The 57,671-nt window shown below is 61.4% G+C and carries 50 protein-coding genes, 1 tRNA gene and 1 pseudogene (1 of these 52 running past the window's edge); 12 read left to right on the forward strand and 40 right to left on the reverse strand.

Annotated features, from left to right (window positions below; all coding sequences use genetic code 11):
* The 5 genes from B0G73_RS35485 to B0G73_RS35505 form a co-directional block, all read right to left on the reverse strand.
* Positions 1–174: FAD-dependent oxidoreductase (locus B0G73_RS35485; protein ID WP_146144270.1), on the reverse strand; the 174-nt coding region annotated here is incomplete at its 3' end.
* A 79-nt stretch (positions 175–253) separates the two neighbouring features.
* A complete protein-coding gene (locus tag B0G73_RS35490) occupies positions 254–2,044 on the reverse strand; it encodes an acyl-CoA dehydrogenase (protein ID WP_106285729.1) in 1,791 nt (596 codons plus the stop codon).
* 394 nt (positions 2,045–2,438) lie between these two features.
* Positions 2,439–3,509 (reverse strand): AraC family transcriptional regulator, encoded by a 1,071-nt coding sequence (locus B0G73_RS35495; RefSeq protein ID WP_258194122.1) that lies wholly within the window; start codon positions 3,507–3,509, stop codon positions 2,439–2,441.
* Positions 3,510–3,766: 257 nt separating this feature from the next.
* Positions 3,767–4,366 carry a lytic transglycosylase domain-containing protein gene (locus B0G73_RS35500; protein ID WP_106285730.1) on the reverse strand — a complete coding sequence of 200 codons (600 nt, stop codon included), beginning with the start codon at positions 4,364–4,366 and terminating at the stop codon, positions 3,767–3,769.
* A 192-nt stretch (positions 4,367–4,558) separates the two neighbouring features.
* On the reverse strand, positions 4,559–4,750 hold the full coding sequence (locus B0G73_RS35505) for a hypothetical protein (RefSeq protein ID WP_106285731.1): 192 nt from the start codon (positions 4,748–4,750) through the stop codon (positions 4,559–4,561).
* Between the two features lie 632 nt (positions 4,751–5,382).
* On the opposite strand from B0G73_RS35505, the gene B0G73_RS35515 reads away from it, so the two are divergent.
* The gene (locus B0G73_RS35515; RefSeq protein WP_106285792.1) at positions 5,383–6,813 is read left to right on the forward strand and encodes a TetR/AcrR family transcriptional regulator; all 1,431 of its coding nucleotides are present in this window, start codon (positions 5,383–5,385) and stop codon (positions 6,811–6,813) included.
* Positions 6,814–7,043: 230 nt separating this feature from the next.
* Here the strand turns inward: B0G73_RS35515 and pntB are convergent, their stop codons facing one another.
* The 14 genes from pntB to B0G73_RS35585 form a co-directional block, all read right to left on the reverse strand.
* Positions 7,044–8,459 carry a Re/Si-specific NAD(P)(+) transhydrogenase subunit beta gene (gene pntB, locus B0G73_RS35520; protein ID WP_106285732.1) on the reverse strand — a complete coding sequence of 472 codons (1,416 nt, stop codon included), beginning with the start codon at positions 8,457–8,459 and terminating at the stop codon, positions 7,044–7,046.
* Positions 8,460–8,472: 13 nt separating this feature from the next.
* Positions 8,473–10,080, reverse strand: coding sequence for a Re/Si-specific NAD(P)(+) transhydrogenase subunit alpha (locus B0G73_RS35525; RefSeq protein ID WP_106285733.1), 1,608 nt, complete (start codon positions 10,078–10,080; stop codon positions 8,473–8,475).
* A gap of 89 nt (positions 10,081–10,169) precedes the next feature.
* Entirely contained in the window at positions 10,170–10,466 is a 297-nt protein-coding gene (locus tag B0G73_RS35530; RefSeq protein ID WP_106285734.1) for an EthD family reductase, read from the reverse strand.
* A 182-nt stretch (positions 10,467–10,648) separates the two neighbouring features.
* On the reverse strand, positions 10,649–11,326 hold the full coding sequence (locus B0G73_RS35535; RefSeq protein ID WP_106285735.1) for a hypothetical protein: 678 nt from the start codon (positions 11,324–11,326) through the stop codon (positions 10,649–10,651).
* A gap of 33 nt (positions 11,327–11,359) precedes the next feature.
* The gene (locus B0G73_RS35540; protein WP_106285736.1) at positions 11,360–12,016 is read right to left on the reverse strand and encodes a c-type cytochrome; all 657 of its coding nucleotides are present in this window, start codon (positions 12,014–12,016) and stop codon (positions 11,360–11,362) included.
* A gap of 10 nt (positions 12,017–12,026) precedes the next feature.
* Positions 12,027–13,511 (reverse strand): FAD-dependent oxidoreductase, encoded by a 1,485-nt coding sequence (locus B0G73_RS35545; protein ID WP_106285737.1) that lies wholly within the window; start codon positions 13,509–13,511, stop codon positions 12,027–12,029.
* 63 nt (positions 13,512–13,574) lie between these two features.
* Positions 13,575–14,507, reverse strand: coding sequence for an electron transfer flavoprotein subunit alpha/FixB family protein (locus B0G73_RS35550; protein WP_106285738.1), 933 nt, complete (start codon positions 14,505–14,507; stop codon positions 13,575–13,577).
* A 16-nt stretch (positions 14,508–14,523) separates the two neighbouring features.
* Positions 14,524–15,273 carry an electron transfer flavoprotein subunit beta/FixA family protein gene (locus B0G73_RS35555; RefSeq protein ID WP_106285739.1) on the reverse strand — a complete coding sequence of 250 codons (750 nt, stop codon included), beginning with the start codon at positions 15,271–15,273 and terminating at the stop codon, positions 14,524–14,526.
* 30 nt (positions 15,274–15,303) lie between these two features.
* Positions 15,304–15,735 carry a DUF4148 domain-containing protein gene (locus B0G73_RS35560; RefSeq protein WP_146144269.1) on the reverse strand — a complete coding sequence of 144 codons (432 nt, stop codon included), beginning with the start codon at positions 15,733–15,735 and terminating at the stop codon, positions 15,304–15,306.
* 164 nt (positions 15,736–15,899) lie between these two features.
* Complete coding sequence (locus B0G73_RS35565) at positions 15,900–17,189, reverse strand: acyl-CoA dehydrogenase family protein (RefSeq protein WP_106285740.1); 1,290 nt, start codon at positions 17,187–17,189, stop codon at positions 15,900–15,902.
* 43 nt (positions 17,190–17,232) lie between these two features.
* The gene (locus tag B0G73_RS35570) at positions 17,233–18,723 is read right to left on the reverse strand and encodes an FAD-binding oxidoreductase (RefSeq protein ID WP_106285741.1); all 1,491 of its coding nucleotides are present in this window, start codon (positions 18,721–18,723) and stop codon (positions 17,233–17,235) included.
* 11 nt (positions 18,724–18,734) lie between these two features.
* On the reverse strand, positions 18,735–19,976 hold the full coding sequence (locus B0G73_RS35575) for a thiolase family protein (RefSeq protein ID WP_106285742.1): 1,242 nt from the start codon (positions 19,974–19,976) through the stop codon (positions 18,735–18,737).
* A 16-nt stretch (positions 19,977–19,992) separates the two neighbouring features.
* Positions 19,993–21,546, reverse strand: a complete 1,554-nt coding sequence (locus B0G73_RS35580) for a class I adenylate-forming enzyme family protein (protein ID WP_106285743.1) — start codon at positions 21,544–21,546, stop codon at positions 19,993–19,995.
* Between the two features lie 165 nt (positions 21,547–21,711).
* Positions 21,712–22,845, reverse strand: coding sequence for a trans-acting enoyl reductase family protein (locus B0G73_RS35585; RefSeq protein WP_106285744.1), 1,134 nt, complete (start codon positions 22,843–22,845; stop codon positions 21,712–21,714).
* Positions 22,846–23,346: 501 nt separating this feature from the next.
* On the opposite strand from B0G73_RS35585, the gene B0G73_RS35590 reads away from it, so the two are divergent.
* Positions 23,347–24,768 carry a TetR/AcrR family transcriptional regulator gene (locus B0G73_RS35590; RefSeq protein WP_106285745.1) on the forward strand — a complete coding sequence of 474 codons (1,422 nt, stop codon included), beginning with the start codon at positions 23,347–23,349 and terminating at the stop codon, positions 24,766–24,768.
* Between the two features lie 84 nt (positions 24,769–24,852).
* On the opposite strand, the gene B0G73_RS35595 is transcribed toward B0G73_RS35590, so the two are convergent.
* The 7 genes from B0G73_RS35595 to B0G73_RS35625 form a co-directional block, all read right to left on the reverse strand.
* Complete coding sequence (locus tag B0G73_RS35595; protein WP_374957048.1) at positions 24,853–25,515, reverse strand: c-type cytochrome; 663 nt, start codon at positions 25,513–25,515, stop codon at positions 24,853–24,855.
* An 18-nt stretch (positions 25,516–25,533) separates the two neighbouring features.
* Positions 25,534–27,036, reverse strand: coding sequence for an FAD-dependent oxidoreductase (locus B0G73_RS35600; protein WP_258194120.1), 1,503 nt, complete (start codon positions 27,034–27,036; stop codon positions 25,534–25,536).
* Positions 27,037–27,102: 66 nt separating this feature from the next.
* Positions 27,103–28,083, reverse strand: coding sequence for a YCF48-related protein (locus B0G73_RS35605; protein ID WP_106285748.1), 981 nt, complete (start codon positions 28,081–28,083; stop codon positions 27,103–27,105).
* A gap of 30 nt (positions 28,084–28,113) precedes the next feature.
* Positions 28,114–30,471 carry an RND family transporter gene (locus tag B0G73_RS35610; protein WP_106285749.1) on the reverse strand — a complete coding sequence of 786 codons (2,358 nt, stop codon included), beginning with the start codon at positions 30,469–30,471 and terminating at the stop codon, positions 28,114–28,116.
* Positions 30,472–30,533: 62 nt separating this feature from the next.
* Positions 30,534–32,363, reverse strand: coding sequence for a DUF1302 domain-containing protein (locus B0G73_RS35615; protein ID WP_106285750.1), 1,830 nt, complete (start codon positions 32,361–32,363; stop codon positions 30,534–30,536).
* Between the two features lie 75 nt (positions 32,364–32,438).
* Positions 32,439–33,803 (reverse strand): DUF1329 domain-containing protein, encoded by a 1,365-nt coding sequence (locus B0G73_RS35620; RefSeq protein ID WP_106285751.1) that lies wholly within the window; start codon positions 33,801–33,803, stop codon positions 32,439–32,441.
* 76 nt (positions 33,804–33,879) lie between these two features.
* Positions 33,880–34,293: a RidA family protein gene (locus B0G73_RS35625; protein ID WP_106285752.1), complete on the reverse strand. Its 414-nt coding sequence runs from the start codon at positions 34,291–34,293 to the stop codon at positions 33,880–33,882.
* Positions 34,294–34,679: 386 nt separating this feature from the next.
* Here B0G73_RS35625 and B0G73_RS35630 point away from each other — a divergent pair, with 386 nt between their 5' ends.
* On the forward strand, positions 34,680–34,907 hold the full coding sequence (locus B0G73_RS35630; protein WP_106285753.1) for a hypothetical protein: 228 nt from the start codon (positions 34,680–34,682) through the stop codon (positions 34,905–34,907).
* Between the two features lie 258 nt (positions 34,908–35,165).
* Here B0G73_RS35630 and B0G73_RS35635 read toward each other — a convergent pair whose 3' ends face one another.
* Positions 35,166–35,996: a phytanoyl-CoA dioxygenase family protein gene (locus B0G73_RS35635; RefSeq protein WP_106285754.1), complete on the reverse strand. Its 831-nt coding sequence runs from the start codon at positions 35,994–35,996 to the stop codon at positions 35,166–35,168.
* A gap of 590 nt (positions 35,997–36,586) precedes the next feature.
* On the opposite strand from B0G73_RS35635, the gene B0G73_RS35640 reads away from it, so the two are divergent.
* The 5 genes from B0G73_RS35640 (at position 36,587) to B0G73_RS35660 (ending at position 41,368) form a co-directional block, all read left to right on the forward strand.
* Positions 36,587–37,261, forward strand: a complete 675-nt coding sequence (locus B0G73_RS35640) for a histidine phosphatase family protein (RefSeq protein WP_106285755.1) — start codon at positions 36,587–36,589, stop codon at positions 37,259–37,261.
* A gap of 24 nt (positions 37,262–37,285) precedes the next feature.
* Positions 37,286–38,314: a phosphotransferase gene (locus B0G73_RS35645; RefSeq protein WP_106285756.1), complete on the forward strand. Its 1,029-nt coding sequence runs from the start codon at positions 37,286–37,288 to the stop codon at positions 38,312–38,314.
* 36 nt (positions 38,315–38,350) lie between these two features.
* A complete protein-coding gene (locus B0G73_RS35650) occupies positions 38,351–39,115 on the forward strand; it encodes an SDR family oxidoreductase (protein ID WP_106285757.1) in 765 nt (254 codons plus the stop codon).
* Between the two features lie 24 nt (positions 39,116–39,139).
* Positions 39,140–40,396, forward strand: a complete 1,257-nt coding sequence (locus B0G73_RS35655; protein WP_106285758.1) for an acyl-CoA dehydrogenase family protein — start codon at positions 39,140–39,142, stop codon at positions 40,394–40,396.
* Positions 40,397–40,468: 72 nt separating this feature from the next.
* Positions 40,469–41,368, forward strand: a complete 900-nt coding sequence (locus tag B0G73_RS35660) for a LysR family transcriptional regulator (RefSeq protein ID WP_106285759.1) — start codon at positions 40,469–40,471, stop codon at positions 41,366–41,368.
* A gap of 313 nt (positions 41,369–41,681) precedes the next feature.
* Here the strand turns inward: B0G73_RS35660 and B0G73_RS35665 are convergent, their stop codons facing one another.
* Positions 41,682–42,416 carry a Sua5/YciO/YrdC/YwlC family protein gene (locus B0G73_RS35665; protein ID WP_106285760.1) on the reverse strand — a complete coding sequence of 245 codons (735 nt, stop codon included), beginning with the start codon at positions 42,414–42,416 and terminating at the stop codon, positions 41,682–41,684.
* A gap of 11 nt (positions 42,417–42,427) precedes the next feature.
* Here B0G73_RS35665 and B0G73_RS35670 point away from each other — a divergent pair, with 11 nt between their 5' ends.
* Positions 42,428–43,174, forward strand: a complete 747-nt coding sequence (locus tag B0G73_RS35670; protein WP_106285761.1) for a Sua5/YciO/YrdC/YwlC family protein — start codon at positions 42,428–42,430, stop codon at positions 43,172–43,174.
* Between the two features lie 552 nt (positions 43,175–43,726).
* Here the strand turns inward: B0G73_RS35670 and B0G73_RS35675 are convergent.
* Positions 43,727–44,404, reverse strand: a complete 678-nt coding sequence (locus B0G73_RS35675) for a TetR/AcrR family transcriptional regulator (protein WP_181196722.1) — start codon at positions 44,402–44,404, stop codon at positions 43,727–43,729.
* A gap of 80 nt (positions 44,405–44,484) precedes the next feature.
* Here B0G73_RS35675 and B0G73_RS35680 point away from each other — a divergent pair, with 80 nt between their 5' ends.
* Complete coding sequence (locus B0G73_RS35680; RefSeq protein ID WP_106285763.1) at positions 44,485–45,228, forward strand: SDR family NAD(P)-dependent oxidoreductase; 744 nt, start codon at positions 44,485–44,487, stop codon at positions 45,226–45,228.
* A 661-nt stretch (positions 45,229–45,889) separates the two neighbouring features.
* Here B0G73_RS35680 and B0G73_RS35690 read toward each other — a convergent pair.
* From B0G73_RS35690 to B0G73_RS35710, 5 genes and pseudogenes are all read right to left on the reverse strand, one after another.
* Positions 45,890–46,918, reverse strand: a complete 1,029-nt coding sequence (locus B0G73_RS35690; protein WP_106285765.1) for an alpha/beta hydrolase — start codon at positions 46,916–46,918, stop codon at positions 45,890–45,892.
* A 34-nt stretch (positions 46,919–46,952) separates the two neighbouring features.
* On the reverse strand, positions 46,953–47,378 hold the full coding sequence (locus tag B0G73_RS35695) for an organic hydroperoxide resistance protein (protein ID WP_106285766.1): 426 nt from the start codon (positions 47,376–47,378) through the stop codon (positions 46,953–46,955).
* Between the two features lie 172 nt (positions 47,379–47,550).
* Entirely contained in the window at positions 47,551–48,117 is a 567-nt protein-coding gene (locus B0G73_RS35700; RefSeq protein WP_106285767.1) for a TetR/AcrR family transcriptional regulator, read from the reverse strand.
* Positions 48,118–48,325: 208 nt separating this feature from the next.
* A pseudogene (locus B0G73_RS35705) lies at positions 48,326–48,490 on the reverse strand (integrase); the annotation flags it as partial.
* A gap of 269 nt (positions 48,491–48,759) precedes the next feature.
* Positions 48,760–49,374, reverse strand: a complete 615-nt coding sequence (locus B0G73_RS35710; protein WP_106285768.1) for a TetR/AcrR family transcriptional regulator — start codon at positions 49,372–49,374, stop codon at positions 48,760–48,762.
* Positions 49,375–49,497: 123 nt separating this feature from the next.
* Between B0G73_RS35710 and B0G73_RS35715 the strand changes: the two genes are divergently transcribed.
* Positions 49,498–50,472: an SDR family NAD(P)-dependent oxidoreductase gene (locus B0G73_RS35715; protein WP_106285769.1), complete on the forward strand. Its 975-nt coding sequence runs from the start codon at positions 49,498–49,500 to the stop codon at positions 50,470–50,472.
* 160 nt (positions 50,473–50,632) lie between these two features.
* Positions 50,633–51,379, forward strand: coding sequence for an SDR family oxidoreductase (locus tag B0G73_RS35720; RefSeq protein WP_106285770.1), 747 nt, complete (start codon positions 50,633–50,635; stop codon positions 51,377–51,379).
* 269 nt (positions 51,380–51,648) lie between these two features.
* Here the strand turns inward: B0G73_RS35720 and B0G73_RS40805 are convergent.
* The 6 genes from B0G73_RS40805 to fdxH all read right to left on the reverse strand — a co-directional run.
* Positions 51,649–51,741, reverse strand: a tRNA-Sec gene (locus B0G73_RS40805).
* Between the two features lie 30 nt (positions 51,742–51,771).
* A complete protein-coding gene (gene selB, locus B0G73_RS35725) occupies positions 51,772–53,685 on the reverse strand; it encodes a selenocysteine-specific translation elongation factor (RefSeq protein WP_106285771.1) in 1,914 nt (637 codons plus the stop codon).
* The gene (selA, locus tag B0G73_RS35730) at positions 53,682–55,112 is read right to left on the reverse strand and encodes an L-seryl-tRNA(Sec) selenium transferase (protein ID WP_106285772.1); all 1,431 of its coding nucleotides are present in this window, start codon (positions 55,110–55,112) and stop codon (positions 53,682–53,684) included. Before selA ends, selB begins: the two co-directional genes overlap by 4 nt.
* A 35-nt stretch (positions 55,113–55,147) precedes the next feature.
* Positions 55,148–56,143, reverse strand: coding sequence for a formate dehydrogenase accessory protein FdhE (gene fdhE / locus B0G73_RS35735; protein WP_106285773.1), 996 nt, complete (start codon positions 56,141–56,143; stop codon positions 55,148–55,150).
* A 110-nt stretch (positions 56,144–56,253) separates the two neighbouring features.
* Positions 56,254–56,910: a formate dehydrogenase subunit gamma gene (locus B0G73_RS35740; protein WP_106285774.1), complete on the reverse strand. Its 657-nt coding sequence runs from the start codon at positions 56,908–56,910 to the stop codon at positions 56,254–56,256.
* A protein-coding gene (gene fdxH, locus B0G73_RS35745; RefSeq protein ID WP_106285775.1) for a formate dehydrogenase subunit beta crosses the window boundary here: on the reverse strand, positions 56,897–57,671 show its 3' portion. The gene runs 158 nt beyond the window's last position; 775 of the gene's 933 nt are visible here — the last part of the coding sequence; its start codon lies beyond the right edge, outside the window — the gene reads right to left on this strand; it ends in the stop codon at positions 56,897–56,899. The genes B0G73_RS35740 and fdxH overlap by 14 nt, the downstream gene beginning before the upstream one ends.

Consider the following 57,671-nt stretch of genomic DNA (forward strand, 5'->3'; position numbering starts at 1 on the left):
GATCGCGCGCGGATCCATCACCGCGCCCGACAGGATATGCGCCCCGATCTCCGAGCCTTTTTCCAGTACGCACACGCCAAGCTCGACGCCTTTTTGCGCTGCCAGCTGCTTGAGCCGGATCGCCGCCGACAGGCCGGCCGGGCCGCCGCCGACGATCACGACGTCGTATTCCATCGATTCGCGCGGGCCGTATTGCGCGGCCAAGTCCTGTGTGGTCAAAATCCTGTCTCCTCCTGCGCCTCGACCGTGACGGTTAGAACTGGTCTTCCGACAACGCGAGCACGCTGTTGTTACCCTTCGCGCTGACGATCGACGCTTCGAGCCCGCCTGCCTGCACGAGGACGTGTTCCGCATAGCATTGTGCGATCGCGATCTTCGCATCGAAGAATGCCGTGTCGCTCGCGCGGTTCGCGTGCGCTGCCAGCAGTGCGCGCCCCATCTGCCATCCGCACAGCACGATCCCCGCCAGCTTCAGGTACGGCACGCTGCCCGCGAACACCGCGTTCGGGTCCTGCTTCGCGTTCGCGAGCACGTAGTCGATCACCGTCGACAACGAGTGCGCGCCCTTCTCCAGCTGCGCCTTCATCGACGCGGCCGCCGCGCAGTCGACCTTGCCGAGCGCCGCGACCGTGTCGCCGATCTCGGCGATCAGCGCCTTCGCGACCGTGCCGCCGTCGCGCAGCGTCTTGCGGCCGACCAGATCATTGGCCTGAATCGCCGTCGTGCCTTCGTAGATCGCCAGGATCCGCGCGTCGCGGTAATACTGCGCCGCCCCGGTTTCCTCGATGAAGCCCATCCCGCCGTGCACCTGCACGCCGAGGCTTGCCACGTCGTTCACCATCTCGGTGCTCCAGCCCTTTACGACCGGCACCAGATATTCGTAGATTGCCTGATGACGTGCCCGCGTCGCCTCGTCCGAATGGTGGTGGGCAATGTCGCTGTGCGCGGCCGCGACATACGCGAGCGAGCGAGCGCCTTCGGTTAGCGCGCGCATCGTGCCGAGCATCCGGCGCACGTCCGGGTGATGGATGATGGTGACTGACTGCCTGGCCGCTCCGTCGACCGGACGGCTCTGCACGCGCTCCTTCGCGAAGGCGGCGGCCTTCTGGTATGCACGGTCGGCGACGCCGATCCCCTGCATCCCGACGCCGAAGCGCGCGGCGTTCATCATGATGAACATGTATTCGAGGCCGCGATTCTCTTCGCCGATCAGGTAGCCAATCGCGCCGCCATGGTCGCCGTATTGCAGCACCGCGGTCGGGCTCGCCTTGATCCCGAGCTTGTGCTCGATCGACACGCAGTGCACGTCGTTGCGTGCGCCGAGCGAGCCATCTTCGTTGACCAGAAACTTCGGCACGATGAACAGCGAAATGCCCTTCACGCCATCCGGCGCGTTCGGTGTGCGCGCAAGCACCAGGTGGACGATGTTGTCCGCCATGTCGTGTTCGCCCCACGTGATGAAGATTTTCGTGCCGAACACCTTGTACGTGCCGTCGCCCTGCGGCTCGGCGCGCGTGCGCACCAGCGCGAGATCTGAGCCGGCCTGCGGCTCGGTCAGGTTCATCGTGCCCGTCCATTCGCCCGAGATTAGCTTCGGCACGTAGCGCTGCTTCTGTTCGTCACTGCCGGCCGTCAGCAGCGCCTCGATCGCGCCGTCGGTGAGGAGCGGACACAGCGCGAACGACAGGTTCGATGCGTTCAGCATTTCGATGCACGGCGCCGCGATCAGCTTCGGCAACCCCTGACCGTCGTACTCCGCCGGATGCTGCAACCCCTGCCAGCCGCCCTCCACGAACTTATGGAACGCTTCCTTGAAACCCGGCGTAGCGGTCACGACGCCGTCCTTCCAGCTGCTCGGATTGCGGTCGCCTTCGACGTTCAGCGGCGCCAGCACCTCGCCGCAAAATTTCGCCGACTCATCGAGCACGGCATGCGCGGTGTCGTAACCGGCATCCTCGAAGCCAGGAAGCTGCGCAACGGTGTCGATGCCCGCGAGCTCCCTGAGCACGAACAGCATGTCCTTGATGGGGGCGGTATAGCTCATGGTCGATGTTCCAATCAGGCGGTGAGTGAGGTGCGTCTCAAGGCCCGATACGACAAAACCGGCCAGATCCAGGAGACGTAGTGACGCATCCTACCGCCGCCGTGACGATTTCCCATTGTCATATCCGGCCCTCATGGTGACAAAACCGGCCACGCGATGCACGGGCGATGCTGAAGGCAGCCGGCCGCGTCGGGTTTCCCCGAATCCGGTCCCTGCGAAAAGACATGCGCATCGTCGCGCCGATCGGCGGGGCGGAAGCGGTGGTGAGAATTCGCGGAGGGGCCGGCAACGGGAGCCGGCTGTGGGTCGCATAGGGGAGCCGGCCATTGGAGCGGGCGCAGTGAGTCGGCCAGGTGATTCAGCGTCGGGAAAACGGCTGTGCCCGCTCCGTGCGCTATGCATGCCGCCGGTAAGTCCCCGGCGTACTTCCTGTCCATTGTCGGAACGCGCGATGGAACGCGCTTGGATCGTCAAAGCCAACGTCGGCGCCGATCGCCGCGATCGTGTCGGGCGTGTCGGTGAGCCGCTGGATTGCGATATCTCGCCGCAGTTCATCCTTGAGCACCTGGAACGTCGTGCCTTCGGCGGCCAGGTGGCGGCTCAAGGTGCGTACGGAGCAATGCAGATGCTCGGCCACCAGATCGATCACTGGCAGGTCGGGCAGCGCCGCCGACAGGTATTGCCGCACGCGATGGCACACGAGCTGTTCGCTGAATGATTCAAAGATCCAGTCGCCTGGCGCGCGCGCGAGGAACTTTTGCAGGTTGCGCTTGCTCTGCCGGATTGGCGCCTCAAGGTAGTCCACGCTGAAGCGCAGAAGCGTGCGCTCGCAGTCGAACTTCACGGACCCGGAGAAGAAGTACAGGTGATCGACCGCATGGCGCGGTCGCGGGCACGCAAGCTCGATCTGCAGCAGCGGGATCTTCTGCCCGATCAGCCATGAACACACGCCGTGAACGAGCTTGAGCATCAGCTCCTGGCCGAGCGGGCTGATTGGGCCCACGGCCGCCTCCGGCCGCAGCATTACCTGCACAATGAGACCGTCGTTCCTCGATTCGACGAAGAAGTCATCGAGCAGGATATGGAAGAACTGGCCGAAACGATGGAGCGCCGTTCTAAGGTTACGCGCATCGAGCAGGCTCAGGCACAGGTACTTCAGCGTGCCGCCGCGCAGCGGGCGCGAGAAGATGCCGGGCATCTCGTCGTCGAGGTCAATCGCGAGCGTGCGGTACAGCGTCGAGAATTGCTCTTCCGTCACGCGCGAATGCGGCTCGCCGAGCAACTCGATTGCAATGCCGGCTTCATACAGATAGCCTTCGATCACATCGCGCCCCACGCCCGCGCTCGCCAGGAAACCGTTGACGAGCGAGATCGGCACCGTGGCGCCCGGCGACGGCAGTGCGCGCCCGCGCTGGGCGGAACGGGAATGTAAGCCGGTCATCGCGTGCCCGTAGACTAAACCGATCGGATTGTACTTGAGCGGCCCGGAACGCCCTCGACTTGCAAGCTTCCGGCCCGACCTCCAGAAAGCGTTGGTGCAATAGGAGTGATCAGTGGAGGTCGGACGGGTTGCGCGAACGCACTTCATCTGTCCTTTGACGATCATTTGCATAACTTCGATGCCTCCCGGCAAGATCAGGACGCATCGAATAGACTTGAATCCCAGCATGGCCCGGATGCGCCGCTCGACCGTCCGATGATCCTGCTCGAACGGGACCGCGACTACAAACCGAGTTCCGCTTTCATCATGCTCAAGTGATCGGCTACACGTCGCGCGTAGCCCTTGGCGCCTCCACTGTACCGATATAACGCGTCGTCGAGGTTTCCACCTGACGCTCTTATGTAGTCTTGCAAAATTGCGCACCCGATACGGATGTTTGTGCGCGCGTCTGTCAAATCAGACGTGCGAAGGACACGGTCTGCGTGTTGAGACGGAAGCACCTGCATGAGTCCCATGGCGCCAACCACACTTACCGCGAAACGGTCGAAACTGGATTCGACGGCAATCACTGCAAGCAATAACAGCGGTGAGATTGTGGAACGCTTCGCTGCATTCAGCACCGCGTGACCGATTTGCAACGCATCGTGCAATCCGATGTGAAAGCGGGTACTCACAACAGTTGCGATTTCCTCCGCAGTAGGCATTCCCCCTTGCGGCACGTCGACAGCTTGAGTCGATGTTGGCCAAACTGGAAAATCAGCGCCATAGCACAGTCCCGTTAGCGACCCGAACATCACAACTGCCGCAAAGACATTACCGTGGAGTCGATAAGCAATTGTCCGTGGCTTATCGATACGCTCTTGTTTCGCGTTCGTTACCATGACTAATCTCCTTAAATTCACGTAGTCACGAACGGTTCAGGCGGAGTCTTCCCTGGAACGGTCTGACGAAGTTAGATCACAACGACAAAGGTGAAAAAATAGAGTAGAAACAGGATATTCCGTCCTGACCACTCACTCGAAAAAAAGCAGAGGCGTACTGTCCAGCAACAACAACAGCATTAACACCGTGGATCAAATTAAAGATTCCGGCACCCGATTAATGCGGGCACCGCACGTTTCGCTCGCGACCGACTCGCGGACGCTGTTGGCAAAGCGCTGAAGAGCTTGCAAGGATCCGTACACGCTCTTGTACTCTTCGCGGCCGATCCGCCCATCCAGCACGACCAGCATGCCCGAATCGCTTGCAATCTTTTCGATGTCCATCGCAATTCCCCTTCAATCCCGACGAATACGCCGGCCTTCTTCATTCGGCCTTCAGCCAGGCTCGCATCGCCGGCCGCTCCGAAGAAGGAGGAAATACACACCACGATCCGTCGTCGTGCTGGAAAAAGATGAGCGCCAGGGAGCCTGACGCCAGAAGAGATTCTGCGCGGACACATCGCGTGGGTCTGGGTGCCGCATAACGGAACCGGGTCAAGCGGACCGGCGAGGCCGGTGTCGGGGCCAACCATTTGTCGATCAGACTCCGCAAAGAAACTACATTGCTGCTCATCTCGCACTCCTTCATCCTCAGCCCCGTAACCATCCTCTCATCAAGCCAATCTTTCCATTTGATCGACCTAGATTTATTTTATTCATGACCTAATAATAGCTGTGCACTGGCCTAAAATCAAGCTTGGTAAACGCAGGGGAAACACCGACTGGTGTGAACAATTCTCCAGTTACCTGCTGTTTCCCGGCCTCTTTCAAATCCGCCCCTAATTATTCAGACAGGGCGATTGTCACAAATGCGAGCAGGTGTCCGAAACTTGATTCACCGATATCACATCGACGATGCTTTTACATACCATCGAGCCGACCTATAATCTAAAGTAGTTCTATTGAGGAGAGCCGACGTGCAAGAGAGATCGCCGGAGCGAGGAACCTTGGGGGAAGCAAGGCCCGACGGCGGGCCCGTTGCAGGGCGAAACCGGGAACTGCGCATCACGCAGATCATCGTTGCCGCTCGGCAGACATTTCAGGAAGATGGGTACGCTGGATTCGCGACGCGTCGCGTAGCGCGTCGGGTCGGAATCGCACAAGGAAACCTCCAATACTACTTCCGCACGAAAGATGAATTGCTGCGTACGGCGCTGCGGGCGTATATGCGCCAGACGCTCAACGACTACGCGGAAATCGCAACCCGGCCCGGCGCCAGCGCCGAGCGGCGTTGCTCTGCGCTCGTAGAGCGCATATTTCGCGATATCAACGAAACCGATCTACCGAAGTTCCTGTTTGAAGTTTGGGCTTTCGCTCAGCATGAACCCTATGCTGCGGAACTCGTCGACGATATGTACGCGGAATATCGGGGCATGTTTGTGAAGCTGCTCTCGGAAATCCACCCGGCTTTAACAAACGAAGAGTGCTTCGTGCGTGCATCCGTTCTTATCGCGCAGACCTCCGGAATGATGATTCTCTCCCATCAAAGCGGGGGCTCGGATAAGGACCATACAGAATTTATTCGCGTAACAAAGCGAGCTATAAAATTGATTGTCAGCTTGTCAGGGCAGGTGCTCGAATACGGTGGCCCCCTTCACAGCTCGCGCAAACCCCACGCACAGGGTAGCAGCAAGATTCACGTCGGCGTCTTTGGGTCCGAAGGGCATATCCAGCACGGATTGCTTGAGTTGAGCACGCGCCAAACAGGAAAGGACGTCCTCGACTACCGGCCAACGCTCCAAGGGAAGCGTCGAGAGATAAAGACCAACGAGATAATCTCTTCTGCCGCTAACCTCCTGGCGTCGGAAGGATATGCGAACTTCACACAGGCGCGAGTTGCGAGGGAACTCGGTATCCTGCCGGCCGCGCTCCAGCACTATTTTCCCACGCACGATGACCTGCTTCACTCAACCATTGGCGCACTGCTGAAGGCCTATTTGGATCGATATGTAGAAATGGGTAGGCCAAGCGGCAAACCTGCGCTCGAGCGCCTGCGTGAAATCGTCGAGGACGTTTTCGAGGAAGCCTGCGATCCGAGGGTATGTCGATTCGCGGTCGAAATGTTCGCGCTAGCTCAGCACTCAGATGTCACCCGTGAGCTCGTAAGACGAATCTACGCTGCTTATCGGGCGATTTACGCCGACCTGGTGCGCGAGATAGATTCGTCTGCTACAGCGCGTGAATGCCTCGCTCGCGCGACACTCATCGCGGCACAGATGGAGGGCGTAGCGACCCTGATGTTCGGTCTGCCGAAGCAATGGGGGGACATTGACCGCGTTTTCGACCTGATGATGGCCATGGCGATTCGCATAGCGCACGGAAGAATTGACGCCAAGGATGCAGCGTAGGTCCCGCGCTTGAATTCGTTGATGATCAGCAGACTTGCGGCGCAGACATCGGCCTGGCGCAATCGTCCCGTCAAACCTGCTTTAGACGGTTTCTCGCTCGGTAGAAAGGCGTCGTCAGGAATTGCTCCCTGTGCGCCATCAGGGCGTGCGCGTTCCGAGAAAACGTCACGAATCGTGCCGCAAGTCGGGGCGCAGTTCCGCCCCGATCTCGCGGCAAGTAAAATGGACGATCAGACCGCCAGCGCGCCAAAGATTTCATTGAGCATCGACTTCGCATCCCCGAACAACATGCGGTTGTTGTCCTTGTAGAACAGCGGATTGTCGACGCCCGCATAGCCGGAGGCCATGCTGCGCTTCATCACGATCGACGTCTTCGCCTTCCACACTTCCAGCACCGGCATCCCCGCGATCGGGCTCGTCGGATCGTCCTGCGCGGCCGGGTTCACGATGTCGTTCGCGCCGATCACCATTGACACGTCGGCCTCCGGGAAGTCGCCGTTGATCTCGTCCATTTCCAGCACGATGTCGTACGGTACTCTCGCTTCGGCCAGCAGCACGTTCATGTGGCCCGGCATGCGGCCCGCGACCGGGTGAATGGCGAAACGCACGTCGACACCCTTTTCACGCAGCAGCTTCGTGAGTTCGAATACCGTGTGCTGGGCCTGCGCCACGGCCATCCCGTAGCCCGGCACGATGATCACGCGCTTCGCCTCGCGCAGCAGCTCGGCCGTCTCCGCCGCGCTCACCGCCACCGCTTCGCCGGCCGGCTGTGCCGCGCCGCTGCCGACTGCCGCCGGTGCGCCCGCGCCGCTGCCGAAACCGCCCGCGATCACGCTGATGAAGTTGCGGTTCATCGCGCGGCACATGATGTACGACAGGATCGCGCCGGACGAGCCGACCAGCGCGCCGATCACGATCAGCAGGTCGTTGCCGAGCATGAAGCCGGTCGCCGCCGCCGCCCACCCGGAGTAGCTGTTGAGCATCGACACCACGACCGGCATGTCCGCGCCGCCGATCGCCATCACCATGTGCACGCCGAACAGCAGCGAGATCACCGTCATCACGACGAGCGGCAGCATGCCGTCCTGGATGCTTTCCGCATGCAGGAACGCGCGGCCGTAGTAGATCACGATCAGCAGCGCGGCCAGGTTCATCCAGTGGCGGGCGGGCAGCAGCAGCGGCTTGCCGCCGATCTTACCCGACAGCTTGCCGAACGCGATGATCGAGCCCGCGAAGGTCACGGCACCGATCAGGATACCGACGTAAATCTCGACCTCATGGATCGCCTTCTCGGCGCCGGTGAACTGCACCGACGTGTCGATATAGCTCGCGAAGCCCACCAGGCAGGCCGCGAGACCGACCAGGCTGTGCATCAGCGCGACCAGTTCCGGCATCTGCGTCATCTGCACTTTCTTCGCGGCATATAGGCCGATCGCGCCGCCGACGACGAGCGCGGCGCTCACGTACGGAATGCCCGCGGCCGACACGCGCGGACCGGCGACGGTCGCCAGCACGGCGATCAGCATGCCGATCATGCCGAGCAGGTTGCCGCGGCGCGCGGTCTCGGGATTGGCGAGGCCGCCGAGGCTGAGGATGAACAGGATCGCGGCGCCGATATAGGAGACGGTAGTCAGGTTTGAAGTCATCTTTTTCGTCCCCTTATTTGCGGAACATCGCCAGCATGCGTCGTGTCACCGCGAAGCCGCCGAACATGTTGACGGCCGTGAGCGTGAGTGCGCCCACCGCGAGGCCGAGGATCAGCCCGGACGGACGGACGCCGGCGTTGGCCAACTCGCCCAGCGGCGGCGCGACCTGCACGAGCGCGCCGATCGCGATGATCGACGAGATCGCGTTGGTCACGCTCATCAGCGGCGTGTGCAGCGACGGCGTGACGTTCCAGATCACCATGTAGCCGACGAAGCACGCGAGCACGAACACCGTGAAATGCGACAGGAAGCTGGCCGGTGCGAACTGGCCGACGCACAGGAACGCCAGCGCGCCGATCGCGAATACGATCGCGAGCGACTTGGCCGACATCGGCTCGCCGCTGTGACCGTGGCCTTTCGATTTCGCCGGTGCGGCGGCTGCGGCTGCGGGTGCCGCTGCCGCGGGCTTGGGCGCGACGACCGCCTGCTTGATCGGCGGCGGCGGCCACGTGACGTTGCCTTCCTTGATGACGGTGAGGCCGCGGATCGCATCATCGTCGAAGTCGACGTTGATCGTGCCGTCCTTGCCCTTGCACAGCTCCTCGACCACACGCAGCAGGTTGGTCCCATACAGCGTGGAAGATTGCCGCGACAGGCGCGATGCGAGATCGGTATAGCCGACGATCGTCACGCCGTGGCGCACGACGGCTTCGCCGGGCACCGTGAGTTCGCAGTTGCCGCCCTGTTCGGCGGCCATGTCCACGATCACGCTGCCGGGCTTCATCGACTCCACCATCTCGGCGGTGATGAGCTTCGGCGCCGGCTTGCCGGGGATCAGCGCGGTGGTGATGATGATGTCGGCATCCTTCGCCTGCTGCGCGTACATCGCGCGCTGCGCCTGCTGGAAGCCTTCGCTCATCACCTTCGCGTAACCGCCGCCGCCCGAGCCTTCTTCTTCGTAGTCGACCTTGACGAACTCGCCGCCGAGCGACCTGACCTGGTCGGCCACTTCCGCCCGCGTGTCGTTCGCGCGCACGATCGCGCCGAGGCTGGCCGCCGTACCGATCGCGGCCAGACCGGCCACACCGGCGCCGGCGATGAACACCTTGGCCGGCGGGACCTTGCCGGCCGCGGTAACCTGCCCGTTCAGGAAGCGGCCGAACGCATGCGCGGCCTCGATCACTGCACGGTAGCCGCTGATGCCGGCCATTGACGTGAGCGCGTCCATCTTCTGTGCGCGCGACAGCGTGCGCGGCAGCGAATCGATCGCGAGCACGGTGGCACGCTTCGCGGCCAGCTGCTGCATCAGTTCGGGATTCTGCGCGGGCCACACGAAGCCGATCAGCGTGCCGCCTTCGCGCATCAGCGCGACTTCTTCCGTGCTCGGCGGGCGGACCTTGAAAACGATATCGCTGCCCGACCACAGCTCGGCCGCCGTAGCGGCGATGCTCGCACCGGCCGCACGATACGCGTCGTCGTCAAAATTCGCGCCGGCACCGGCGCCGCTTTGGACGGCGACCGAAAAGCCCAGCTTGATCAGCTTCTCGACCACTTCGGGCACGGTCGCAACGCGCCGTTCGCCGGCGGCAGCTTCTAGAGGAATTCCAATCAATAGTGTCATCGGACAATTCTATTTTTCACATGGCGTCGTTCATCGCAGGGATTGCAGGCCCGACAGTAGTGACGAAGTCGGGCCAGCCGAGCGATCTGTCAATCGTCCGCGCAGAAAATCGTCGGAGTGATAGTGGTGAAGTTTTTCACGTCACCCATTACCTCGGCGGTTTTGGCGGAAGAAAGGACCCTATTGATCGCGGCCTGATCGTTGAAACGCAGTATCGCAACGCATGCGAAGGGTTGTGCTTTCGTTGATGGAAACAGGACTTCGGCCGATTGCAGACCGAACTCGCTCCACGCCGAGCCGACAAGGGGAGCATGCTTCGAAAGGTAATACTCACGGTCAAAGGTCGCACCTTCCGTGCTTGGGTAGTTCACGATCAGGGTAGTCATATTCAATCCTGTGTTGAGATACGTTTGAGAGTTGCCTTAGGTGGTCGCTCTAACACCTTGCAAGCGTGCCGGCTGCTTTCGTGCGCGGCCCAGCAACTGCCCACCGAACAACAACATCCACAGAGGCAGAACCAGCACGATGACCACCTCGCTGGCGTTCGAGAGCGCGTTGAGAAGACAAGTCAGCTGCGGTACGGTGTGGGCGATTTCAGCACGGCCCCGCCGCTTTTCGTTCCCTCGATAGCACAATAGCCGTGATAGATCGCCGCCATGAGGTAGGCCCACGAGCACAAAGCAAGGGTGTAGAAATTGAAAAACACGTTCGTTTCGTCGCCCGGGATCTTGTAAAAATCATAAATGACCGCAATGCCGAGTGAAGTCACCAGGCCTAACGCCAAGGCCAGCGCACGGAGCGTCTCACCTATTTCCAGGAGCCTTTTAATGAAGTACGCGAGATAGATCGACAGCAGGATCCACATCGTCAGATAGAAGTAGGGCAAAACCGGAGCGATGAAGTCCGATCCCACGAGGACGAATGTGAGTGCAGCCGGGACGACAAATGCCGCGACGTCCTGGCGAACTGTCGGCTTGTACCCGTGCGTAATCGCCATCAGACCCGCAACGGCGATGATAGGCATGCCGAATCCACGGGAGAACGCGTCAAAGAAATGCGCTACCTCATAGGAAACGGCGTTCCCGGTGGCAAAGTATCCGATAGCGTTCGTCGCGGAGATACCCACAATCCACATCTCCAGCCCGAGAAGAAAGTTGCGTCTTTTGACGAACTTCCAGCCGTGGAAAAATGAACTCCACGCCAGCAACGCACTAGAGAGAACGAGAACGACAGATCTGAGGTCCATGACTAACTCCAAACTCCGGTTGTATCTGACAGGTTAATTTTTCTTCGGGTCAAGGCTTGCCAGATAGATGGCAATGGCCTTGCGGTCTTCTGGCGAAAAACCAGTCGCTAGATTTTTCATGACGCCTGTGGGTTCACTGCGGATGCCGGAAGCGAACTCGTCGAACTGCGCAAGCAGATAGTCGTATCCCTGACCGGCCAACCGCGGAAACTGGTCGTGGCCCATCAGTTGGGCACCATGACATGCGACACAGTTGCCCGCGGCCACCAGGCGCTGTCCCTTCTCGCGCAGCCGTGCATCCGGTTGGAAGTAGTGATTCGCGACCGGAGTCACACTTGCGAAATACGCAGCCAGCGATTTGATCTGCGGATCGCTCATCGTCTTAGCGAGAGGTCCCATGTTCGGATTGCGCCGCGCCTCACTCGCGAAATTGTGGAGCTGTGTTTCCAGGTAAGGCGCGGGCTGCCCCGCCAGGCTCGGATATCCCTGATGGAGCGAGTTTCCTTTGACTCCGTGGCAGACGGTGCAGGTGTCCACCACGTGCGGCCACGGCCCGCCATCGGCAACGTAAGCGGCCGCCGACGTCGTGACATAGCTCTGAAGTCGATAAAGGCCCAGCAGATCGGAACCAAAAATGGCGAGCAGCAGGACGGCAACCAGAGGAATGCCAACTAATAGAATTTTTTTCATTGATACCGTCCTACGCTCGACGCAGGGAATTCAGCGCCTGAAGTGCGTCATGATGGCCGGAACGCACTGCGCCATCCATGTAACCGGCCCAGATATCTGCCGTCTCCGTTCCCGACCAGATCAGCTTGCCGCACGACGGGCGCAGCGCCTCGCCGTGCGCGCTCCAGAAGCCCGGCGGAATTGCGGAAACGCAGGTAATCGTCCAGGGATCGGCCTTGCTCCAGTCCTGATCGTGATAGGCGATGGGAGAAAGCGCTTCGTCGCCCCATGCCTGCGAGTAGAACTGCTTATGCATGGCCATTGCAGCGTCCCGCTCGGACGGGACCATCGCATTCCCGACGAACGCGTTGATGACCCCGATCTCCCCACCGGGCGGGGAGTTGTCGAAGGCCCAAAGAATGGGGCCATTGACCTGGAAGATGCTGCCGTTCATGCCCTTGTCGCGCCAGAACGGGCGGCGGTAAACCATGGCCGTCTTCCGCGCGGGGGAATGCGCGGGCCAGGCGCCCTGCAGGGCCGCACGCTTTTCGGGCAAGGGCGGATCGAACTGCATCTGATGACACAAGGCCGGATGGATGGCCATGATGACGGTACGCGCCCGTACTTCTCCATGGTCCGTATGCAGGGTGACGACGTCGCTGTCCCATCCGGAAATCTGGCGAACCGGTGAAGACAAGCGGACCTTGTCGCCGAGTTGCTGGGCCATCTTGATACTGAGGATTTGCGAGCCGCCGACGAAGCGGGTTTCCTGGGCGCTGTGCTTGATGGCGTCGAGTTGAGAATAATCGCAATCCGCCGAATTGATCATCGAAAGGAAATGCAGCAACCCCATCTTTGCCGGCGCCGCGCCACCCGAGAGAATGATGCTGGCATTCCAGCTCACCTGGTCTTCCGGCTTGATATCCTGCTTCGCCAGCCAATCCCCGACCGAAAGCCTGTCCAGTTCGCCGACCTTCGAAGACTTCCACGGCGCGCCACCGGGGACGTCGCGCGAGAGCTTGCTGAGCTTGGCCGCGACCGCCTCGTCGGTACCGAAGGTGCCCTTCAGATCGACTGTCACGCGCCCTTCACCGCCCAGAACGACTGTCTTCCCGTCGTAATAGGTTGGAAAAGTTCCGACGCCCAGTTCGCGCGCGAGATCGGCGACGGCAGTCTGGCCCGGACCGATCCATTGTCCGCCGACTTCCGAAACGTACCCACCGGGAATGTTGTAGTTGAGCGTTCGCCCTCCCACGCGGTCCCGGGCTTCGAGCACCAGAAAGGACTCGCAGCCCGCCTTACGCAGGTCTCGCGCGGCAGTCAGGCCGGCCAGTCCAGCACCGATAATGGCGACATCGAGAATGCCGTCAGTGCTTCGCGCGCCCGTAGTGACGGCGGCATACGACTGTTGGGCGCTCACGGCGAGCGTGCCCGCGGCAGCCGAGGCCCCGGCATATTTGAGCCATTGCCTGCGCTGCAGGTTTGCCGTACTGGTTGGAAAAGATTTTTTTGCCATACAGCCTCTATCTACATGATGACGGTGCCCGCCCTGTGCGGGTCACCGCTTCGGCTTGCCCGCTCAAATTGACGACGTCAGCTCCGGCACGAGCGTGAACAGATCGCCGACGAGGCCATAGTCGGCCACGCTGAAGATCGGCGCTTCGGGATCCTTGTTGATCGCGACGATCACCTTCGAATCCTTCATGCCGGCCAGATGCTGGATCGCACCCGAGATGCCGACCGCGATGTACAGCTGCGGTGCGACGATCTTGCCGGTCTGGCCGACCTGGTAGTCGTTCGGCACGTAGCCGGCGTCGACTGCCGCGCGCGACGCGCCGAGTGCGGCCGACAGCTTGTCCGCCAGCGGCTCCAGCACCTTCGTGTAGTTCTCGCCGCTGCCCAGACCGCGGCCGCCCGACACGATGATGTTGGCCGACGTCAATTCCGGACGGTCCAGCTTCGTCACTTCACGGCCCACGAACTGCGACTTGCCTACATCTGCCGCAGCTTCGATCTTGTCGACCGACGCGCTGCCGCCTTCCGCTGCAACCGGATCGAAACTCGTTGCACGCACCGTGATGACCTTGATCGGATCACTCGACTGCACCGTCGCGATCGCGTTGCCGGCGTAGATCGGGCGCTCGAACGTGTCGGCCGAATCGACCGCCGTGATGTCCGAGACCTGCGCGACGTCCAGCTTCGCGGCGATACGCGGCGCGATGTTCTTGCCATACGCGGTGGCCGGCGCGAGGATGTGCGAATAATCCTTCGCGATGTTCAGCGCGGTCACCTCGACGTTTTCCGCCAGGCCCGCGGCCAGTTGCGGCGCATCGGCCAGCAGCACCTTCGACACGCCTGCGATCTTCGCTGCCGCGTCGGCCGCCGCTTGCGCGTTGTGGCCCGCGACCAGCACGTGGATGTCACCGCCAATCTTCGCTGCCGCCGCCACCGTGTTCAGCGTCGCGGCCTTGATCGACGCGTTGTCGTGTTCTGCAATCACCAGAATCGTCATTTCTTTCCGCTCCCTCTTACAGCACCTTGGCTTCGGTCTTCAGCTTCTCGACCAGCGTCTTCACGTCCGGCACCTTCACGCCGGCAGCGCGCTTCGGCGGCTCGACCACCTTCAGCGTCTTCAGACGTGGCGCGACATCGACGCTGAGGTCTTCCGGCTTCACCGTTTCCAGCGGCTTCTTCTTCGCCTTCATGATGTTCGGTAGCGTCACGTAGCGCGGCTCGTTCAGGCGCAGGTCGGTCGTGACCACGGCCGGCAGCGTCAGGGACAGCGTTTCCGCGCCGCCGTCCACTTCACGCGCAACCGTGGCCTTGCCATCGGCGATCGTCACCTTCGATGCGAACGTCGCTTGCGGGAGACCCGCCAGCGCGGCCAGCATCTGGCCCGTCTGGTTCGAATCATCGTCGATCGCCTGCTTGCCGAGGATCACCAGCTGCGGCTGTTCCTTGTCGACCAGCGCTTTCAGAATTTTCGCGACGGCCAGCGGCTCGACGCTGTCGTTCGACTCGACGAGGATCGCGCGATCCGCGCCGATCGCCAGCGCCCCCCGCAATGTCTCTTGGCATATGCTCGCGCCACACGATACGACAATCACCTCAGTCGCAACGCCGGACTCCCTCAGCCGCACCGCCTCCTCGACCGCGATTTCGTCGAATGGATTGATGCTCATCTTCACGTTCGCCAAATCGACTCCCGATCCGTCAGCCTTGACGCGAACTTTCACATTCGCATCAACGACACGCTTCACCGCTACCAGCACTTTCATTTCGTCTCCTGATTCAATCCTCGATGTCGCCTACTGGCTCGCGCCAGGAAGCACTCCATCGTCTTTCCAAGCTTGCTCGAGCCGCAGATACCGCGCGCGATTCCGTGAAATCGTGTCCGCGTTCGGCGGGTAGTCGAAGCCGCGCGATGGAAGCATCCCCGCCTCTCCTGCCTGCAGGATTTCCGCCTGCACTTGGGCCCGGGTTTTTCCCGAAACCGGACTGGCGCTTGCCGCCTGAGCCATGTTCACGTTTGCTTTCGCCGTCGCAGCGTCCGATTCGGCCGGATTCTCACTCGACAAAGCCAGCGAATGCGGAATCGATCGGTCAGGACGAGATACTCCGCCTCCACGGGCGTGGGCAACAACAGCCACGGAAATCAACAGGACCGCCATCGAACTTTGCTTCGACATACTAATCATATTCACCATGACCTCCTTAATGGAAACGTCACGTTGTGCCATGCTCCATAACCGGGCTCGCCGGGCAAGGCGCTCCACGATTCAAATACAGCGTCGTATTGCACCGGCCTCTCAAACAAATGCGGTCCGAAACGCTCGGCCGCTGCCCGTCGCGGAATCTGGAGATGCGCCGCCCGCTCCAACCCGGGAGCGACGGCGCGTCCCGCTTATTCCTTCGTCCAGCCGTTCTGATAGAGCCGGCTTGCGAGCACGCCAAGGCGCATTGTGAGGTGGTAGTTTTCGCCGTCTTCGATCAACGCGGACCGGACGTCGCGGAAGAGCTTCTCGATCGGATACTCGCGCGTGGTCCCGTTGCCGCCGAAGAGCTGGAATGCCTCGTGCGTGATCTTCATGGCTTCCTCTGTCACGCTGACCTTGGCCTGCGCAGTCGCGTAGGGATGGGTTTGCGGCGACATCCGCGCGAACGCGAGACTGCGACGGGCAATGGCACGTGCCATCTCCAGCCGGCGCAGCATGTCGCCCAGGCGCAGTTGCGTCATTTGGTGCTCGATGAGGAAGCCGCCGCCCTGCTTGCGTTCGTGGCAATAGGCCAGCGCCATTTCAAACGCGGCGCGAGCCACGCCGGTAAAGACCTGGCACATATGCGTTCCACCGAATGACCACGTCGAGGTCAGATTGCCGAGGTATTCCTCCTTCATCGCAATGGCGAAACGCTTCGGAACCCTGACGTTGTCGAAGAATATCTCGCCCTGCGGCAGCGCGCGCTGGCCGATCTTGTCCAGCGGCTTGCCTCGCGAGATGCCTGGCAGATCGAGCGGAATGATCATGCCAATACCGTTCGTCTGGGCAGCGTTCTCACCGGTGCCGTAGAAACCATCCCCATAGTCCGCTGCCATGTAGGCGAGCGCGACCTGTGCCACCGATCCGTTCGACACCCACGACGAGTACTGCCCGTTGATGATGATCTCGTCTGCACCGACCTTGGCGTAGACGTTCCCGACCGGCTGCTTGCCATGCGCGCTGATCTCTTCGCGGTAGAGAATCGCCCCGTCAGAACCGCGATCGGGCTGCGTATTCGCCCAGCAGCCGATCTTGCCGGTACACATGTCGATCAGTTCCTGATTGCCGACCGATTGAGCCATCATCAACGGCATGCCCGCAACACCGAGCGAAACCGCCAGACCGGAATCGCCCCAGCCGAGCTCTTCGCCGATAATCGACTCGATCCGAACACCCATCTCTGGCGGGAATTGCGCAATCAATTGCGGGTCGAGCCCGAGCTTTGCGCTCTCGATCATGGCCGTCCAGTATGGCGACCCGGGGGCAATCACATCTTCCGGCTTCATGCGGTCGAGCTCCCGGCCAATCGGACGAAGCACGTCGCGCGCAAAGCGGTGGACGCTGCTCTGGATCGCACTTTCCTCTTCACTCAGCGGCGTCTCGAAACCGGTCAGCCCGGCCGCTGGCAACTCCACGTTTTTCTTCAGGCGAATCATGTTGCGCTCCTCCTTTCCTTTTGCAGTTAAAAAGCGCTTGCCTTTATGCCTTGGCGCCTCTCACCTTACTGTTTACCCAGTCGTCCATAATCGCCGCGCCAGCCAGCGCCCCTTTCATGGCACACCATCGAAATGGTTCGGGAAGCGTCGAGGGCGACTCGTGGCGCACCGCCGCGAGCAGCGGCGGCTCGGTACCGAGAATCCGTTGGGCAATCATGTGGCCGACCATGGATTGGGCCGCCACGCCATGCCCCGAACACCCGGCGGAGTAGTAAATGTTCTGGTTCGCTCCGGTCGTGCCAACCACCGGAAGCGCATCGTTGGCGAAGCTGATATAGCCGCTCCAACACGCCCGCATCGCAACGTCTTTCAAGGTCGGGAAACGGTCGCGCATGGCGATCCTCAGCTCACGGTACTGATCGTAGTCAGGTACATTCGGCGTCTTCGATCCGTACGGATAGTTGAGTCGCTTGGTGGTCACCAGCAGCGTGTTTTGCGCTGTCACCCGATGGCTTTCCATGACCCAATGTGCAGTCATGATGCCTTCGCGTCGCGCCCAGCCCAACGATTTCAGTTGTGCCGCGGAAAGCGGTTCGGTCTCCATGGCTGATACCCGCAAGGGCACCACTTTGTCCGCAAGCAGGCCGAGCTGCGGGGTATAAGCGTTCGTGGCGAGCATCAGCACTGGAGCACTTGCGCTACCGTGCGGCGTTTTCACCTGAATCAGGGGCCCTTCCGTATAGGACAGCAGCGGCGTGTTCTCGTAGAGCTTCACACCCGCCCGAAGTGCTGCGCGCCGCAAACCCATCACGTACTTGCCCGGGTGGAGCGTGCCGCCGCGCGGTGTGTACTCACCAAACAGGAACGCCGGGGGAATGCCCCGTGCCCGCATCTGAGCCTCGTCCAGAAACGCTGACTGGACACCAAACTCCGCGCTCGCCTGTACGCCCTCGCGTACTTTTTTTTCTTGTGACGAATCAATGCCCGCGCGAATCAACCCGGACGGGTTGTAGTCGCAGTCGATGCCGTCCTCCTTGAGCTTGCCCTCAACGAAGGGGACGGCGTCTTCGTAGTAGCGGACAATCTCCTGCGCGCGTTGTTTGCCGACATCCTTGAGGAACAGATCGTATTCAAGCGCAATAGCACCGCCCAGGTACCCGGCATTGCGCCCGCTTGCGCCAAAGCCTGCAAACTCACGCTCGAGGACAATCACTTTCGCACCCTGCCTGGCAAGTTCCAGTGCAGCGGAAAGGCCTGCGAAGCCAGCACCCACGACGATCACATCCGCGCTGACATCGCCCTCAAGCGCGGATTGCATGTCATCGGGCTTCTCGACCCATCCGCCCAGCGCCCGATATTTTTCAAGGTCGGCCACTTCTTTGGCGTCGTCCCGCGGCGCCGTGAGCGCACTCTGCATGGCTGCGGCGGCCGGCACGACAACGGCAGTCGCTACTGCACCTTTTACGAAAGTACGCCTCGTCAGTCCGGATTGACCGGCCTGCCCGGCCTGCCTGGTATCGAGCCCCTTGGTCATCTCAAACTCCGTCAATCTTTACTCAAAATATGAACGGCAAGCGCTGCTTCTTCGATTCCCTGGAAGCCTCCCCCGTTTTCCTGAATCGCATGCCGCGCGCCGAGCACCTGGCGTGCACCGGCCTCCCCACGCAATTGCGTGACCAGTTCATAGAGTTGACCGATGCCGGTCGCGCCGATCGGATGGCCCTTCGATTCGAGACCACCGGACGTATTGATGGGCATACGTCCGCCGATCGTGAAATCGCCTCGTTCGGCAGCGGGGCCCCCTTGACCGAGCGCGACCAACCCGAGGTTTTCGGCCTGGATGATTTCGCCCATGGCCGAGGCATCGTGGACCTCGGCTACGTCCATGTCCTCGGGGCCCAGTCCGGCCTGCTCGTATGCCTGTAGCGCCGCCAAGCGACCGATGTGTTTTTCCGGCTCTTCGATGCGCCGATGCGTGAAGCTGCGGATCACACTTGCCGCGATCCGGATGCAACGCTTGCGATCGGCACCGATGCGGCGCAGGCCCTCTTCCGTGCAGAGGATGGCCGCGGCAGCCCCGTCCGTCACCGGCGCGCACATCGGCAGTGTGATCGGATAGGTGATCGGCGGCGCCGCGAGTACCTCGTCGATCGTGAACGGCTTGCGGAATTGCGAAAGCGGGTTGTGCACCGAGTGTCCGTGGTTCTTTGCCGAGACCGCAGCGATCTGACGCTGCGTCGTGCCGTAGGTCTTCATGTGATAGCGGCACATCGCCGCGTAGACCGACATGAAGCGGCTGTAGGGCCGGTCGGATTCCGAGCCGGGTGGCGGCTCAACGCCCTCGCCCATCCTCATCAGGTGAGCAAAGTTTTCCTCGACACGCGACACGTCCCACCCGCCCTCGAACAGCGCGAAGGATTTCGCCTTGTCCGGCACGTTCATCTTTTCCGCGCCGATGGCCAATGCCACATCGCATACGCCCGCTTTCAGGCTTTGCGCAGCCAGGTGCACGGCGGTACTGCCGGACGCACACGCGTTCTCGACGTTGAAAACCGGAATGCCTTCGAGACCGATCTTGCTGAACACAACCTGTCCTGGAATCGACAGTTGACCTTGCAACGGCCCATTGGTAATGCCGCCATAGTAGGCCGCACCGATCGCATCGGCGTTGCAGCCTGCGTCCTGCAGCGCACCGCGCAGCGCGTCGCCAGCGAGGTCGTCGATTGTGCGTTCGAGGTGACGGCCAAACACCGTCATGGCGATGCCGGCAATGTAGATGTTGCTCATTCGTCTATCGCTCATCTCAGATTTTGCGTTGCTGACCTTGCCAGTACTGCTCGCGCAAGTCTTTCTTCAACACCTTGCCGATCGTGCTGCGCGGCAGTGCGCCGACAAAGTCCACGCTCTTCGGCGCCTTGACCGAACCGAGCTTCTCCTTGCACAAGGCAACGAGTTCCTCGGCGCTTACTGTCTGGCCCACGTTGAGCTCCACGACCGCCTTCACCGCCTCGCCCCACTTGTCGTCAGGCACACCGATCACTGCGCAATCCTGCACCGCCGGATGCGCCCAGATCACCTGCTCGATCTCGCTCGGGTACACGTTGAAGCCGCCGCTGATGATCATGTCCTTCTTGCGGTCGGTGATATGCAGGTAGCCTTCGGCGTCGAGGTGGCCAATGTCGCCAGTGTGCAGCCAGCCGCCGACGATGGTCTCGGCGGTCTTGTCCGGTGCCTTGTAATAGCCCTTCATGATGAGGTCACCGCGCACGCAGATTTCGCCGGTCTCGCCTTGCGGCAGCGCCTCGCCCTGGTCGTTCATGATCTCGACGCGGATCAGCGGGTTCGGTCGGCCCACCGACGAGAGCCGTTCATCAGACGCGATCTTGCCGTCGACGAAATGCTCGGCGGGCGCCATGTTGGAGATCGATGCCGCGGCCTCGGTCTGCCCGTAGCCGCCGGCCATCACCGGGCCGAATACTTCGATCGCGCGCTTGAGCTTCTCCACCGACATCGGTGCGGCGCCGTACAGGAAATACTTGAGCGACGAGAAGTCCTGCTGCTCGATGCCGGGGATGTCGAGCAGGCGATAGATAACCGTGGGAGGCAAAAAGAACTCGGTGACGCGATGCCTGGCAATGGCGGCGAGCAGCAGCGCGGGATCCGGCTTCGGGAGCACGATCACCGTGCCTCCGCGTGCGGTACACGGCAGCGACATCATCCCCGCGGTATGCGTCATGGGCGCAGCGGCAAGATTCACCGGGCGCTGCGTTCCATATGGGAACGCGATCATGAATTGCGCGAAGTACGTCTGGAACGCGCGGTGCGTGTTCATGACGCCCTTCGGGGCACCCGTGGTACCGCCCGTTGCCGACAACGTGACGATATCGTCCATGTCGTACTCGACGCGCGGCATGGTGGTCAGGTGACCGTCGCTCCAGGTGGCGAGCGACGGTGCCCACGGAAGTTCAGCGTCTACGCACACCCACAGCTTGACCTTCGGCAGGCTGGACCGCAGTTCTTCCAGAATCGGTGCACATGCCTGGGTGAAGAACAGCGCTTCACAGTCGAAAGCGTCCAGCACGTATTGGTTCTCGGCCGCCGCGTTGCGCCCGTTGACGGGGATGTACACCATGCCGGCGCGCCACATGCCGAGCGCGCAGCCCCACCCCATTACGTCGTTGTCCGCCCACACCGCTGCCTTGGCTTCCTTTTCGAACCCGGCAGCCAGCAGCCCGTTGGCGATGCGACACGAAAGCTCGCCGATTTCTTGGAACGAAAAGCTGCGTTCGCCCTGGATATAAGCGATGCCGTGGGGGTTGATGCGCCACCCGCGGTCGAAAAAATCAATGATTGCCATTTTCGTATTCCTCTGGCGCCATACCGGGTCGATGACGGAACGACTCCTGCCTGCCGCATACGGGTCGAAATTGATGTTCAGTGCCGCCCCGAGACAGCATCCGGGGCGTGCTTCGTGTGTCCTGCTACGGCCTGACGCTCAAGTCAGAGCCGCATGACGACCTGATTACAGCTGCGAGATCGTGGCGCGCGCCAAGCCGCGCTGCTCAAGGAAGCCGAGCAGGTAGCGATGCCCGAACGCCTGCGAGCCGGACGCGAACCCGACCTTGGCGGTATCGCCGTCGATCAGCTTGATCGCGCCGGCGGCCTGGATAGCACCCGTGGAGATATACGGCGTGATCCCGTGCACGGTCGCGCGTACCGCAGCGAGCTGACCCCGGCCAATTGCAAAGTCAACGGTACGGTGAGACGACGTGCGCTCGCGCGGCGGCATGATCGGCGTAGTCGAATCGACGAGCTTAGCCAGCACCGCGTCCTGCTGCTCGCGCGGCAGGTGCGCGTACTCGGCATCCCACTTTTGGCCGAGCTCATGGACCATTCGCATCGCGTTGTTGTCGTAGAAGCCAACGCTCGAGATGCAACTGCGCACGCGCGAATCGTGCTGGAAGTACACCGGCAGCGAAGTGCCTCCCCACGGCAGAGCGAATACCGGTTGCAGAAAATCGGGGGAGGCGACGGAGAACGAAGCGTGCTTCTCGTGCGGCACCAGCTCCTTTTCCCACAGATAGCAGGATTCCTGGCGATAGCTTTCGAAGATGGTGGCGGCGGAGCCCACGCTCACGCCGGCACCAGCGCCACGCAGTCCGCGCGCCAGGGTCGCTGTCTCCAGCGCATCGACACCCGGCGTCTCGAGCGCCAGCTCGGCCGCAATCTCAGCGAACGTGTACATGTACGCGTTCGACGGCGACGCCAGCAAACCGGCCTGACGGAACTGTTCGCCAAACTGATCGCGCACCTGGCGGATGAAGTGCTGCTCGCCGGTGGTATCGAGGTAATGACACCCTGCCTTGAGTGCCGCCTCCACCGCAACCAGCCCAAAATTGAAGAACGGACCAACGGTGTTGCACACAACCTTTGCGCCGCTGAATGCCTTCGCGAGCGAATCCACGTTGTGTTCCACCTCGAGGATTTCGTATTTGGCCGACTCGAGGCGCACGACACGCTGCGCCATCATCTCCTTCGCCCGGCCTGCGTTGCGCGCGACCGCGGTGAACGGGATGTTCTGATCGATCAGCCAGTCCATGATCAACATGCCGGTGTAACCGCTTGCGCCATAGACGACGACGGGGTGCTTTGCCATGGTTGTCTCCTGATATCTCTGTTGTTGAACATCGGGTTAATCAAATCGATGCGGGAAGCTGCTTGCGCGTCAGTCGGTCGAAGCCGGTGCGGCATGTCTGCTCGATCTCGAGATCGAGCGATGCGTCCCATTCTGCCTTCGCCACCACATGTCGACGTTTTGATGGCCTACAAACTGCATTTAATTGGCCCAATATTAACGTTGATACGGCCTACAAGCAAGGTGATCGCAATAGGGAAAACACCGACCAAACCCGGCACAAACGATGTCGCATCGCGGCAATTTCGCATGGTGCGGGAGACGGGTGGCGCGGCTGCCGAAGCGTCCAGTACGTGGTTGGTGTGGGCGGAGGGGCGTGCAGGAAGTCCGGCTGTGTTCGACGGCTGTACTCAGGTAGCCACTATGGACACGCCTAGGCATGGAAAATCGGCGCGGCGTTCCCCCCTTCCATCGTATCGGCCTATAATTTGGACTGTCTTTTAACGTGATGGGAGAGCCAAAGTGCAAAATGGCGCGGTCAAGCAAAACAACCCTGACCATTCCGAAGAAACCAGGCAGCCGTCAACGCGACGAAATCGGGAACTGCGTATCCGGGAGATCCTTGGTACTGCGCGCCAGGTATTTCAGGAGGATGGCTATGCTGGATTCGCGACACGCCGCGTGGCGGATCGCATGGGCATCACACACGGAAATCTCCAGTACTACTTTCGAACGAAAGATGAATTGCTGAGCACGGCGCTGCGGGCATACATGAGCCAGGTCATGGCGGACTACACCGCGATCGCGAGTCGTCCGGGCACCGGTGCAGCGCAACGTTGCTCTGCGCTGATCAACCATATTTTCCAGACCATCAACGAGACCGATCTGCCGAAGTTCATGGTGGAACTCATGGCGTTCGCCTCACGTGAAGCCTATGCCACTGAACTGCTGCACGAGGTTCAGGTGCGGTTTCGAGGGATCCTTGCGAAGTTATTGTCAGAACTCCATCCGACGCTGACCGGCGAAGAGTGCCTGGTGCGTGCGGCTGTGATCGTCGCGCAGATCGACGGCATGACTATATTCGCCTCCCACGGCGATTACCTCGGAAAGGACTATATCGAGTTCGTTCGTGTGACGAAGCGCACCATCAAAATGGTGGTGAGCGCGCCTACAGAGATGCTGGAAAGCGAAGCGCTCGTTCGTGCCGCGCACGGCAGTGGCGAGACCCAGGGCAGCATCTTTGGGGAAGGTGGGCGGTTCCCTCCAGAGTTGCTGGACCTGCGGGCGCAGCACTCGGCTCAGGACGCCTTCCACTACCGACCGACGGCGCAGGGAAAGCGTAGAGAAACCAAGATCAACGAGATCATCTCTACCGCCGGCAACCTGCTAGCGGCAGAAGGCTATGCGAGCTTCTCGTTGGCGCGGGTGGCGAGAGAGCTTGGCATCCTGCCGTCCGCGCTCCAAAACTATTTCCCGACCCACGATGACCTGCTCCGCTCAACCATTGGCGCGCTGACGCAGGCTTATCTGGACCACTACGCGGATGTCGGCAAGCCGAGTGGCAAACCGGCTCTAGAACGTCTGTGCGATATCGCCGCGTCCGTCGCTGCGGAAGCTGCAGATCCTGCGGTGTTTCGACTCTGGGCAGAGATGTTTGCACTAGCCCAGCATTCGGACATCACGCGTGAAATCGTGGGAGGCGTCTATGCCGCCTACCGGGTAAGCTACGCTGATCTCATCCGTGAGATTGATTCGTCGGCGACCGCGCGCGAATGCCTCGCCCGCGCGACACTTATCGCAGCACTGATGGATGGTGCATCGCTTCTGAGGTTTGGCTCGCAAGCGCAAGGTGTGAACATGAACCGCGTAGTGGATCTGATGATAGCGATCACGCCTCGCATCGCACGCGGACACCTTGCCACAAGCGACACGGCATCCGATTGATTGGCAGAACGCCCCATCCAGGTGGCATGCCTGCGGCGCCCTCGCAGGGCACCAGGCGTGAACATCTCAGGCCCTCCCGGCAAATCAGCGAGCAGCGATGCCCTCCCGGACCGGCGACACTCCGGCCAGGTAGTGGGCAACTGCGGAAATGTCTTCGCTCGACAGTGTTGCAGCGATGCCGTTCATGGCGGCGGTCGGGTCCTTGCGTGCGCCCGCCTTGAACTCCGCTAGCTGCTTCGCGAGATAGTCTCGCCCCTGTCCTGCCAAACGTGCCGCCGAGTCCTTGCCCATCAGGTTCGCGCCGTGGCACGCCTGGCAACTTCGGGCTTGGACCAACGCCAGCCCGCGCTTTTCGAGCTTTGCATCGGCCGCGACATCTTCGTTTCGGGCTGGCGTCTGCTGCGCGAAATAGGTTGCGAATGCGTCGATCTGCGCATCGGTGAGGCCCTTCGCGAGCGGCCCCATGTACGGGTTGGGCCGCTGGTCATTGGCAAACGCGTGCAATTGGGCTGCGATATAGACCTTGGGCTGGCCCGACAGCGCCGGGTACCAGGCGTTGAGCGACTGGCCCCGTGGGCCGTGACAGACGAAGCAAGTCTCCTGCGGCTGCGGCCACGGGCCGGCGTTGGCCTTGCTGGCCTCGCCGATCTGGGACATGGCCTTTTCATAGCGCATGCCATCCGTCAAATCGCGTCCGTAGAGCACGCCCGCGCCGACCGCTGCCGCAACTGCCACGATGGCGACCATGAATAAGGTCCGCTGCATTTACGCCACCTCGCCTTGATGGGCCAGAGCCGCCAGTGCTTGCAACGCGGCCCGGTGGCCGGAGCGCACCGCACCGTCCATCGCGCCGGCCCAGATGTCGGCCGTCTCGGTACCCGACCATATCAGCTTGCCGATCGACGGATGAAGGAACTTCCCCCACGTCGTCAGGAAGCGGGGCGGCAAAGGATGAATGCATTGCAGCGTCCACGGATCGACTTTGCCCCAGTCCTGGTCGTGGAACTGCTTCGGGTGCAGCGCCTTGCCTCCGAATGCCTTGGCGTAAATCGCCGACAGCATCTGCTCGGCCGCCTTGGCATCACTTGGCAGCGAAGCCGGCGACACGAATGCGCTGATGATGCCAACCGACAGGTCGGGAGGCGAGTTGTCATAGGCCATGGAAACGGGGCCACCGACCTGGAAGATCTGGCCGTTCAGGCCGTCGTCCCGCCAGAACGGCCTCTCATAGACGTGCACCGTCTTGCGCATCGGCGCGTTCGCCGGCCAGCGCCGCTGCAATTGCGTGCGCCCGTCGGGCAACGGGGGATCGTAGACGACCTGGTTGCACAGCGCCGGATTCATCGCAACGATGACACGGCGCGCGCGCACCACACCCTGGTCGGTGTGGACCTCGACAACGTCACGATTCCAGCCGGCAATCTTGCGTACCGGGCTGGCCAGTCGGACCTTGTCGCCCAGACCCTTCGCCATCTTGATGCTGAGGATCTGTGAGCCGCCGACGAAGCGCGTTTCCTGCGCGCCGCCCTTGGTCGATTCGAGCTGGTCCAGGCTGTTGCTCGCGCTGTTGATCATCGACAGATAGAACAGCAGCCCGAGCTGTGCGGGGGCACCGCCCGTCGTCAGCTTCGCGGCCAGGCCCATGAAATATCCATCCTCATACTTCAAGCCTTGTTTCAACAGCCAGTCACCGTATGTCAGCTTGTCGAGCTCGGCCGCATCCTTCGCTTCCCACGGTGCATCGGAAGGCACGCCGCGCGCGAGTTCTCCGAGCTTCGCGCCGATCGCATCGTCGGTGCCGATGCCGCCGTGAAAATCCTGCGCCACCCTGACATCACCAGCCAGCACCGTGGTCTTGCCCGCGTAGAAGGTCGGGAAGGTATCGACTTCAAGCTCGCGTGCCAGATCGGCAATGGCCGTCTGGCCGGGACCGATCCACTGACCGCCGGCTTCCGACACCACACCGTTTCCAAGGTCATGGTTGTACGTGCGTCCGCCAACGCGGTTGCGCGCCTCCAACACGACGAACGATTCGCACCCGGCGCGCTTCAAGTCACGCGCGGCCGTCAGCCCCGCCAGCCCGGCACCGATGATGGCGACGTCCAGGATGCTTTGATCCGCCGGTGCCGCGACAACACCTTCAGCCATCGATACCTTGCCAGCCACCAGCGATGCGGCGCCCACAGCCGCCATACGCAGGAGTTGACGCCGGGTCGGTACATCCGGTTGGTTTTCCGGCATTGCACTCGATGCTATGTCGTCCTTCATTTTCTTTTTCACTCTTCAGGTATGGCCAGGGTGCCCGATGCGTCTGGACCAGAATCAAAAGTCTGCTCAAAGCCCAGTCAGTACACCATCCTGCGAAAACAACATCGGTTTCCCGCGCGCGTCGATCAGCGCGGCGGTGAGCGTCGCGCGATCCGCGCGCTGCGCGACATCGACCGGGCCGCCCGCGACGCGCTGCGTGAACGTCAGCCCGTCGAGCCCGACGCCGACCAGCCCGCCGCCGGTCGCGACCAGATCGGTGATCGAGCTGTGCGCGCCGGTATTCAGCGCGGCCCACGTCGTGCCGCCGTCGCGACTCTCGAACAGGCTGCCGAGCAGGCCGCCGACCACGATCCGGCCATCCGGCATCGCAACGCCCGACCACAACGTGCCCTTGCCGCCGGTCGGCAGATAGGCCCAGTTCGCGCCGGCATCGGCCGACTTGAGCACCATGCCTTGCTCGGACACGATGTAGAGCGCGTGTGCGGAGCCCTCAAACACATGATAGAGATTGCGGTCGGCCTTGCCGCCGCCGGGCGGCTTCGGCAACGTCGTGCGTGCCCACGTCTTGCCGCCGTCGTGCGTCTGCAGCATCAGCGACCACAGGCCGACGGCAATGCCGTCCCGCGCGCTGGTGAACAGCACCGAGAACAGCGGCTGGTCGACCGACGTGTCGAGCCGCTGCGCGACCCACGTGTTGCCGCCGTCGTCGGTCGCGAGAATCGCCCCCCACTGGCCGACGGCCCAGCCGTGCTTCGCATCCGCGAACGACACGGCCGACAGCGTCGCCGACACCGGCACGCGTCGCGCCTGCCGCCAGGTCTTGCCGTCGTCGTCGGACAGCAGCACGATGCCGTGCTCGCCGACCGCGACGATCCGCGACCCGACGCGTGTCGCGTCCATCAGCATCATGTGGGTCGGCGCCGCCCACACGTGCGCCGGCTTCGCCGACCAGGCTGCGATCGTTCCGTCGGGTTCGGCCAAAGCCGACGGGGCTGCGTATACCGTCGCCGCGGCAAGCACGATTCCGGCTACGAGAGTCTTGATCATGGCTATGTCTCTGAAATGGGGGCACCGACGTCAGTGGATCAGCACGCTGGGCGCATGCGCCGGCTTGCTGCGCGGAAACCAGCGCTCGAGGACCGACGCCAGCGCCGGCAGCACCGTCATCGCCATCACCAGATTCACGAGGAACATGAACGCGAGCAGCTTGCCCATGTCGGCCTGAAACTTCAGCGCGGAAAAGCTCCACGTCGCGACGCCGACCGCCAGCGTGATCGCCGTGAAGATCGTCGCCACGCACTCGAACTCCAGCGCGCGTTCCATCGCCGTCAGCATCGGATCGCCATCGGCCAGGTGCATCTGCAACCGGTTATAGATGTAAAGCGCGTAGTCCACGCCGATCCCCACCGCCAGCACCATCACCGGCAGCGTGGCCACCGTCAGACCGATCCTGAGCTCCTTCATGAACCAGTAGCCGATGAAGGTCGCCACCGACAGCGGCACACAGCAGGCCACCATCGCGCGCCAGTCGCGGTACGCCACGAACACGAGAATGACGATCGCGGCGTACACGTACAGCATCATCGGCAGTTCGCTCTTCTCTACCTCGTCGTTGGTGGCGGCGAGCACGCCCGCGTTGCCAGCCGCGAGGCGGAGGTGGACGCCGGGGAACGGGTGCGACGCGGCGTATTGCTTCACGTCGGCGAGGATCCGGTTGATCGTCGTCGCCTTGTGATCGGTCAGGAACAGGTGGACGGCGGTCATGTTGCAGTCCGCTTTCATGAAGCCCTTGATGCGCTGGACATCGACCGACACCGCGCCGTAGTTCTCGGCGTCGATTGGCACGACGTTCATCTTCGGGAAGTCTTCGTTGTAGCCCGCGTTGTAGGTGCGCAGCAGTCCCGAGTACGACTGCACCGACACCACGCCCGGCTCGGTGCGCATCGCCGCCGAGAATTCGTCTTCATACTGACCGACCGCCGCGTTGTCGCACGCCTTGCCGTTCGACTCGACCGCCACCGTCAGCCAGTCCAGACCCATGTCGTAGTTGCGGGCGATCGACGTCGCGTCGCGGTTGAAGCGCGCATCTTCGCGCAGCTCCGGTGCGCCCGGCTGCAGCGTGCCGATCACGCGGTCGCGGCTCTGCCACACCGCTAGCGCGAACACCACCAGCGTCACGGCCAGCATCGCCTCCGCCACCTTCGGCTGGGCCACCCGCGCGAGCGGGCGCAGCAGCGCCGAGCGCCGCGCCTGACGCTTCTGGGCCTTTTCGGCATACGCCTGGGTGACGTTGAAATAGGACGCCGCGACCGGCAGCAGGATAAGGTTCGTGACGATCTTGTAGCCGACGCCCAGCGACGCGGTGATCGCCAGTTCGCGCACCATCGGAATCGGGATCAGCAGCAGCGTGATGAACGACACGAACGCGGTGACAAGCGCCAGCACACCCGGGATCAGCAGGCCGATGAAACTATGGCGCGCCGCATCGAACGAGCTATGTCCGCGTGCGATCTGCCGCACGATGAAGTTGACCTGCTGCACGCCGTGCGAGACCCCGATGGAGAACACCAGGAACGGCACCAGCACCGCGAGCGGGTCGAGCCCGAAGCCCAGCAGCTTCAGCGTGCCGAACTGCCAGACCAGCGACGACAGCGAGCAGACGATCAGCAGCACCGTCAGGCGCGCCGAGCGGCAATACGTGTAGACCGCAAGCGCGGTCAGCAACAGCGCGATCGCGCAGAAGCCCAGCACGCCGGTCGCCCCGTCGGCGATGTCACCGATCTGCTTCGCGAAGCCGATGATCTGCACTTCGTAGCTGGCATCCTCGAACGCGCGGATCTTCGCTTCGAGCGTATGGTTGAACGCCACGTAGTCGAGCACCTTGCCGGTCGCGTCGCGCTCGTTCAGTTCGGCGGTGATCATCGCGCTGTCTTCGTTGTGCGACACGAGTGTGCCGATATAGCCGCCCGCCGTCGTCGCGTGACGGATCTTCGCGACGATCTCCGGCGTCAGTTGATCCGGCGTGACGTTGCCCGAGATGACCGGTTCCGCACGGAAACCTTCGTCGGTGATTTCGTTGACGAACGCGTTCGGTGTCCATAGTGAGCGCACCCCGACGCGATCGACGTTCGGCAGATAGATGACGGCCTGGGTGACCTTGTACAGGCGCGTCAACCCTTGCGGCGTCCAGATCGAGCCATGCCGCGCGCGCACGACGACCGTGATCCGGTTCGCGCCAAGCAGATCGTTCCGGTATTTCTGGAACGTGCGGATGTATTCATGGCCGATCGGCATCTGCTTTTCGAAGCCGGCATCCATCCGCAGTTGCACGGCAAACACCGCCATCACAGCAGTAAACAGGCCGATCACACCGATCACGAGCGCGCGATGGCCGAAGAAGGCCTTTTCCAGGCGGCTGACTAGACGTTTCAACACGACATTACCCCTTAAATCTCCCGACGACGCACGCGGTGCGCCGTCGGTCGCCAATCGATCCGTCAGAAGTTCCGGGTGACGAACAACCCGACGAAGTTTCGGTCCGAATACGGATTCCCCACGGTGTTATGGCCGCCCCAGAACATCGTGTAGTTGATGCCGGCTTGCCAGGTGGTCGGGTTCTGGTTGAACAGCACGTAGAGGTTCAACGACTTCGCGCCCTGCATGTAGTTCGCGCTGAGCGTTGGCGTGTACCCGTAAAGGCTATCGGCAAAGGTCACGCCCGGCGTAACCTGCCAGCCGTGAATCAACGTACCGTCGTAAGTCCAGTTGAAGTCGACTGTCGCGCCCACGGAACTCGAGGTGCCCTGCGCCATGCCGATCGGATAGCCGAAACCCGAGTTGTTGTTCAGCCACGGCAGGTAGCCCGCCTGCGGCACCTGCGTCACCCCCTGTCCGTTGATCGTGCGCGTGATGCCGCTCGACCTCAGGCCCGGGTAGTAGATCCACGTCAGTTCCGCGCTCAGCGTCGCTGAATCCGCGCCGATCAGCTTCAGGAACGGATACTCGCTGCGCGTAAGGGCGAGGATGCCATTGATGTCGTACTGAAACTTCTTCATGTCGGTCCACTGCTGGCAGTTAACACCTGGCACACCATCGGTGTTCAGATCAAGCGGGCCACCAGCGCCGTAGCAGCTCGACAGCGCCACGGCGTCATGAGGCCGGTACGACAGCTCCGTACCGATCGCCCAGTCGCCCAGCCCGAAATTCGCGCTGACGCCGAACAGTTGCCGGTTCTGCAGATACGACCACTGCTCGGTCCCGTTGGCCAGTGACGAAAGCACAGGGGACTTGTCCGTGTAGTTGATGTAGTAGAACGCGAAGTTCGCTCCGAAGGAGCGCGGCGCATAGTTGAACTTGAAGCCGAACTGCGGCTTGTACTTCGACGGCGCCTGCCAGTTGACGGGAAGACCGATATCAAAGAAGGGCGGCCCGGCGAATGTGCCATTGACGAGACCGTTGTTGATTCCGTCGAGCACATTCTGGTTGCCGCTATTCGACCCGGCAATCGTCCCCGCACTGGGACCCGCCACGTTGAGGTTAGCCGTGCTGATCGTGAGCGGCTGCGTGCCGCGGCCCAAGCTGTTCGTCGTCGACCAGTAAGACCCGACGGGCGGATAGCGGTTTCCGTTCCAATTGAACTGGTAGTAATCCTCAGTACTGAATCCATGCGAAAGATCGGCCGCGAAGCTGACCATCGGTGCGGGAAGCAGCGCCTGCTTGAGTTGCGAACCCGGTACCAGCAGCTTCTGGATGTCGAGCGAGTTCGTGGTATTGATGCCGCCCTGTGCGAACAAGCTCTCGCCCCAGTTGATCACCTGGTTGCCCAGCCGAACGTGAGCGGACCGCCCGCCGATCGTGAAATCTTTCTGGCCCCACAGGTCGAGCAATTGGGCATCGTAGACGACCTGCGCCGATGCGGTGCTCGACAGTGGCGTTCTCGCTGTGTCTTTCGCGAGGAAGTCGTACATCCCTGTGCCGCGGATCATGAACTTGAGACCGGCGCTCGGCATCTTCATCAGCAGCTCGCTGGTCGCGCTCACGTAGGTACTGAAGGCCTGTCCTTTACGGTAATTCAGGTCACCGTTGTCGCCGAATCCCCATTGATTGGTGTTGGCCGCCGCGCCGCACCCCCCGGAATTGGGATCGCCTGTCAGCGAGCAGCTCGGGCTCTTGGTCCGGATCGCCGCGCCTGCCGTCAGGTTGGTCACCCACGAGCCCGTGAGATCGTTGACCCCTGTCGTGAACTCGTAACCGTACGCGCTCGACGCTGCCGCTCCGAACATGGCCAGCGATACCGCAACATATCTGCCGATAATCTTCGTTTTCATGGTTCTGCCCTGCCGTCCTCCTCCAAGCCGGCACACGCGATTCGCGTGCGCCGGACCCTGACCTCCCAGCGAGCGTCAGCGCTCGCTTACCGACCGCAGCGACTCCGCCGAATAGAAGTCAACCTTGAAGCGCGGATCGTTGATCTGCTGGTACCAGTGGATGTCTTTGCCCTGACCGAAGGTGGATGAATCGACCAGGTAACGTCCGTTGGTCAGGTCGTACTGTGCCCAGACCTCGTTGTCGCAGGCGCCACCCAGCTCCCACACCGGGATCGGATAGCTCTCGCGCACCTTCCAGAGCTTGCCCTGCGCGTCATAGTCCTCGCCTACAAGCGCGAGCCAGCTATCCTCGTCCAGGTAGAAGACCTTCTTCGACGCGGCGTGACGCGCCGTCGGCTTGAGCGTCGCCTCGACCACCCAGACGCGGTGCACCTCGTAGCGACGGTGCCCGGATGCGAGGCCATTGGGCGTGGCGGCGTCATGCAGCTTGTCCTTGAAGTTGTACATGCCGAAATCGTCATACGGGACAATCATTTCCTTCTTGCCCGCCAGCTTCCAGTTGAAGCGGTCGATGGAGCCGTTGAACATGTTGAATTCATCGACCAGGTACTGGTTCTCGAAGCCGATCAGCGGCGCGTCGTGCGTGTAGGCCGGCATGCGTCTTACCCGTCGCTGTCCGGGAAAGTAGTAGTAGGTTTCCGAGTCCTTGTCGAAATACTGACGCTGCACGAAGGCCTGTCCGGCCAGCGCCGCGGGCGAATTCATCTGGAAGTAGATGGCGTTACTGAGCTGGTCGACGTCCTGCGGGGTGGTCTTGCCAACCTTGCCCGACGGGAAGTAGTACACCTGCGGCCCGACAACATCGATCGCTTCGCCGCCACCCGGGCGAGACGAAACGGTAGTTTGATCCGTTGGCCATTCAATGCCTTCGCCCCGGTATCGCGTTTCATAGTTCAGGATCGCTTCAGCTCCGTTCTTCGGCTGCGGGAATGCGACGCCCGGAAGCGCCGCGGTCTGCAGTTGCTCGCCCGTTGAATCGAGTTTTGCCGCCGTGAGATTCTCCCTGGAGTTCTGCGCAACGAAGTCTGGCACCTGGCATTCGCGATGCGATGGATAGACATCCATCCGGTAGCCCTTCTGCTGCTTGAGCAGTGCAATCTGGCCCGGCGTCAACTGGTCAGCGTATTTATCGACGTTCGATGCGTCAATCGAGTACAACGGCTTCTCGTTCTTGTGCTTCCAGAAATCACCGCGAACCTTGCCCCACTCCCAGCCAGGCTCCGCAGACTGCTTGCCCGTATAGGCCGGCACCGCGCCATCCTTGCTCGCCGCCCGATCGCCGCCTTCGGGCGTAAGGTCGTCCGCAACAGCCGCTCCGGCCATCAGCAGAAAGGCGGCCGCAATGGCGGACAAGGCTCCGATGGTGTGCTTTTTCATCATGACTCTCCTTCCGATCTCACTCTTATATGTGAGACGTGGTATCTGATTCATTCCTGACGCGTCGGGGCCGAACCCCTCAGCCTTCGCCGGACCCCGCCACCGCCACCGCGCGAATCTCGACGCACAGACCGGGAAGGGCCAACTGCGTCACACCCACGGCGGTCCATGACGGATAGCGGCTCGGGAAGTACTGATCCTTGATCGTCGTGAACGCTTCCAATTCGCCGCGCAAATCAGTGTGGAAGGTCGTCAGTTCAACGACGTCAGCCAGGCTTGCACCGGCTTCTTCGAGCACGAGCTTCACGCACTCGAACGCGATCTGTGCCTGCGCCTGCATGCCTTCAGCGGGCTTTACGTCAGCGTCGACCCCGACCTGACCGGAGACCCAGATCGTGTCGCCCACGCGTGTCGCCGGCGAGAAGTGGTACGCGTCGTAGAACGCCTGAAACGGCGGCGGAACAATCGATTGACGCTTGGTGGTCACTGCCATGATGTGAACCTCTCTACCTAGATGAATTGACGAAAACAGGGGGTGCGAAACCGGCTGCTCCACCCTTCAAATTGAAATCTCGTTGAGAAACAGAGCGGCCGTCACCTTTCCAGCCATCGCCTTTCGCAAGCCCGCCTCAAACCACGTCTTGTCGGCCTAAAAACAACGTATACGCGGCCCAATATTAGCGGCGACTCGGCCCATAAGCAAGGTCGTCACGCTAGGGAGAAACACCGACTGAACGACGCGAGAACGATTTGATTCGGTTACCGAAGCAGTCGCGAGCACGCGAGCTCCTGGTTATCAAGGCTGACAACTCATTGCCGGGTGTGCGAGTCAAGCAAGTTCTTAAGCGATCGGAGAAAGCACGAGGCTTGCCCACATCCATGAAGGTGGACAACGATCCGGAGGTCGCCAGCAAGACGCATCGATGCATGGGTCTACGAAACTGGTGTGACGCTATCGTTCATCCGCTGGCCGACAAGCATTCCATTCGGGTTGCTAACGAGTGGCAAGAGGAATTGATGCTTCGCGACCTCGAGGTACACAACGAGCCCGTCTGCAAACTCCTGACGGAAGGCGCGCACCAGGAAAAACTCTGCTGTTCAACCTGAAACTGCGTGGCGCGGGTCCGGTTCAGCGATTCGTTGAGCGATCGCCAGGTTCGGTCAACTGCGCATGGGCCCAGCAGCATGGCGCATCGCCAGCGAACGGACGGCATCGGCCAGGGCTGTCGCGACTACGGTTCTGGAAGTACGTATCGCGACAGTTCATGAACGTTTCCGACCGTGCCCTGGCAGAATAAAGTTAAGTGCCGTGCGAACACGGCATCGAAAATTATGATCGTCGCGCCCGGTTCGATGTCCTGCGGGTCATCGCAGCTGCGTGCAAGAAGACGACCGGTACGGTTCGCCCGGTTCCAGCGACGGATCGTTGAGCTCACTGATGTCGTAAGGGAAGTTGCACCCGCGGGTCGGCAGAGGCCGGTAATACACCTTGTCGCCGTAGAACCGGTAGACCAGCGTGTGGCGATCGGGGCAATCCGGGGTCACTGGAGCGCCGCCGTGCAGCATGCCGGAATGAAACACCAGCGCATCGCTAGGCTCCAGATCCCAGGTAAAGACATCCCACGCCGCCGGGTCCTTGGCGCGGTCGGCCTCGATATCGGGGAGCCGGGGCCACTCGCAATCGATCCACAGCGGCGCGGTGTGGTCATTCGCATCGTTGTAGGAAGTGCCGTTGTACTGAACGCCGGCGTGGGAACCGCGGACGAATTCGAGTGCGTTATGCCGGGGAATCTTTTCGAAGCTGGTCCAGATGTTGAGCATCTGCGGCCCGCTCACCGGCACGTACGAGTTGTCCTGGTGCCAAGGCGACCGGCCGGCATTGCCGCCCTTCTTGATGAACAGTTCTTCTCCGACAAACCACAAGTTCTCAGTGTCCCAGAGAGACGCCACGAATTCATCGAGTCCCAATTCCTTGACCGTCGCGACGTGCACATCGCGGTTCTCGACGTTGCCGTAGTCGTTAAAGGTCTCATAGGGCGTCCCCTCATAGGCCAGGCCGTGCAACGGGCTCGGGTGAGCGATCCCATAGTCGAAAGCCTCCCGCATCCGCTTGAGCCGCTCCGGCGAGAACAGACCTCGGACGACGATGGCACCGTCACGCGCCAAGTCTCGCTGCATTTGCTCTGTCACTTGCATGGAAATCTCCTCCTTCCTCTTTGACAACAACGTTTGCAATACATCGGGTGACGATGTCCGATCTGTTCAACCACGCACATGCTCAACGCCCGATAAGTGCACCGGGTCGCAGCGCAGGCCGCCGCATGATTGCCATCCGGCTCGCGGCCAGCGGCCGCTGCCCTTTCAAATCACCCTTGTCAATATTACGTATTGTCGGCCTATAAATAACGTCTCAACGGCCAAATATTAGCGGCGCAGAGGCCTACAATCAAGGTGGATGAGCTAGGGGGAAACACCAACTGAATTGCGCCCAACCGATTGGGTGCGGTCACCGAAGCGCCGGTGCTAGCGCGCGCGAGTTCCCGAGGCGCTGTGCGCGGAATACGCCGAGCGAGACGCAACGCCGCGCGCGGAAGTCGACCGGGCGAGACTTCCTACGCATCGCCGAGCACAGCGCCGATGTATTTCCCGTGTGCTGTCCCTGGGATCGATCGGCTCATGCGATCGTCCATCACCACCGTGAATGACCACGCATTCAAAAAATAAAGTTCATCAATACCGGCGACGCCCCTAAGCTGCTTCCACCGACTTGAATCGCGGAAGAAGCAATGGCAGAACTCTTTCTGGTGCGGCACGGACAGGCGTCACTGGGCAGCCAGGACTACGATCGTCTCTCGGATACCGGCAAACAGCAGAGCATCTGGCTCGGTGAGCACTTCGCGCGCAATGGCATCCGATTCGATCGGGTGATGACCGGCTCGCTGCTGCGTCACGCCGAGACGCTCGACGCGATCCGCCTCGCCACATCGGGTGCCGACGTCGAATGCGAGATTCATCCCGGACTCGACGAATACGACTTTCACGCCCTCTTTCGCGCCCTGTGCGATGAAGATCTCCGTCTCGTCGAATCCGCGAAACGCAGCCCGCGTGAATTCTTCAAGGCATTGCGGGCGGTCCTGCATCTCTGGTGTGAATGCGCCCTCGACGATCGCGTGCCCGAAACATGGCGCGCGTTTCAGAAGCGCGTGGCCGCTGCGCGCGCGGCCATTCAGCAATGCGGCGCACGACGCGTCCTGGTGGTCACTTCCGGCGGCGTGATAGGCGCTTTCATGCAGCAGATCTTGCAAGCCCCTGCTGCGATGGCCATCGAACTCAACATGCAGGTCCGCAACAGCAGCGTTACGCATTGCTTCTTCAACCGCGAAGCGATTCAGCTATCGAGCTTCAACGGCATCGCGCATCTCGACGATCCACAGCGTCACGCGTTTCAAACCTACGGTTAGTCCAACTGTCATGCACGGAAGCATATGAACAGCGAACGATCCAGCTCGTCTCTCGACATCGACCGGCTCACGCCTTATCTCGAGCAACATCTCCCTGGTTTTCGTGGGCCGGTGCATGCGACGAAGTTCGCGGGCGGCCAGTCCAACCCTACGTGGCTACTCGACGCACAAGGCCGCCGCTATGTCCTGCGCCGCCAGCCGCCTGGGACTTTGCTCCAGTCCGCTCACGCAGTCGATCGCGAGTTTCGCGTGCTGAGCGCACTCGCGCAAACGCCGGTTCCCGTGGCGCGCGTCTGGCATCTCTGTGAAGACCGCGACATCATCGGCAGCCTGTTCTATGTGATGAGCTACGAGCCCGGCCGCATCTTCTGGAACCCTGCCCTGCCCGAAGTCGATCACGACGCGCGGCGCGACTACTACGCATCGATCGTTTCGACACTCGCGGCACTCCATGACGTCGATCCGGAAAGCGTCGGTCTCGGTGACTATGGCCGGCCCGGCAACTACTTTCAGCGACAGGTCGAACTCTGGACGAAGCAGTATCGCGCTTCCGAAACGGAGCGGATCCCGCCGATGGAAGCGCTCATCGACTGGCTGCCGAGCCATTGCCAGACCGATTCGCCACGCCCGGCGCTCGTGCACGGCGATTTCCGCATCGACAACCTCATCTTTGCCGACGTCGCGCCGCGCGTGCGCGCCGTGCTCGACTGGGAACTCTCGACCCTCGGCAATCCGCTCGCGGACCTCGCGTACTTCTGCATGTGCCTGCGCCTGCCGTCGAAGGGGCATATCACCGGGCTTCGCGGTCACGATCGCACTGCGCTGGGCATCCCCGAGGAGGAGGAGATCCTCGCACAGTACTGCGCATTGCGCGGTCTCAGCGACATCGGCAACTGGAACTTCTGTCTCGCATTCAGCTTCTTCCGCCTCGCCTCGATCGCTCAGGGCGTGAAGGCGCGCGCGTTGCAGGGCAATGCATCGAGCGCGGATGCGCACGAGGTCGGCCGCATGGTCGAACCGCTCGCCCGGCTCGCCGAGGACCTGCTCGCGTAGCGGACGATCTTTCTCAACCCGTCAAAAGGAACGACATTGACTACGAAACTCTTCGACCTCACGGGACGCATCGCCCTCGTGACGGGCGCGAGCCGCGGCATCGGCGAGGCCATCGCGGCGCTGCTGGCCGAACAAGGTGCACATGTCATCGTATCGAGCCGCAAAGTGGAAGATTGCGAATCGGTCGCCGCGCGCATCCGCGTATCGGGCGCCAGCGCTGAAGCGTTCGCATGCCACGTCGGCCGCATGGAAGATATCGCGCTCATGTTCAGCCATATCCGCGAGAAGCACGGCCGGCTCGACATACTCGTCAACAACGCCGCGGCCAATCCGTACTTCGGCCATATCCTCGATACGGACCTCGCAGCCTACAACAAGACCGTCGATGTGAACCTGCGCGGATACTTCTTCATGTCCGTCGAAGCCGGCAAGATGATGAAGATGCAGGGCCGCGGCAGCATCGTCAACACGGCTTCCGTCAACGCGCTCCAGCCGGGCGACATGCAGGGCATTTACTCGATCACCAAAGCGGCCGTCGTCAACATGACGAAGGCGTTCGCGAAAGAGTGCGGCCCGTTCGGCATCCGCGTGAATGCGATTCTGCCGGGCCTCACCAAAACGAAGTTCGCCAGCGCGCTGTTCGATGACAAGGCGGTCTACGAGCGCTGGATCAACGCGATCCCGCTGCGCCGCCACGGCGAACCCGACGAAATGGCCGGCACCGTGCTCTATCTCGTATCCGATGCGGCGAGCTATACGAACGGCGAATGCATCGTCGTCGATGGCGGCCTGACGATCTAGCCAACCGCGCGAAAGGAACCCATCATGTTTTTCGCACATTACCCGAAAGTTGAAGACCTGATGCGCCGCGTGCGCAGTTTCATGGACGAGCATATCGTGCCGCGGCAGCGTCAGTGGCACGACGAAGTGCACGCTGGGCGCTTCCCCGTCTCGTTCATGGAAGATCTCAAAGCCATGGCCAAGGCAGAGGGCCTGTGGAATCTCTTCCTGCCGCACCTGAAGGACGGCGAGCCCGGCACGCGTCTCACGAACCTCGAATACGCGCCGCTCGCGGAGATCATGGGCCGCGTTTCGTGGGCGTCCGAAGTCTTCAACTGCAATGCGCCCGATACCGGCAACATGGAACTGCTGCACATGTTCGCGACGCCCGCGCAGCGCGAAACATGGCTCGTGCCGCTGCTCGATGGCCGAATCCGCTCCGCGTTCGCGATGACCGAGCCGGATGTGCCCTCCTCCGACGCGACCAACATCACGACCTCCATTCGCCGCGATGGCGACGACTACGTGATCAATGGCCGCAAATGGTTTATCACGAACGCTGCGCATCCGAACTGCAAGCTGTTCATCGTGATGGGCAAGACCGATCCGGATGCCGAAAGCCATCGTCAGCAGAGCATGATCCTCGTGCCGGCAGGCACGTCCGGCGTGACGGTCGTACGCAATATCCCGGTCATGAGTCACATCTCGCCGGAAGGACATTGCGAGATCACGTTCACGAATGTTCGCGTGCCCGCGTCGAATCTGCTCGGCGAAGAAGGCAGCGGATTTGCGCTCGCGCAAGCGCGGCTCGGGCCGGGGCGCATTCACCACTGCATGCGCTCGATCGGCGCGGCCGAGCTCGCGCTCGAACTGATGATCGAGCGCGCTCAGGAGCGCAAGACGTTCGGCAAATATCTGCATCAGCACGGCACGATCGGCGAGTGGATCGCGAAATCGCGCATCGAGATCGATCAGGCGCGCTTGCTCGTGCTCAAGACAGCGTGGCTGCTCGACGAGGTCGGCGCGAAAGAGGCGCGCAAGGAAATCTCGATGATCAAGGCGCTGATTCCGCAGGTGCATACGGCGGTGTGCGATCGTGCGATGCAGGTATTCGGCGCGATGGGCGTGAGCCCGGACACGCCGCTCGCCGATCACTGGACCTGGGGACGGGCGTTGCGTTACGCCGACGGTCCCGACGAGGTCCATCTCCAGGCCATCGCGAAAATGGAACTGGCGCAAGGCAAGGAGCGACCCGGTGCAATGGCGGCCTATCTGAACGTGCCGCCGCGTGACTGTGCCTGACGAAATCGAGGCAAACGTACGCATCCTCACAGCGCCTCCCGTTTATGATGATGGGCAAACGGAGACTGTGAGATGCGTTCACCGAAGCTGGATCTGAACCTGTTCGTGGTGCTGGAGTCGATCTACGAGAAGCGCAACCTGACCCGCGCGGCCGAGGCGCTCTTCATCACGCAGCCCGCGGTCAGCAATGCGCTCGCACGCATGCGCAAGGCGTTCGATGATCCGCTGTTCGTCAGCACGTCGTCCGGAATGGTGCCTACGCCGTTCACGGAGAACATCATCGGGCGCGTGCGTGAAGGGCTGCAATTGCTCGAGGCGAGCGCGACCGAAGGCGACGTCTTCGCCCCGGCCGCGTCCGAGCGCACCTTTCGCCTCAGCATGCCCGATTTGACCGAAGCAATCCTGCTGCCGACGCTCGGCGAACTGTTGCAACAGCAGGCGCCCGGCATGCGCATCGAGTCTTATTTCACCCCGCGAAGCGAGGTCAGCACCGCGCTCGCCACCGGCAAGATCGACTTTGCCATCGACGCGCCGCTTATCGATGATCCGCAGCTGCATCAGGCGCGCCTCGGCCGCGACCGGTACGCCTGCATGCTGCGCCACGATCATCCGTTCACCGGCGAGACACTCACGATGGACGACTACCTCGCGCTTGGCCATATTCAGGTGTCGAGCCGGCGTCAGGGGAGCGGGATCGTCGACGCCGAGCTTAAGCGGCTAGGCAAGCAGAGGCGCATACAAATGCGCGTGCAGCATTACATGGTCGCGCCGCTCGTCGCCTTGCGAACCGACCTTGCGCTGACCGCGCCGACACAGCTGCTGAAGCGTCACGACGCGCGCATGGTCGATCTGCCGTTTCCGCTCTCCGAACTGGAATGGCATTTGTACTGGCATCGCAGCAGCGAGCAGGACCAGGCGAGCTTGTGGCTTCGGGGAAAGATGATCGAGCTGATGTGCGACAAGCTCATGTGATGTGTCGCGCATCGGTGTTTTCGCACAAGGCCGCACAACCCGGCACAATTACCACTCGTTCCGCATTTCCGAGCACGAACGCGGCGTCGGCGGCGGAATGGGATTTAACCGGACGCTGCGGATTCCGTCAAATATGGATCCGGCTTCTCAATCAGCCGGATCGCACGTTCTGCTTACACCGATACCGGAAGCGATGAAGGAGCCACGGGCAGTGGCCACTTCATGGCGCTCGACGCCCTTCAGTTTTCGCCTCACCGCATGGTGAGCCCGTAGCGAATAGTGATGACAGAAACGCCCGTTTATATCGAGGCAATCAGGGCGCGCGCAGCAACTCAAATTCCTTCAGATGACCCGATGGCAACTTGTCCCGTCCCGGGTCCGCGGGCAGCTCGATACCATACTGACGCATGACTACGTCAGAGATGAGTTCGTAGCAGCTACCAATCCGAACCACTTCAACTTCAGGAAACCGGAGGATGGTTGCCGACCGTTGATAGTGGTGATACTTGCGCAAGCCGTAATTGAGGATGATGTCGGCGGCCGCTTTGATCTCCGTCTCGATATCATCCACACGAAACTTGGGGCCGCTTCCACTGAGGTTCGCCGACGAGCCAAAAAGAGGTTGCACCGCCTCGCGGCTCAGGCGACAGAGTTCGTTGTAAATGGGACCCGCGTTCAGCAACATGGCGATGGTGCCATTTGCTGTACTTGCCTCGAGCAACTCGTCGTCGATCCTCTGAAGAAGCGGGTGGTCGAGACGGCACGGTGCGATTGCACCAAGCGGCAAGTTGTAGTCGAGGGTGATCGACTCGATGATGTCCTGCGAACGTTTGTCCAGCGCATGAATCTCTCGTTGCGTGATTGCGTCGCCGAGGATGGCATTGCGCTTGTGGCTGCCTCGCTTCTTCGTGTCGAAGATTTTCTGCATGGCGGCCTTACTACTGCCGACCATGCCATATCCAACATCGTTTGGCCAGATTGCAATGCCTCCTCCGGCAACGACTTCAAAGACCCGGCTTACATCGCTTGCAATATCGATCCGCGGCATGCTCGTCTCCAATGTGGATTTGGCGTAGTTTCTCGTTCGTTTTCGATGTCGTTAAAGACGGCGGAGTAGCTATATGGCCCAACGACGTCGGCTACGGGATGATCGGGGGGACCACTCAGGCGCTGAAGAAGATTTTCGACACGAAGAAGCGCGGAAGTCACAAGAGAAACGCCCTCATCGGCAACGCCATCACTCAACGCGAAGTGCACAGGCTCGATCAGCGGTCGCAAGACATCATCGAAACGATCACTATCGACTACAACCTTCCGTTGGGCGTAATCGCGCCGTGCAACATCGATCACCCGCTGCTGCGCAAGGTTGATCCCGAGCTGCTGGAAGCAAGCACGGCGAACGGCACGATCGCGATGCTGCTTAACGCGGGGCCGGTATATGCCGAACTCACGCGCCTTAGCCGCGAGGAAGTGCAGCCGCTGTTTGGCTCGTCCGCCAACCTGAGCGGTACGGGCCAAAGGTTCCGGGCCGATGATCTTCAGCCTGAAATCCGTAGTGCCGCAGATATTGGCCTGGACTACGGACTGCGTAAGTATCACCACTATGGACGTTCAGTGACCATCATGCGATTCCCGGAGGTCGAGGTGGTGCGCATCGGGACGTGCTACGAGTTGATCGTTGACGCAGTTCGACGCGAGTATGGTATTGAACTTCCGGCAGACCCAGGGCGCGATGTTCTGCCGTCCGGTCACCTGAAAGAGTTTGAGCTCGCGAAGAACGCTGATAGTTCGATTAGCGGTCACTGAACTTCCCGGTGTAAATAAGCCACACCGCACGTGCTGCCCGTGCGGTGCAACGCAAGTCTAGAAGAAGCCACGTCCCTCCCATTGCGTGACGGACGCGTAGACTCGCCGACTTTAACCCGGGATTCTTCAAGTGGCCCCCGCTCGCATAGGAGACCTTGGCCGCTCCACTTACCTAACTTGTTCGAAATTTCCCGCGCCGCCTCTCACCGCAAAGGAAGCTCGGCCGGTGCTTGTGGCACCTAATGAGGCGCAAGAGATCGTCAGCGACTAAAGCTCGACGGGCCTCGTGTGTCGTCGGCAGAAGACTGTGGGTACGCCTTGACCAATAGCTCGCCACTGCCTCCCCAAAGCGCGGGTGTCCTGCTAAGGTCGATCCAGCAGCTTGATGGTTGTTCTTCGTTGGGAACCCGGTAGGGAAGCTAAAAAGGTTCGGTGGCACGAAACCTGAATGGATACCTGTCGGTTGGCCTCGCCGTTCGCCTTTAATCTCTCAGCGCGCGCGTCCCGCACCAATCAAGCTCAGCGGGACACTTCGCTATCCAAATCAATGCGTTAATCAGGCTTTGCGCGTGTGTCGGCGTGGCGAACCAGTTCCTCCCATCCAGCCATCGTCATCTCAGCGACGGCTTGAAGCTCGGCTCTTTCGGCGCCGTCCCGCGCTCGGATCGCCATACCGCTTTGGACTGTTTGCAGAAACCTCGCGAGTTTCGCTATATCAAGGGATTCCGGCAACTCACCCTCAGCAACGGCCCTTTCCAGGCGCGACACGAGCACATCAAACGCTCCACCTCGCGTGGCCCGCATCAAGTCATCAAGTTCGGCATGGCCATCGCTTCCGACGGTGCCCAGCGTGACCATGCAGCCGTGTGGCAAACCGCAATCTGCCCCAGTCATCGCCATGGCTGAGTCCCACAGATACGCAAACGCCGCTTCGCGTGCTGTGACAGCCTTGCGAAACCTCCCTAGGACCAGATGCTCGTAGGTCACCGAGTAAAGCCGCATCGCTTCGGCATACAGCTCGTCTTTCGATCCGAAAGCGGCATAGAGGCTGGTCGAGCCGACGCCGAGCGCATTGGTCAGGTCTGCAATTGAGGTCGCCTCATAACCCTTGATCCAGAAAAGCCTCATGGCTTGCGCCAGTGCAGCCTCGCGATCGAAAGCGCGTGGCCTGCCGCGGCCACGAGATGGGCGTGCAATGGTCCTCGAAGTGTTCTCTGATTTTTTCTGCATCGATCACTACATAAATATCTTGACTGTGCGTGCCACCGATCCTACCATTTGTGCATCGATCACTACATAAAAGGCGGACAATGAACAACAATCTAGTCGGAAAACGGGCATTGGTCACCGGCGGCTCCCGTGGCATCGGCGCCGCAATTGCGCTTGCGCTTGCAGAAGACGGCGCGGACGTTGCGGTAACGTTTCAGAACTCATCCGAGCGGGCGCAGGCCGTTGTGGCCTCGATCGAGAAGCTGGGCCGTCGCGGTGTCGCGATCAAAGCCGACAGTGCTGATCCATCCGCCATCAGGCGATCGGTCGATGAGGCCGCCGGCGCGCTGGGTGGGCTCGACATTCTCGTCAACAACGCTGCCATCGCTCGCTACAACACGATCGCCGACTTCGACCTGGCGGACATCGACGCTCTCCTTGCGGTCAACGTCCGCGGTCCCATTCTCGCGACGCAGGCAGCCATCCCTCACCTGAAAGCGGGCGGTCGCATAATCACGATCGGCTCCGCCGGAGCTGATCGCATCGTGGGCGCAGCAGGAACGGTCTACTACATGACCAAGTCCGCGCTGCAGTCGTTCACACGGGGGCTGGCTCAGGAACTGGGCCCGAAGGACATCACTGCCAATCTGGTTCAACCGGGCTCGACTGATACCGAAATGAACCCGGCTAGCGGCGAAAGCGCGGAATTCCAGCGCAGCCTTACGCCGTTGGGACGCTTCGCTGCACCGGCTGACATCTCTGCGGCCGTCACTTTTCTTGCAAGCCCGGCGGCAAGGCACGTCACTGGAACAATTCTCACGGTCGACGGGGGCTTGCTGACTTAGGTCAGTAATGCGGTTTGGCCATGACACGAGGAACATTGTGGAAGTGACCCATACCGCGTGAGGTCGATTCCAAACGGCAGCAAAAATTCTCGATCCTTAGCCATATCTTCAATATCGAGTCAGTCGTAGTACGACAGAGCGATTAAAGCGGCTCCGTGCTCGCGCGTGCGACGCCAGTTCACGAAAGCGCACGCGTCTTGCAAAGCCCCGAACTGTTCTGGGCAGCGTCTCCTGCAACCGCTGACAGCACCAAGCTGTATCGCCAACGTGTCCCCCTGTCTAACGCGCACGCCCGTCATCTCAGCCTCGGGCTCATCGAGGTAACTCAAACAGTCATATGTCGTAGCATTCATTTGGGGCCTCCATTCCTCAAGTGGTTGTGTCGCAACTCCACTTTGGCACATTGATGCCGTTCGGTTCTGGGGGCCCTCAATGAGGCTCAGATCCCCTGAAGGGAGGGCGGTGTCCATTCCATCTGGACCCACAACCGCCTCTCGCGGCGGCGGGAACCGACGCCTCAACCTGACCGCAGAGCGGAGTCTCGCAACGATTTGTCGGCGTCGGTAAGTCGGGATGCCTTGCACAGCCTGAAATCAAATGCCCTGATAGCCACGGCACGATGCTGTTACTCGAATGTGCCGCGGCCTCGAGGTCGCGCGGCTTACTTCAAACGCGCTTGCAACTCGTTGGCCAGCTGCCTGGTTGCGGCTTTGGTCGGCGCGTCGCCTGCGAGTGCATTAAGCAGGCCAAAGTCGTGAATCGTACCGTTGTAGCGGACCGTGGTGACTTCATTGCCCGCGACGTCGAGTTTGCGACCGTAGGCTTCGCCCTCATCGCGCAGTACGTCAAACTGCGCCACCTGGATGAGCGCTGGCGGGAGTCCCTTCAACTGATCAATTGAAGCACGCAGCGGTGAAGCGTAAATCTCGCTACGCTGCTTCGGATCCTTTGTATAAGCATCCCAGAACCACTTCATCATCGGTCGGGTCAGGAAATGGCCTTCCGGATAGGCATTGTACGAGCCGTCGCTGAAATTAACGTCCGTCACCGGCCACATCAGGCCTTGAAAGCGGATTGCGGGGCCCTGCCTGTTCTTCGCCATCAGGGAGACGACCGCGGCCATGTTGCCGCCGACGCTGTTGCCCACTACCGCGAGTCGGCTGCCGTCCACACCAATTTCGTTGCCATGTGCAGCGACCCACTCGGTGGCCGCATACGCCTGGTTGATCGCCACCGGGTAGTGGGCTTCGGGCGACGGCGTGTAATTGACGAACACCGCCGCTGCCCCGGATTGCACGACGAGGTCGCGCACCAGTCGCTCATGGGTCTGGAAGTCGCCAAGGATCCAGCCGCCGCCGTGGAAGAACATGAAGACCGGCAGCGCGCCCGTTGCGCCTTGCGGACGCACAACCGTGATCGGAACCGCGATGCCGTCCTGCTCGATGGTCTTGTTCGACACGTCAATGCCGGACAGATCGACTTTCTCGCTGTTCTGCGCGTCAATCAGCACCTGGCGCGCTTGCGCCGGCGGCAACGTATTGATTGCCGGTCCTGTGCCGCTGTTCAGCGCATGCAGGAACCTGCTGGTCACCAGATCGGGCGTGTCCGGTGCTGCCGGACTCGCGGAAAGGGCGATGGGGGAGGTGGCTGCAAGTACGGCGGCCAGCAGTAAGGGCTTGAAAGTCTTCATGGTTTGTTCCAGTGCAAGTCGGTTGGACGCGTGGTTAAACGATCGTGAGGGTGACGTCGATGTTGCCGCGGGTGGCGTTCGAGTACGGGCAGACAATGTGCGCCTTGTCGACCAGCGCCTGGGCCTCTTCGCGTGGCATGCCGGGCAGGGAAATCTTCAGTTCGACTTCGATACCGAAGCCGTTCGGGATCGCGCCGATGCCGACGCTGCCGTCAATCGAGACATCCACGGGGATGGCGACCTTGTCGCGCATTGCAACGAACTTCATCGCGCCGAGGAAGCAGGCGCTGTAGCCGGCGGCAAAAAGCTGCTCGGGATTGGCGCCTTCGCCGCCCGCACCGCCCAATTCCTTGGGCGTGGTCAGCTTGAAGTCGAGGTTGCCCGCGGGGATGACAGCGCGTCCGTCGCGTCCGCCTGTGGCGTGAGCATGGGCGCGGTAGAGAACTTTTTCGAGTGACATGGTGAGACTCCTTTAAAAGAAGACGGCAATCAGGCTTTACTATCTACTACTAGATAGATTCACCAATAAAAAAAACAGACAATTTCGACATCATATGATCCACTGTCTATCTACTCAAAGATAGACAGTGGGTGCAGACAAAGAGGTGGCTCGCCACCTGACATCGACTGCGTTATTGCGCAATCCTCACCGAGGCCGCGACATCTTCAAGTCGAGCCTTGGTGTGAAACAGCCGGCTCGCCAGCACACTGCCCTGAAAAGCCGCATAGAGGGCGCGCGCCGCGTTTTCCGGTCTGCTGTTCACCGCCAGCGTATGTTCCCGCAGACCTTGCGCGAGAACTTTGGCCAGCCAGCTTTCGTTAGCCTTAAAAAAGGCTTGCACCGCTTGCCGGATGTTATCGGGCAGCGACCCGATATCGGCAGCGAGCATGCCGCACAGGCAGATCTGATCGCCATCACCCAGGGTCCTACCGAATAGCTTCCCGTATTTGTTGAGCTTGGCGTCGGCCGGTAACGAAGCATCGATTGCGTGGATGGCGTTGAGTACTTCCTTGCTGTACTCGTTGACCGCTTCCAGAACCAGATCGTCTTTCGACGGGAAGTAGTAGTGGATGCTCGAGGTCTTTACGCCAACCAGACTGGACAGATCACGATAGCTAAACCCGTTGTAACCACGCAGCATGATAAGCGTGATTGCATGGTCAAGGATCTGTTCCCGCACGGTCGTTGTCGTTTCCATTGGTCGAAATATATCTACTCGCAGATAGATTGTCAAGTAAGTCGATCTTCTCGTTTCGCGGGAGCTGTCGACCGATTGCGATGTCACTGCGCTCGACCCGCAAACTGCCTCATGACCGACCGGTGTACCGCGCGCAGCGGTCGCTGACGAGACAACGGCGAACGTCTCAAAGTGGCCCGGCAAGCGCCCGCTCGCCGGTCATGGTCTGTCAAACCTCCGTTTGCTCGGCCATCTCGAGCGCATCGCCCACCTCAATCCCGAGGTAACGCATCGTACTTTCAAGTTTGGTATGGCCTAAGAGGAGCTGAACTGCGCGCAGGTTCTTCGCGCGCCGATAGATCAACGATGCCTTCGTGCGGCGCATCGTGTGTGTCGGGTGCCACCAATAATGAAAAATGCGTCGTTGAAGTTAAGGCGATTTTTCAGCAAGAGTGGCGTCGAGCAACCAGCACGTGCCAAGGAAAATGAAATATCCGTCCCGCACTGCCGCAGTAAGTGAAAAAACTGTTGTGTTCCCATCGGCGCGCTTGGAGTCGATTGACTACGTCGCCACTTTGTTCATCAGACGACGAAACGCCCGGATCCGCCGCTCATGTCAGTTGTCGTGGTCATTTCTCAATGAATTTTTTGTCCAATAACCCGTCAGACGCGCCGCGGCAGGAGCACCAAGCCGGCCGCTTCCTCGGCATCTTTGAGGAGCATCTTGCGCGGCACTCCTAGCTGCGCACGCATGGTTAGCCCACGCGCTAAATCCGTGACTTGGGTTGCGCGCGCGGCGACGGGAAAGTCAGATGGGATTTCTCCCGCGCTGATTGCGTCCCGGAAACGACCTTCCACCAGCGCGGTGCCACCAGCGGCCGCGTTTTGCAGGAACTGCCGGACCTCAGGGTCGTCCACAAGCGGCGCGACGCAAATCAGAAGGCAGCCCCGGGCGGACCCTTTCTCGGTCGCACTTTCGACGGCGTACCTCAGAAAGCCCGTGATCGAGTCGAGAAGACTGTGTGGTGAGAGGAGTGCCTTCGCGGCTGACGCGCCTTTCCGTTCTGCGTACGCCTTGAGGACCCGCAAGAATATGGCCCGCTTGTCCCCAAAGACGGCATACAGGCTCGGCCGTCCCACACCCATCCCGGCGACGAGATCGTCAATCGTCACTCCGTCGTAGCCTTTCGACCAGAACACCTGAGTCCCCTTTTCCAGCGCCCCTGTCTCGTCGAAGCTGCGCGGTCGGCCCCTCGGTCTAGCAGCATTTTGAATCATTTGGTTCAAAACTCCTTGACACTCGTCATCGCATCAATATATAACTGAATAGTTCTAAATTAGCAAGTCGTCCGTGGTCTCACGACTCGACCTTCCCCTTTCCCCTTTCCCACTGAGACGCCCATGGAACATTCGATCGTGCTCGTCACCGGTGCCACCTCCGGGCTCGGTTATGCGGCTGCCCGCACACTTGCCGGAGAGGGCTGGCGCGAGATCATCGTCACTGGCCGTAGCCTGGCTCGGGTCCAGGAAACGGCCGCTCAACTCGCAGCGGAAACTAAAAGACAGGTCTTCACGCCGCTTGAGCTGGAGTTGGACACGCCGGCCAGCGTCCAGTCCGCGCTCGCCGAACTCGTCAAGCGAGGTCGGCCGATCGATTTCCTACTGCTCAATGCAGGGATGGTTCCTGGCAAGGCGCGCGTGATCACGGCGGAGGGCGTCGAGGCTTCTCAGGCCCCGCTCATCGGTCATCATCAATTGACTGTCGGGTTGCTCCGCGCCAACCTGCTGAGCCCCAACGCGCGGATTGTCATCACCAGCGCGGAGCCTGCCCGAGGGGGCGTACCCATGTTCAAGTACACCGACGTGGACGCACTCGCTGCCAAATACCACCAGGGCGACCTGACCGCTGCTATGGAAGCCCTGATTCGCAACGGGCCGAACGTGAAGTACGTGCCCAACAATGCGTATGCCGACGCGAAGCTCTTCGTCGCCTGGTGGGTCGCAGCGCTGGCGCGGCGGCTACCCTCTGGCATGGCCGCGTACGCTGTCTCGCCCGGTGCGGCGACTGCGACCAACGTTTCGCGACAAGCTAGCCTGGCCGTGAAGTATCTGTTTATCCCGATCGCGAACTTCATTCCCGGCATGAATCAGACGCCGGAGACGGCAGCGGGCCGGTATATCCAGGCCTCGAAGTTCGGAACCGAGGTCTCAGGGCAATTCTTCGCCTCCGCTCAAGGGAAGTTCTCAGGCCCAATTGAGGCGCAGCTACACCCACACCTCCTCGATGGCGCTAACCAAGAAGCCGCGTGGCAGGCCGTCGTCAACGTCTCTGGCGTCAACTGGTCGTACGCGGAATCCTTACGCGCGGTGTCCTGAAGGCGCGCCGGTCGCGGCGAAATGGTCGCAGTTGCCAGAATCAGCGGGCGATTGCGTAGTTACATGATCGCCTACGGGCCATACGGTATTTTAAATGAATAGTAGTGCAAAGTAGCCAAGTATCGGCCACGTAACCCTAACCCTCTCAAGGAGAACACATATGAACCGGTACCAGGATAAAAAGGTGGTGATTATCGGCGGCACGAGCGGCATGGGGCTCGCGACAGCGAAGATGCTCCTCGACGGGGGCGCGCGCGTTCTGGTGACCGGCCGCTCGCAGGAGGGCTTGGAGTCGGCGCAGCAAGAGCTTGGGGACGGCGCGATCGTGGTTTCGAGCGACGCGCGGTCGCTAACCGACATCGACGCCCTCGCCGCTCAGGTGAAGACCGAGTTCGACACCATCGACCTGCTTTTCGTCAACGCCGGGTTCAGCATTCCAACGCCTCTCGCGAGCGTGACCGAAGCCATCTATGACGAGATGTTCAACCTGAACGCCAAGGGCCCCTTTTTCGCGGTCCAGAAGTTCGCGTCGCTGATCAATCGGGGAGGCTCCGTCGTCCTCACGACCTCTGTCGCCAACGTCAAGGGACTGCCGGGCCAAGCCACCTACGGAGCCGCCAAGGCTGCGCTGCGATCACTCGCTCGAACGCTCGCCGTCGAACTGCTTCCTCGCGAAATTCGCGTCAACGCGGTGACGCCCGGCCCCATCGACACGCCGATCCTCAACAAAGTGTTTCCCGATAAAGCCGTGATCGCCCAGGTTAGGGAGAAGACGATCGGCATGATTCCGATGAAGCGCTTCGGCACGTCGGAGGAAATTGCGAAGGCGGTCCTCTACCTCGGGTTCGATGCAACCTTCACGACAGGCATGGAACTTCCAGTCGATGGCGGTTGGTCGCAACTCTGAAGGCGGTACGCGGGTACGGCCCTGATCTTTCGGATCGCGCGCTCGGGCCATTCCCTGGTCCGAGCGGCAAGCGATGATCGAGCCAAGTGGGAAGCTGCCTGTGAAGCGGCAGTGCGAGCTATTTGGACTGAACCGGACCGGCATGTACTACCAGCGTCCGGTGTCGCGGCACATCCCTTACAGGAGAGAAAGATGTCATCAGAACCACAGAAAGCCGCTGCGGCATCGGTAACCTGTGCAGCGCAGAAGAGTTCTTATAAACCACGCGGCGGAAAGCAGCCGGAGTCGAACCGACCTGAGAGCGTCTGACGCCCTCAACTGGGTTTGAAGCCCAGCCGCGCCACCGGACGCGAATGCCTTCCTGCGGTGATCGAACTACACGTTGCCGATGCTCAGAGCAGATCGAGCCAGCGAGTATCCGTGCGCAGTAGATGCAGCCCACGGTGGAAGCGAGTATACCCAACCCGGTCGAAGAACTCCAAAAGCTGGATCGCGCGTTTGCGGCCCAGTCCGGTGGCGTCGCGAAACGGTGCGGCCGCAACCGTGCCGGCATTCTTTTGCCCCTCGGCTGCCGCAATTGAAGCCAGTTCCCGAATCATCTCGGGGTGATAAAAGAGGTCGCGCACGACCTGAAACAGCTCGCCCCGCCGCGCGAGTTTACGCATCAATTGCCGCACGCGCTCCTCCGGCACGCCGTTCGCATCGGCCAGATCGCGCACCCAGGGCGGGTCGAAACGCCCTGCTCTCACCGCCGGCAGCAGCATCGCCGCGAGTGCGCGATCCGCTTCGTCGAGCGTTACCGTATGGCCCGGCAGATGCAGCCAGGGCCCGCGTTTGACGATCTCGCCACGCGTCGCCGCATCGTCGACGAGCGCGCGCCACAGCGCGTCGTCCACCAGCGGCGCCGCGATGCGCCGCAAGCGCGAGATGTCCGGGCCCAGGTCGTCCGGCGAGCGTTCGTGGTACTGCGCGAGCGTAGTCGTCAAGCGCGTATTGAGCGCTTGCCAAAGCGCATCGGCAATTAGCAATGCGTCCTCGCCTGGCAGTGCCACGACACGCGTATCGGCCGGCAATGCGAGCGTGGCCGCCGGCATGCCCGTCAAACGTTCCAGCTGCGAGCGCGGCAAGCCATGCGGTGCTCTCGCGATGACGGCGTCGAGCGTGCCGGTGTCGAGCATGATCTGAAGCGCGTCGAGCCACGCCAGCCGCTCGGCCGAACGACGCTTGCGCGACGGCGCGAACGGATCGAGCACATGGCCGCCGCCAATCGTGCGATTGGCCTGCGCGTTACGTACCACGAAGCGATCGCCCGGCAGCGCGCAAACCGGGCGCTCGAACACGAGTTGAACGCGGGCACGCTGACCGGCGCCGAGTGTTTCGCCATCGAGCAACGCGACGTGCGCAACCTGATGCTGCGTGCCCAGATGCACATGCAGCGGCGCCCAATGCTCCAACGCCTGCGGTGCGTCGGCGAGCAGCGTCAGCATGACGTCAATTCGCTCCGACGCCTGCGAGAGCCGCGGATCAACGATCCAGTCGCCACGATCGATCGCGCTCTTCTCGATGCCCGCCAGGTTCAATGCACATCGCTCGCCAGCGCGTCCGCTCTGCGCCGGACGATTCTGCGCATGAATGCTGCGGACACGCACAGGTTGATTCTTCGGCGCGAGCAGCAGCGTATCGCCCACCGTCACGCGGCCCGACACCGCAGTGCCGGTCACGATCGTGCCTTGGCCCGTGAGCGTGAAGACTCGATCGACCGCAAGACGGAACAGGCCGTCGTCGCGCTTCATTCGCCATGCCGCGGCCGCCGCGTGCAGATGCGCCTTCAACGCGGCGACGCCGGGATCGTCGGACTGCACTGCGCAAGTATCGAACACGGGCGCGTCCTGCAGCACGCTGCCGCTCAGAAACGCCCGCACTTCGTCATGCACTTCGTGCAGACGTTGCGCGTCGACGCGATCCACCTTGGTCAGCGCGACGGCGCCTTGCCGGATCCCGAGCAGTTCGACAATCGCCAGATGCTCGCGCGTTTGCGGCATCACACCGTCGTCGGCGGCGACCACCAGCAGCGCGAAGTCGATGCCGCTCGCGCCCGCTGTCATCGTATGCACGAGCTTTTCGTGACCGGGCACATCGATCAAACCGAGTACGTCACCGTTCTCCAGCGGTACGTACGCGTAGCCCAGTTCGATCGAAATGCCGCGCGCCTTTTCTTCTTTAAGACGATCCGTATCGATACCCGACAGCGCTTTCACCAGGCTCGTCTTACCGTGGTCGATATGCCCCGCCGTACCGACGATCATGCGCGCACGCCTTTCAATTGCTCGATCAGTTCCGCTTCATCGGCGGCTTCGAGACAGCGCAGATCGAGGCGCAACGCGTCGTCTGCGATACGGCCGATCACGGGCCGCGCCATCTCGCGCAGCCTCTTTTCGAGCGCGAGCAATTGACGGCCACCGCGCTTACCGTCCACCGTTTTGACGACCAGTCCGTAACTCGGCAGTACGTCGACCGGCAGCGCGCCGCTGCCAATCTGGCTGAACATCGGCTCCGCCGTCACCGCATAGCGTTCGCCGAGAGCATGCTGCAATGCGGGCTGCACGCGCTCCGCGGCGAGCCGGATGTCACCGGCGGCACGGGTCAATAAGCGCAACGTGGTGAGCCGCTGCGTGAGCCGCTCCGGCGCACGATAAAGCTGCAGAACAGGCTCCAACGCCGCGAGCGTCAGTTTGCCGACGCGCAACGCGCGTTTAAGCGGATGCTTCTTGATCTTCGCGATCAGATCGCGTCGCCCGACAATCAAACCGGCTTGCGGACCGCCGAGCAACTTGTCACCGCTGAAGGTGACGATATCCGCACCGGCTTCGACGGTTTCGCGCACTGTCGTCTCGCGCGGCAAGCCCCATTGGCTCAGATCGACCAGCGTACCGCTGCCGAGATCCACGGCAACCGCGAGGCCGCGCGTGTGGGCGAGCGGCGCGATTTCATCCAGAGCGACCTCTTTGGTGAAGCCGCTGATTGCATAGTTGCTCGCGTGGACTTTCATCAGCAGCGCGGTTTGCGGGCCGATGGCTTCCTCGTAGTCCTTCAGATGCGTGCGGTTCGTCGTGCCGACTTCGCGTAATTTCGCGCCCGCGCGGCTCATGATGTCGGGAATGCGAAAGGCGCCGCCAATTTCAACCAGCTCGCCGCGCGACACAATCACTTCCTTCTTCGACGCCAACGCCGACAGCGTGAGCAGCACCGCGGCCGCGTTGTTGTTGACCACGGTGGCCGCTTCGGCACCGGTCAATTCGCAGATGAGGTCGTCGATCAAATCGTCGCGATCGCCGCGCTTGCCGGTGCCAAGATCGAACTCGAGGTTGGCGGGTTGCGTGAGCGCTTTCATGACGGCCTGAACCGCCTCGTCGGGCAGCAATGCACGGCCGAGATTGGTATGCAATACCGTGCCGGTCAGATTGAAAACGCTGCGCAAGCGCGACTCGTTGCGCATGCGCAGTGCAGCTTCGACTGAACTCTTCAGTTGCGCGACGTCGAGCGCGCTCAAGGACGCATCGCCCGACTGCGCACCCGCGCGCCAGCGATCGAGCGCCTCGCGCACCGCGCCCAACACCTGCGTGCGGCCGTATTCGACAATCAACGCCGCGAATTCGGCCGACGCCATTACCTTTTCCACCGACGGCACGCGCGCCATCAGCGCCCGCAATTCAGAGCCGCTTACATCGCTCACGAGCCAATCCCTTTTCTAGTCGCATTCATTCGCTGCTAGTCGGACTCGCCGGAAGACTCATCCGCGTTGACGCCCTGTTCGGGCCACAGCCACGGATGCGGCGACGCCCGCCGGTAACCTTCCGCCCCCATCAGCAAATCCAGCGTGAGACTGGCGAGATCGTCCGCGAACGGTTCGAAATCGTAGTCCTTCGACTGAATGCCGATCTTCCGGTAAGTATGGCATTCGTCGCACGACTCCGCTTTCAACGCGGCGTTCTTCGATTCGGCTTCGCGCGCGGCTTCACCCGCGTCCGGTGAGCCGACCGTGTGATAAGCGATGCCTTTGGTCGAATCGCAGTTCGAGCACTTCGTGCGAACCATGTGCCACTCGGTCGAGCACAGGCCGCATTGGAGGTAGCGGTAATTGTCATACGCGCCGCCCACGCGCACGATGCTCGCCACCGGATGCGATCCGCACACGGGACACAGGCCGAGCGTCTCGATGTACGGCACCTCGCGCTTGTCGATATCGGCGGCGAGGTCGGTCCACACCACTTGCAGCGCGGCCACGATGAACGGCGCGCTCGCCGGATCGATTTCTTCGAAGCGCTGCGCGAAGATCGCATCGGCCTGGAATTCGAGCGCGGCGGTGTCGAGCGTGCGCAGCCGGTCGATCAGCGCTTCGAGCGGCGGCGTGAGCGGGCCCGCGGCTGCCACCTTGTCGAGCAACCGGTGCAGCACGTCGCGCCACGCCGGATCACGCACGCCGGAAAACGCGGGAATCAGCGGCATGGAATGCTGCTGCGCACTCGCGATCAACTCGGCGCTCGGCGGCGCTGCCTTGAAACTGGCTATCACGGCTTGCTGCGCGTCGGCGAGCACGGCCATCAGGCGCAAATAGCCGGCGATCGGATTGTCGAGCGCCGCAAGCTGGCGCAGCCGCGCGGCGCGCGCGGCAAACACCGCGAGCCGGTCCGGCATGCGAAGGCGCGGAATCGCCGAATGATCGAGCGATTCGATATCGCCGGCTTCGAGAATACGTTGAACCACGGTATCGACCTCTAAAAACTGAAGAGCCGCCGCCGTTCATTGAACGGGAGCGGCGGCTCGGGTGCAGCGCGCCGGCAGCCGCGCTGCCTCTACTGACTATGCATGGCCCACTATTTACGGATGACTTCCTTGAACCAGTTCGGATGATGCTTTCGCGCCCAGCCGTAGGTCACTGTGCCGCGCGTCATGGCGCCTATCGACCCCTTGATCCACAGCGCCGCATAAATATGCACGACAATGCCGACGATCAGCACGAACGCCGCCGCGGCATGCACGAGCGCCGCAAGGCGGATGATCTCGATTGGAAAGTAGATCGAGAAATAGCGCCGCCAGATCACGATACCGCTCGCCAGCAACAGCAGCAGGCAGATCACCATGGTGAAAAATACCAGCTTTTGACCGGCGTTGTACTTCCCGATCGCGGGGAGTTTTTCCTCGCGATTGTTGAGCACGTCGTCGATCTGCCTCATCCATTGAAGGTCGGCTTTGTCGAGATAATTGTGATGCCAGAAGCGCAACGCAAGAATCAGAAACGACAGGAACATCACGCAGCCGACGAACGGATGCAGAATCCGTGTCCATTGCCCGCCGCCGAAGATCGCGTAGAGCCATGACATGGCGGGATGAAACATGGCAAGACCGGACAGCGCCAAAAGAACGAACGTGATCGCAGTGATCCAGTGATTCGTGCGCTCATTCGGCGTGTAGCGCACGATCAGGCTGTTGCCTCTCACGTCCTTCAGATCGGTATGCTCAGGGTGCTTCATTGGGCGCCTCCCGCGAACGGCGTACTTCATCGGCTTCGTGCTGGGCTTCGGCTTCGTCGGCTTCCGACACTTCGTTCGGACCCACGCGCGTGTAGTGGAAGAACCCGGCTATGGCCGCGAACGCAATACCTGCGAGCGCCAGCGGCTTGGCGAGCCCTTTCCACAGCGCCACCATCACGCTGATCTTCGGATTCTGCGGCAACCCGTGATACAGCGTGGGCTTGTCGGCATGATGCAGCACGTACATCACATGCGTGCCGCCCACGCCGGCCGGATCGTACAAACCGGCATTCTGGAAGCCACGCTCCTTCAGATCTTCAATCCGGTCCGAGGCCTGCTGCTTCATGTCCTCCTTGGTGCCGAACATGATCGCGCCGGTCGGGCACGTCTTCACGCAAGCCGGTTCCTGGCCGACCGCCACGCGGTCCGAACACAGCGTGCACTTGTACGCGCGGTGGTCCTGCTTCGAAATGCGCGGTATGTTGAACGGGCAACCGGTAATGCAATAGCCGCAGCCAATGCAGTTTTCCTCATGGAAATCCACAATGCCGTTGGTGTACTGCACGATCGCGCCCGGCGACGGACAAGCCTTCAGGCAACCCGGATCCTCGCAATGCATGCAGCCGTCCTTGCGGATCAGCCACTCGAGATCGCCCTCGGTGTTCTCGTACTCCGAGAACCGCATGACGGTCCACGAATGCTCGCTCAGATCGCGTGGGTTGTCGTAAATGCCGGTTGTCGTGCCGATTTCATCGCGCAGA

The organism is Paraburkholderia sp. BL25I1N1, assembly GCF_003002025.1.
GTDB lineage: Bacteria > Pseudomonadota > Gammaproteobacteria > Burkholderiales > Burkholderiaceae > Paraburkholderia.

What these genes read in the sequence shown, in the direction of transcription:
- B0G73_RS35490 (WP_106285729.1), bottom strand. Translation starts at nt 2,044, where the DNA reads ATGAGCTATACCGCCCCCATCAAGGACATGCTGTTCGTGCTCAGGGAG.
- B0G73_RS35500 (WP_106285730.1), bottom strand. Translation starts at nt 4,366, where the DNA reads ATGGTAACGAACGCGAAACAAGAGCGTATCGATAAGCCACGGACAATT.
- B0G73_RS35505 (WP_106285731.1), bottom strand. Translation starts at nt 4,750, where the DNA reads ATGGACATCGAAAAGATTGCAAGCGATTCGGGCATGCTGGTCGTGCTG.
- pntB (WP_106285732.1), bottom strand. Translation starts at nt 8,459, where the DNA reads ATGACTTCAAACCTGACTACCGTCTCCTATATCGGCGCCGCGATCCTG.
- B0G73_RS35525 (WP_106285733.1), bottom strand. Translation starts at nt 10,080, where the DNA reads ATGACACTATTGATTGGAATTCCTCTAGAAGCTGCCGCCGGCGAACGG.
- B0G73_RS35530 (WP_106285734.1), bottom strand. Translation starts at nt 10,466, where the DNA reads ATGACTACCCTGATCGTGAACTACCCAAGCACGGAAGGTGCGACCTTT.
- B0G73_RS35535 (WP_106285735.1), bottom strand. Translation starts at nt 11,326, where the DNA reads ATGGACCTCAGATCTGTCGTTCTCGTTCTCTCTAGTGCGTTGCTGGCG.
- B0G73_RS35540 (WP_106285736.1), bottom strand. Translation starts at nt 12,016, where the DNA reads ATGAAAAAAATTCTATTAGTTGGCATTCCTCTGGTTGCCGTCCTGCTG.
- B0G73_RS35545 (WP_106285737.1), bottom strand. Translation starts at nt 13,511, where the DNA reads ATGGCAAAAAAATCTTTTCCAACCAGTACGGCAAACCTGCAGCGCAGG.
- B0G73_RS35550 (WP_106285738.1), bottom strand. Translation starts at nt 14,507, where the DNA reads ATGACGATTCTGGTGATTGCAGAACACGACAACGCGTCGATCAAGGCC.
- B0G73_RS35555 (WP_106285739.1), bottom strand. Translation starts at nt 15,273, where the DNA reads ATGAAAGTGCTGGTAGCGGTGAAGCGTGTCGTTGATGCGAATGTGAAA.
- B0G73_RS35560 (WP_146144269.1), bottom strand. Translation starts at nt 15,735, where the DNA reads ATGGCACAACGTGACGTTTCCATTAAGGAGGTCATGGTGAATATGATT.
- B0G73_RS35565 (WP_106285740.1), bottom strand. Translation starts at nt 17,189, where the DNA reads ATGATTCGCCTGAAGAAAAACGTGGAGTTGCCAGCGGCCGGGCTGACC.
- B0G73_RS35570 (WP_106285741.1), bottom strand. Translation starts at nt 18,723, where the DNA reads ATGACCAAGGGGCTCGATACCAGGCAGGCCGGGCAGGCCGGTCAATCC.
- B0G73_RS35575 (WP_106285742.1), bottom strand. Translation starts at nt 19,976, where the DNA reads ATGAGCAACATCTACATTGCCGGCATCGCCATGACGGTGTTTGGCCGT.
- B0G73_RS35580 (WP_106285743.1), bottom strand. Translation starts at nt 21,546, where the DNA reads ATGGCAATCATTGATTTTTTCGACCGCGGGTGGCGCATCAACCCCCAC.
- B0G73_RS35585 (WP_106285744.1), bottom strand. Translation starts at nt 22,845, where the DNA reads ATGGCAAAGCACCCCGTCGTCGTCTATGGCGCAAGCGGTTACACCGGC.
- B0G73_RS35595 (WP_374957048.1), bottom strand. Translation starts at nt 25,515, where the DNA reads ATGGTCGCCATCGTGGCAGTTGCGGCAGCGGTCGGCGCGGGCGTGCTC.
- B0G73_RS35600 (WP_258194120.1), bottom strand. Translation starts at nt 27,036, where the DNA reads ATGAAGGACGACATAGCATCGAGTGCAATGCCGGAAAACCAACCGGAT.
- B0G73_RS35605 (WP_106285748.1), bottom strand. Translation starts at nt 28,083, where the DNA reads ATGATCAAGACTCTCGTAGCCGGAATCGTGCTTGCCGCGGCGACGGTA.
- B0G73_RS35615 (WP_106285750.1), bottom strand. Translation starts at nt 32,363, where the DNA reads ATGAAAACGAAGATTATCGGCAGATATGTTGCGGTATCGCTGGCCATG.
- B0G73_RS35620 (WP_106285751.1), bottom strand. Translation starts at nt 33,803, where the DNA reads ATGATGAAAAAGCACACCATCGGAGCCTTGTCCGCCATTGCGGCCGCC.
- B0G73_RS35625 (WP_106285752.1), bottom strand. Translation starts at nt 34,293, where the DNA reads ATGGCAGTGACCACCAAGCGTCAATCGATTGTTCCGCCGCCGTTTCAG.
- B0G73_RS35630 (WP_106285753.1), top strand. Translation starts at nt 34,680, where the DNA reads ATGAAGGTGGACAACGATCCGGAGGTCGCCAGCAAGACGCATCGATGC.
- B0G73_RS35635 (WP_106285754.1), bottom strand. Translation starts at nt 35,996, where the DNA reads ATGCAAGTGACAGAGCAAATGCAGCGAGACTTGGCGCGTGACGGTGCC.
- B0G73_RS35640 (WP_106285755.1), top strand. Translation starts at nt 36,587, where the DNA reads ATGGCAGAACTCTTTCTGGTGCGGCACGGACAGGCGTCACTGGGCAGC.
- B0G73_RS35645 (WP_106285756.1), top strand. Translation starts at nt 37,286, where the DNA reads ATGAACAGCGAACGATCCAGCTCGTCTCTCGACATCGACCGGCTCACG.
- B0G73_RS35655 (WP_106285758.1), top strand. Translation starts at nt 39,140, where the DNA reads ATGTTTTTCGCACATTACCCGAAAGTTGAAGACCTGATGCGCCGCGTG.
- B0G73_RS35660 (WP_106285759.1), top strand. Translation starts at nt 40,469, where the DNA reads ATGCGTTCACCGAAGCTGGATCTGAACCTGTTCGTGGTGCTGGAGTCG.
- B0G73_RS35665 (WP_106285760.1), bottom strand. Translation starts at nt 42,416, where the DNA reads ATGCCGCGGATCGATATTGCAAGCGATGTAAGCCGGGTCTTTGAAGTC.
- B0G73_RS35670 (WP_106285761.1), top strand. Translation starts at nt 42,428, where the DNA reads ATGTGGATTTGGCGTAGTTTCTCGTTCGTTTTCGATGTCGTTAAAGAC.
- B0G73_RS35675 (WP_181196722.1), bottom strand. Translation starts at nt 44,404, where the DNA reads ATGCAGAAAAAATCAGAGAACACTTCGAGGACCATTGCACGCCCATCT.
- B0G73_RS35680 (WP_106285763.1), top strand. Translation starts at nt 44,485, where the DNA reads ATGAACAACAATCTAGTCGGAAAACGGGCATTGGTCACCGGCGGCTCC.
- B0G73_RS35690 (WP_106285765.1), bottom strand. Translation starts at nt 46,918, where the DNA reads ATGAAGACTTTCAAGCCCTTACTGCTGGCCGCCGTACTTGCAGCCACC.
- B0G73_RS35695 (WP_106285766.1), bottom strand. Translation starts at nt 47,378, where the DNA reads ATGTCACTCGAAAAAGTTCTCTACCGCGCCCATGCTCACGCCACAGGC.
- B0G73_RS35700 (WP_106285767.1), bottom strand. Translation starts at nt 48,117, where the DNA reads ATGGAAACGACAACGACCGTGCGGGAACAGATCCTTGACCATGCAATC.
- B0G73_RS35710 (WP_106285768.1), bottom strand. Translation starts at nt 49,374, where the DNA reads ATGATTCAAAATGCTGCTAGACCGAGGGGCCGACCGCGCAGCTTCGAC.
- B0G73_RS35715 (WP_106285769.1), top strand. Translation starts at nt 49,498, where the DNA reads ATGGAACATTCGATCGTGCTCGTCACCGGTGCCACCTCCGGGCTCGGT.
- B0G73_RS35720 (WP_106285770.1), top strand. Translation starts at nt 50,633, where the DNA reads ATGAACCGGTACCAGGATAAAAAGGTGGTGATTATCGGCGGCACGAGC.
- selB (WP_106285771.1), bottom strand. Translation starts at nt 53,685, where the DNA reads ATGATCGTCGGTACGGCGGGGCATATCGACCACGGTAAGACGAGCCTG.
- B0G73_RS35740 (WP_106285774.1), bottom strand. Translation starts at nt 56,910, where the DNA reads ATGAAGCACCCTGAGCATACCGATCTGAAGGACGTGAGAGGCAACAGC.